The organism is Terriglobus sp. 2YAB30_2, from assembly GCF_052114765.1.
In the GTDB taxonomy this organism is placed as follows: Bacteria; Acidobacteriota; Terriglobia; order Terriglobales; family Acidobacteriaceae; genus Terriglobus.
Genome location: NZ_JBFRFJ010000001.1, coordinates 576,714 through 634,384 on the forward strand (window position 1 = coordinate 576,714; position 57,671 = coordinate 634,384).

The 57,671-nt window shown below is 56.1% G+C and carries 34 protein-coding genes and 2 tRNA genes (2 of these 36 cut by a window edge); 18 read left to right on the forward strand and 18 right to left on the reverse strand.

Annotated elements, in window-relative coordinates; all coding sequences use genetic code 11:
- Positions 1 to 1,139 carry the end of a heparinase II/III domain-containing protein gene (locus tag AB4Y89_RS02185; RefSeq protein WP_442299274.1) on the forward strand. 1,573 nt of this gene lie to the left of the window's left edge, so the window shows 1,139 of its 2,712 coding nt (coding positions 1,574–2,712); the start codon falls outside the window, past its left edge; it ends in the stop codon at positions 1,137 to 1,139.
- Positions 1,140 to 1,207: 68 nt separating this feature from the next.
- Here the strand turns inward: AB4Y89_RS02185 and AB4Y89_RS02190 are convergent, their stop codons facing one another.
- From AB4Y89_RS02190 to AB4Y89_RS02200, 3 genes are all read right to left on the reverse strand, one after another.
- Complete coding sequence (locus AB4Y89_RS02190; protein WP_442299275.1) at positions 1,208 to 1,723, reverse strand: Dps family protein; 516 nt, start codon at positions 1,721 to 1,723, stop codon at positions 1,208 to 1,210.
- A 765-nt stretch (positions 1,724 to 2,488) separates the two neighbouring features.
- Positions 2,489 to 3,409, reverse strand: coding sequence for a S1 family peptidase (locus AB4Y89_RS02195; RefSeq protein WP_442299276.1), 921 nt, complete (start codon positions 3,407 to 3,409; stop codon positions 2,489 to 2,491).
- Between the two features lie 450 nt (positions 3,410 to 3,859).
- Positions 3,860 to 3,951 (reverse strand) — tRNA-Ser (locus AB4Y89_RS02200).
- 29 nt (positions 3,952 to 3,980) lie between these two features.
- On the opposite strand from AB4Y89_RS02200, the gene queG reads away from it, so the two are divergent.
- Complete coding sequence (gene queG / locus AB4Y89_RS02205; protein ID WP_442299277.1) at positions 3,981 to 5,117, forward strand: tRNA epoxyqueuosine(34) reductase QueG; 1,137 nt, start codon at positions 3,981 to 3,983, stop codon at positions 5,115 to 5,117.
- Between the two features lie 9 nt (positions 5,118 to 5,126).
- On the opposite strand, the gene AB4Y89_RS02210 is transcribed toward queG, so the two are convergent.
- Entirely contained in the window at positions 5,127 to 5,333 is a 207-nt protein-coding gene (locus AB4Y89_RS02210; protein ID WP_442299278.1) for a cold-shock protein, read from the reverse strand.
- Between the two features lie 272 nt (positions 5,334 to 5,605).
- Here AB4Y89_RS02210 and AB4Y89_RS02215 point away from each other — a divergent pair, with 272 nt between their 5' ends.
- Both AB4Y89_RS02215 and AB4Y89_RS02220 read left to right on the forward strand, forming a co-directional pair.
- Entirely contained in the window at positions 5,606 to 6,544 is a 939-nt protein-coding gene (locus AB4Y89_RS02215; RefSeq protein WP_442299279.1) for a YihY/virulence factor BrkB family protein, read from the forward strand.
- Entirely contained in the window at positions 6,541 to 8,622 is a 2,082-nt protein-coding gene (locus AB4Y89_RS02220) for a PP2C family protein-serine/threonine phosphatase (protein WP_442299280.1), read from the forward strand. The genes AB4Y89_RS02215 and AB4Y89_RS02220 overlap by 4 nt, the downstream gene beginning before the upstream one ends.
- A 99-nt stretch (positions 8,623 to 8,721) precedes the next feature.
- Here the strand turns inward: AB4Y89_RS02220 and AB4Y89_RS02225 are convergent, their stop codons facing one another.
- The 4 genes from AB4Y89_RS02225 to AB4Y89_RS02240 form a co-directional block, all read right to left on the reverse strand.
- A complete protein-coding gene (locus AB4Y89_RS02225; protein WP_442299281.1) occupies positions 8,722 to 10,194 on the reverse strand; it encodes a methyl-accepting chemotaxis protein in 1,473 nt (490 codons plus the stop codon).
- A gap of 84 nt (positions 10,195 to 10,278) precedes the next feature.
- Entirely contained in the window at positions 10,279 to 10,611 is a 333-nt protein-coding gene (locus AB4Y89_RS02230; RefSeq protein ID WP_442299282.1) for an energy transducer TonB, read from the reverse strand.
- A gap of 349 nt (positions 10,612 to 10,960) precedes the next feature.
- Entirely contained in the window at positions 10,961 to 12,280 is a 1,320-nt protein-coding gene (locus tag AB4Y89_RS02235; protein ID WP_442299283.1) for a two-component system sensor histidine kinase NtrB, read from the reverse strand.
- A 503-nt stretch (positions 12,281 to 12,783) separates the two neighbouring features.
- Complete coding sequence (locus AB4Y89_RS02240; protein WP_442299284.1) at positions 12,784 to 13,974, reverse strand: YncE family protein; 1,191 nt, start codon at positions 13,972 to 13,974, stop codon at positions 12,784 to 12,786.
- Positions 13,975 to 14,106: 132 nt separating this feature from the next.
- Here AB4Y89_RS02240 and AB4Y89_RS02245 point away from each other — a divergent pair, with 132 nt between their 5' ends.
- Positions 14,107 to 14,976, forward strand: a complete 870-nt coding sequence (locus AB4Y89_RS02245) for a proline dehydrogenase family protein (RefSeq protein ID WP_442299285.1) — start codon at positions 14,107 to 14,109, stop codon at positions 14,974 to 14,976.
- Positions 14,977 to 15,026: 50 nt separating this feature from the next.
- Here AB4Y89_RS02245 and AB4Y89_RS02250 read toward each other — a convergent pair whose 3' ends face one another.
- From AB4Y89_RS02250 to AB4Y89_RS02265, 4 genes are all read right to left on the reverse strand, one after another.
- Positions 15,027 to 16,262, reverse strand: a complete 1,236-nt coding sequence (locus AB4Y89_RS02250) for a TlpA disulfide reductase family protein (protein WP_442299286.1) — start codon at positions 16,260 to 16,262, stop codon at positions 15,027 to 15,029.
- Between the two features lie 311 nt (positions 16,263 to 16,573).
- Entirely contained in the window at positions 16,574 to 17,110 is a 537-nt protein-coding gene (locus AB4Y89_RS02255) for a DUF3106 domain-containing protein (RefSeq protein WP_442299287.1), read from the reverse strand.
- A 216-nt stretch (positions 17,111 to 17,326) separates the two neighbouring features.
- Positions 17,327 to 17,815, reverse strand: coding sequence for an anti-sigma factor family protein (locus AB4Y89_RS02260; protein WP_442299288.1), 489 nt, complete (start codon positions 17,813 to 17,815; stop codon positions 17,327 to 17,329).
- 28 nt (positions 17,816 to 17,843) lie between these two features.
- On the reverse strand, positions 17,844 to 18,572 hold the full coding sequence (locus tag AB4Y89_RS02265) for an RNA polymerase sigma factor (protein WP_442299289.1): 729 nt from the start codon (positions 18,570 to 18,572) through the stop codon (positions 17,844 to 17,846).
- Between the two features lie 130 nt (positions 18,573 to 18,702).
- Between AB4Y89_RS02265 and AB4Y89_RS02270 the strand changes: the two genes are divergently transcribed.
- A tRNA-Val gene (locus AB4Y89_RS02270) sits at positions 18,703 to 18,777 on the forward strand.
- A 428-nt stretch (positions 18,778 to 19,205) separates the two neighbouring features.
- On the forward strand, positions 19,206 to 21,605 hold the full coding sequence (locus AB4Y89_RS02275) for a glycosyl hydrolase family 95 catalytic domain-containing protein (RefSeq protein WP_442299290.1): 2,400 nt from the start codon (positions 19,206 to 19,208) through the stop codon (positions 21,603 to 21,605).
- 444 nt (positions 21,606 to 22,049) lie between these two features.
- On the opposite strand, the gene AB4Y89_RS02280 is transcribed toward AB4Y89_RS02275, so the two are convergent.
- From AB4Y89_RS02280 to AB4Y89_RS02295, 4 genes are all read right to left on the reverse strand, one after another.
- A complete protein-coding gene (locus AB4Y89_RS02280) occupies positions 22,050 to 25,697 on the reverse strand; it encodes an efflux RND transporter permease subunit (RefSeq protein WP_442299291.1) in 3,648 nt (1,215 codons plus the stop codon).
- Between the two features lie 11 nt (positions 25,698 to 25,708).
- Positions 25,709 to 26,908: an efflux RND transporter periplasmic adaptor subunit gene (locus tag AB4Y89_RS02285; RefSeq protein WP_442299292.1), complete on the reverse strand. Its 1,200-nt coding sequence runs from the start codon at positions 26,906 to 26,908 to the stop codon at positions 25,709 to 25,711.
- Positions 26,908 to 28,203 (reverse strand): TolC family protein, encoded by a 1,296-nt coding sequence (locus AB4Y89_RS02290; protein WP_442299293.1) that lies wholly within the window; start codon positions 28,201 to 28,203, stop codon positions 26,908 to 26,910. The genes AB4Y89_RS02285 and AB4Y89_RS02290 overlap by 1 nt, the downstream gene beginning before the upstream one ends.
- Positions 28,204 to 28,386: 183 nt before the next feature.
- Entirely contained in the window at positions 28,387 to 29,970 is a 1,584-nt protein-coding gene (locus AB4Y89_RS02295) for a tetratricopeptide repeat protein (RefSeq protein WP_442299294.1), read from the reverse strand.
- A 1,218-nt stretch (positions 29,971 to 31,188) separates the two neighbouring features.
- Here AB4Y89_RS02295 and AB4Y89_RS02300 point away from each other — a divergent pair.
- The 3 genes from AB4Y89_RS02300 (at position 31,189) to AB4Y89_RS02310 (ending at position 35,557) form a co-directional block, all read left to right on the forward strand.
- The gene (locus AB4Y89_RS02300; RefSeq protein ID WP_442299295.1) at positions 31,189 to 32,850 is read left to right on the forward strand and encodes an FAD-dependent oxidoreductase; all 1,662 of its coding nucleotides are present in this window, start codon (positions 31,189 to 31,191) and stop codon (positions 32,848 to 32,850) included.
- A gap of 71 nt (positions 32,851 to 32,921) precedes the next feature.
- Complete coding sequence (locus AB4Y89_RS02305; RefSeq protein WP_442299296.1) at positions 32,922 to 33,536, forward strand: NAD(P)H-dependent oxidoreductase; 615 nt, start codon at positions 32,922 to 32,924, stop codon at positions 33,534 to 33,536.
- A 233-nt stretch (positions 33,537 to 33,769) separates the two neighbouring features.
- Entirely contained in the window at positions 33,770 to 35,557 is a 1,788-nt protein-coding gene (locus AB4Y89_RS02310; protein WP_442299340.1) for a glycoside hydrolase family 97 catalytic domain-containing protein, read from the forward strand.
- Positions 35,558 to 35,724: 167 nt separating this feature from the next.
- Here AB4Y89_RS02310 and AB4Y89_RS02315 read toward each other — a convergent pair whose 3' ends face one another.
- A complete protein-coding gene (locus AB4Y89_RS02315) occupies positions 35,725 to 38,070 on the reverse strand; it encodes a glycoside hydrolase family 31 protein (RefSeq protein ID WP_442299297.1) in 2,346 nt (781 codons plus the stop codon).
- A gap of 487 nt (positions 38,071 to 38,557) precedes the next feature.
- Here AB4Y89_RS02315 and AB4Y89_RS02320 point away from each other — a divergent pair, with 487 nt between their 5' ends.
- The 7 genes from AB4Y89_RS02320 to AB4Y89_RS02350 all read left to right on the forward strand — a co-directional run bounded on the left by AB4Y89_RS02320 (position 38,558) and on the right by AB4Y89_RS02350 (position 54,111).
- Entirely contained in the window at positions 38,558 to 40,243 is a 1,686-nt protein-coding gene (locus AB4Y89_RS02320) for a carboxylesterase/lipase family protein (RefSeq protein WP_442299298.1), read from the forward strand.
- A 60-nt stretch (positions 40,244 to 40,303) separates the two neighbouring features.
- Positions 40,304 to 41,392, forward strand: a complete 1,089-nt coding sequence (locus AB4Y89_RS02325; protein WP_442299299.1) for an alpha/beta hydrolase — start codon at positions 40,304 to 40,306, stop codon at positions 41,390 to 41,392.
- 256 nt (positions 41,393 to 41,648) lie between these two features.
- On the forward strand, positions 41,649 to 43,493 hold the full coding sequence (locus AB4Y89_RS02330) for an alpha-N-arabinofuranosidase (RefSeq protein WP_442299300.1): 1,845 nt from the start codon (positions 41,649 to 41,651) through the stop codon (positions 43,491 to 43,493).
- Between the two features lie 109 nt (positions 43,494 to 43,602).
- Positions 43,603 to 45,588 carry a sialate O-acetylesterase gene (locus AB4Y89_RS02335; RefSeq protein WP_442299301.1) on the forward strand — a complete coding sequence of 662 codons (1,986 nt, stop codon included), beginning with the start codon at positions 43,603 to 43,605 and terminating at the stop codon, positions 45,586 to 45,588.
- A gap of 128 nt (positions 45,589 to 45,716) precedes the next feature.
- Positions 45,717 to 48,839 carry an arabinofuranosidase catalytic domain-containing protein gene (locus AB4Y89_RS02340; protein ID WP_442299302.1) on the forward strand — a complete coding sequence of 1,041 codons (3,123 nt, stop codon included), beginning with the start codon at positions 45,717 to 45,719 and terminating at the stop codon, positions 48,837 to 48,839.
- Positions 48,840 to 48,920: 81 nt separating this feature from the next.
- Complete coding sequence (locus AB4Y89_RS02345; RefSeq protein WP_442299303.1) at positions 48,921 to 51,431, forward strand: glycoside hydrolase family 95 protein; 2,511 nt, start codon at positions 48,921 to 48,923, stop codon at positions 51,429 to 51,431.
- A gap of 511 nt (positions 51,432 to 51,942) precedes the next feature.
- Entirely contained in the window at positions 51,943 to 54,111 is a 2,169-nt protein-coding gene (locus AB4Y89_RS02350; protein ID WP_442299304.1) for a glycoside hydrolase family 3 C-terminal domain-containing protein, read from the forward strand.
- A gap of 22 nt (positions 54,112 to 54,133) precedes the next feature.
- Here AB4Y89_RS02350 and AB4Y89_RS02355 read toward each other — a convergent pair whose 3' ends face one another.
- Positions 54,134 to 55,732, reverse strand: a complete 1,599-nt coding sequence (locus AB4Y89_RS02355) for a malectin domain-containing carbohydrate-binding protein (RefSeq protein ID WP_442299305.1) — start codon at positions 55,730 to 55,732, stop codon at positions 54,134 to 54,136.
- A 637-nt stretch (positions 55,733 to 56,369) separates the two neighbouring features.
- On the opposite strand from AB4Y89_RS02355, the gene AB4Y89_RS02360 reads away from it, so the two are divergent.
- On the forward strand, positions 56,370 to 57,671 hold the 5' portion of the coding sequence (locus AB4Y89_RS02360; RefSeq protein ID WP_442299306.1) for a TonB-dependent receptor. The gene runs 2,277 nt beyond the window's last position; only the first 1,302 of its 3,579 coding nucleotides appear in the window; its start codon is at positions 56,370 to 56,372; its stop codon lies beyond the right edge, outside the window.

Sequence of the window (57,671 nt, forward strand, 5' to 3'; positions counted from 1 at the left end):
CGTTTGACAGCCAACTCGCCCGGCCGCAGCGCTACTTCCGTTATGCGACCTACGGTAAAGACTCGCTGGAAGACTTCGGCGACAGCCATGTCGACACCGCTCCTTCGAACGTCTTCGCCTACATGGCGGCCCAGAATAGCGATCCCGATCTGACGGCGTTTTATTTCCAGTATCGGAGTCCCGGAATAACAGAGCTGTTGAGCCGGGTTCTTTGGGAAGACGCAATCCATCAGTCTGCAGCGACCCAGGTTGATTCGCCAACCTCGGCTTTGTTTGAGAAGCGTGGCATTGCGGTGCTGCGCGATAGCTGGTCGCCGGAGTCTCAGGTCATTGCCATGCGCGCCGGACCGAACTTCAATCACAACCATGCCGACCAGGGCAGTCTCTTCTACGCCTGGAACAACCGCCTCTGGATAGGCGAGGCGGGATATGCCGATTATTACAAGGATCCGAATTACCCCACCTATAACATCCAGGCCATCGGCCATAACACCATTCTGGTTGACGACGATCCGCAGAGCCAGATGGTTGCCGGAAATATGGTTTTCGGGAAGTACCCTTCGATGCGTCAGCTCGCTTCGAAGGATGGTATCCAGATCATCAGCGCCGACCTCAGTGCTGTCTATCCGCAGGTTCGTTCCTATGTTCGTACGCTGGTCTATCAGAGGGGCGGAGCTCTGGTGGTGATGGATCAGATCCGCGCCGACGGGCCGCACCGCTTCAGCCAGATATGGCATCCCACGCAGCCCATTGCGGCCTTCGACCTACAGCAAAATATGGTTCGCCTGCAGGCGCAAAACGATGGTGTGGAGATGCATATGTTCTCCACATCCGCGATGATATTGGGCCAAAGCAAGGGCCCATTTCCCCTGAGCAGCTACGAGAGGGCTGAACGGGAGCCTGCGCCGCGGCCAACGATCATTGAGTATCAGTCTGGCTCTGTTGACTCCCTGACGATTCTGACGGTGATTCAGCCATCTGGTGGCGGGGCAGCGCCGCAGTGGAGTGTGGCGGCAGGGAAGAAGAGAGAGCTTCGCCTGGGAGACCTTCTGATCCGATGCGACAACCGGCAGGCTACGGTCTCTTTCGGAAAGACACCGGATACGACCTGGACGATCGGGCTCCCTTCGCAAAAGTAAATATGTTTTGCAGAAGGGAGCTTGCAATCGAAGTGGTGTCTGAATGGATGGGGTATCGCGCTGCAGTGTTAGCGACGGGTTGCTTCGAAGAGGAACCAACTGCGGCGCTGTGATTGATCGATCCAGTTCTCCAACAGACTGGCCGTAGCAACATCGCCGCCGTCATCGCAGAGAGTGTGGATGGCGCGCATTCTGAGCGTTAGCGCCTTCTCGTCTTCGTGCAGTTCGCTCAACATGTCTTCGGGGGTGACGAACTCGGCATCGTTGTCCGCAACCCGCTGAAGACGGGCAATGTGGCCGATTGAGCGGATGGTGGTGCCGCCGATCTTCCGCACACGCTCCGCGATGTCATCTGTCATGGCGAAGAGCTGATCGCCATGCTCATCCAGCAGCAGATGGTAATCACGGAAATGCGGCCCGCTCATATGCCAATGGAAATTCTTCGTCTTCAGATAAAGCGCAAAGACATCTGCCAGCAGGCCATTCAGGCCGGCCGAGATATCGCGCACAGCTTCACTGGAGAGATCTGAGGTGAGGGTGAGTGGTGACTGTTGGCGCTTCTGCAGATCAGCGGTCGCTGTCATTGATTTCCTCCCGGGGGATATGGAGATTACCTTAATTCCATCCCTCTCTTCTCACCATACTCCTTCGAGGGGGATACCAAGCCTACGGAAGGGTGACGTAGCGGGCCAATGGTTGATGTCTGCGTATCCGTTCATCGCGTTCATCTGCTGCTGATTAGAATTCCCGGTATTCGCACGCCCGAGCGACTACCGGGCAAACGAAGTAGCGTGCTTCAGTGAGGAAGAGCTTTTGGCCATTTGGCAATCGACTCACACCGGGAGGCCCTTGGGCGACGAGAGCTTTGTTAGTGGCCTGTAGTCCTGTAGTCCGGGGACAGACGGGACGTTCCCATTCCGACGCGAGAAATCTGCGCTTCGACATCAGTTGTGCCTGTGCGGACCTCTCGGTCGGATTTGCCCCCGTCTTTGCGGCGATCAAGTCCTGTTCATTGTTTCTTCTAGAACATGATTGGACGTCAGACAGTATCCCAGTAGGGAGGTTCTAGACTGTTGCGCAGCAACAACTTCAAATACAACCGCTCGGTCGGTATTGTCCAATCGTCTCGCATTCCACCTTGTGTAACGTGATGGCATCTCCCAACTGCAACCACTCACGCAAATCGTTCCATGCCTCAACTTATCTATTTACGTCCCATCTGCCCCCGGGTTTCAGTCATAGAACTAGTAATCCAAGCGACGAAAAACTGCTGCACTTCTTCAGCCGCGCAATCCGTGTTTTGTATATCTTCTTGTGACCGTTTATTCACGGATGTGAAGTGGGCAATTCTAGTGCTTCTTTACGATTGGAGCAGCCTTCGGCATACCTGCTGGTAGGTCTGCAACATGCTCCTGCATGAATTGCCGCAGCTCAGAAGCAGTGATTGCTTCACCAATATCGATTTGTGTCTTGTTGTAGAACTCGTCAAGCACGGCAGCCGTCAGTTGTGCTTCCATCAGCCCGCCTTTTGTCCCATCGGGACGGGTGTAGTTGTAAACAACTCCGGAGCCGGAATTCGCCGCCATTGCATCTATGATCTGACGTACCTCTGGGGGGTAGAAGTGGAAGGTCAAAACGATAACGCCGATGACTTCATTCTGCTGGGAAACCAACAAAGGTCCGCCTGAATTGCCATGATTGATTGCACCGTTGACAACAAGGTGCTTTACGGACCCACCATTGTCCCGAGAAGTACGATAGCCAGCAACATATCCAACACCTAGTAAGGGGAATGTGCCGTTATAGCCAAATGGGTACCCCCAGAAGTCGACGCGAGTGCCAGCCTCTGGAGTAACGTCAGCTCCGAGAGCGTAACCCCCGGAAATTGCCTTACTAGGAATGAGAATTGCAAGATCACGAACATTATCCAGGATGGTATTCGAAAACGTGATTTCCTTGTTGGATGTGCTGATCCCAGCCAATTGCTGGCCAGTACAGTCGTTCACCACGTGCGCATTAGTGACTAAGACTCCATTATTGAGCAGGAAGCCGCTGCCGAAAGAGATCATTTTCCCCTTCTGGCATCCAATCAAATAGACATTTTGCAGAGAGGCACGTTGCGTTGGCCCTGCAGCGTCGAGCAGCAGTTTAGTATCAACTGACGTAAGAATAGGAGTTGCCTGTTGGTTATCCTGGGCGTCAGAATTGAGACACAGTGTAAATCCAAGGCAAAGAACAATAAACAAACCAAACTTGCGAATACCGTACATTACACAGCCTCGTCGATATAGCCAGGGTGACAGACAAAGCAAGTTTACAACGGCCAGCTAAGGCCTATTTCTCGAGTCCAAACGTCCGCCATTAACCATACCTGCATGCGTCGGCTGCATCCACATTTTGCGCACGCGAGGGTCAAGGTGTAGCGATTCGGAAACCTGGGGACAGACGGGTGGAGTGAAACCCCTGAATTTCACCCGCTGTGGCAAAAATCCTTGCGAGTGCCTCATGCCTGCGCGGAAACAACGTCACATCCCGATCCAGAGTCCTGACCGCAATCGCAAGAGACGCGCCGCCGTCAGGAACACATGGCGTCGTATGACCATTGCTGAGTTCCGCGAATGGATTCTCAAAGCCTATAAAGATTGGGTTAGCTGATGGGGAATAGGGAGCGGCCCATATTAACAACAAAACCCGCGTCAATGGCGGGTTTAGAAGGCTGATGGCGGAGAGGGAGGGATTCGAACCCCCGGTACCATTGCTGGTACGTCTGATTTCGAGTCAGGTGCATTAAACCGGGCTCTGCCACCTCTCCGTAGAATTAGTTTAGCAAAAGCTCCTGCTATGGGGAATCCGGTTACATCCATTGGCTCTGAACTTCGCGATGCTCTTGTAGCTCGTGCGTTGGAGTGTGGCTTCTCCGCTGCCGGGATTTCTGCTGTTCCTGAAGACAATCCCGATGCCCGCCGCCGCTATGAATCGTGGGTTGATCAAGGCTATGCCGGAGAGATGGGGTATCTGCAGCGGCGTGATGAGGCTGGGCAGTTGTTGCGCTCCTCGTTGCGTGTGGCCATTCCCTGGGCGAGATCGGTGATTGTCTGTTCGCTCAACTACAACGCTGCTCATCCGAAGTCGATCGATCCGGCTCCTGAAGGCTCAGGCTGGATTGCTCGTTATGCCTGGAGCGGTCGGCCTGATGGTGACGACCTTGCTCCGACTGATTATCACGATGTCCTTCTCTCGAAGCTGCGTGGTGTGGAAGAGTTTCTGCGTGAGCAGGCAGGGCCTGATCTGGAGGTCCGCAGCTATGTCGATACCGGTCCGGTGGTTGAACGAGGCTTCGCCGAGGCCGCAGGTGTGGGCTGGGTAGGGAAGAATACCTGCCTGATCCAGCAGGGAATCGGTTCCTGGACGCTGCTTGCGGTCATCGTCACCTCGCTGCCTCTGGCCCTTGAAGCTGAGCTCCTCCCGGCTGCAGATCGCTGCGGTACGTGTACACGCTGCCTGGATGCCTGTCCGACTGGAGCGCTGATCGCTCCGCGGCAGATGGACGCACGCAAGTGCATCGCCTATCTGACCATCGAGAAGAAGGGTGAGATCGAAGAGGAGTTGCGTCCGCTGATGGGGCGGCAGATCTTTGGCTGCGATATCTGCCAGGATGTCTGCCCGTGGAACCGCAAGGCTCCTGTGGGCAACACAACAGAGATGCAGGCGCGCACTGAGCTGGTGAACCCTGACCTGGCGATGCTGGCGGCGATGACGCCCGCAGAATTCCGCACGCGTTTCCGCGGATCGCCGCTGGAGCGCACGCGTCTGAAGCGCCTGCGCCGGAATATCGCGATTGCGATGGGGAACAGCGAAGACGCACGGTATCTGCCGCAGCTTGAAGCGTGGCAGCAGTCAGAGGATGCGGTATTGCGTACGACGGCGGCGTGGGCTGTGCAACGCATCACCCACAGCCGCCAGCGTGCTTCGGTTTAGACTCGCGGCCTAGACCCCGCGAACAACGTTGGCGGCGTTGAGTCCCTTCGGACCCTGCTGGCACTCGAATTCGACTGCCTCGCCTTCGTTCAACGTCTTGTAGCCTTCGTCCTGAATTGCAGAGAAGTGTACAAATACGTCCTTTCCATCAGCGCGCTGGATAAAGCCGTAACCTTTTGTTCCGTTGAACCACTTCACGACACCCTTTTCCTTCACAGCCAGTCCCTTCTTGTTTGCGAGCCTCTCCCTGGAGATAGAGAGACACCTCGGAGAACCTTCGACATCTGCGAAGCGGAGGAGGCTCCTACACCCGAAAGAGGATATGGAGGTTTTGAGTTACACGTGGAGTTGCAAGACACCGAGGGCCCAGTGAAACTTATGAGTTCGAATGTCTTATGCCTTTTATGGCAAAAAACGGGCCGTCATGCAACACAAATCTTTCAGCCGTCCGGCTCTGCTAGCATCAAAGTTTGCGGATTCCGCTGCCGATGCCATCCATTCTTCCATCCAGTGAGGAACCTCGCGACCCCGCGTCGATGTCCGCTGAAGAGCTGGCGAAGCGTCCAGCCGTGCTGGAAGCTGGCTCCTGGCCGCAGCTGCGGGCGCTGGTGAAATATCTCACCAAAACTGAGGTTCATACCTACGCCTTCAGCGTCGCCGCACAAGTGATTTTGTCGCTGTTTCCGTTCATCGTGATGATGTTGTCGCTCAGCCGCAACCTCTTTCATTCCCGAGCCATGGAAGCCGTCGTCGGCGACATGATGCACAACCTGTTGCCGGTGGGGCAGGACTTCATCGTCCGCAACATGCAGCTCCTCGCCCATCCCCGCAAGGGGGTGCAGGTCTTCTCCATCGTCATGCTGCTGATCACCTCTACCGGCGTCTTCCTGCCGCTGGAGGTTGCGCTGAATGCGGTGTGGGGGGTGAAGGAGAATCGGAACTACCTGCATAATCAGGCTGTTTCCCTGGGGTTGGCGGCAGCGGTGGGCGTGCTCGCCATGGCCTCGGTTGCGGGTACTGCCGGGCAGCGGTCGCTGCTGAGCTGGATCTTCTTCGGCCATAGCGACAACTGGGTCTTCAACCTTATCTCGCACACGTTGCTGAAGATCTTCTCCGTCGTCGCGGGCATTTTGCTCTTCTTTCTGATCTACTGGTTGCTGCCCAACCGGAAGATTCCAGCAGCCGCTGTAATGCCAACAGCCATTGTGGTCGGCCTGCTGTGGCAGCTCGCCAAGGTGGTGTATGTGAAGGCGTTGCCGTGGCTGGACTTCCCGAGTGTCTACGGCCCCTTCTATATCTCGGTGGGGTTGATGACGTGGGCCTTTCTCTCCGGCCTGCTGCTGCTGGCCGGGGGACACTTTTCCGCGAACCGGTATGCCGTGCGCACGGCCAGTCTCGCGGAGCAGAAAGAGGCGACGGAGGCATGAGTGTCGATCTAAAGGCTGCATGGCGAAGCTGGTCGGTTCTGACGCGCCTTGTCGCGCTCCTGACGACCCTGTTTCTGCTGTTGTGGCCCGTCAGCCGGCTGCAGAATGCGCTCGGCGGCACTGCCCGAGACCTCTGGATTTTCGCCGGCGGCTTGCTTCTGGTCTGTGCGATTCCTTGGGGTATTCGCCAGTTGCGTATGCGCTTTCTCTGGAGCCTGCGCAACAAGCTTGCGATCACCTATCTGCTGATCGGCCTGGCGCCGGTCGTGCTCTTCGTCACGCTGGTGCTCATCTCTGCCTACGTGGCAGCCGGACAGTTCGCGATTCACCTGGTGGGGCAACGTATCCAGACGCAACTGGATCAGATGCAGACGGAGAACACCGACTGCGCCGTGCACTTTGCACGTGTGATCGCACGGCCAGAGACGAAGGTGGACCCGCACAACCTCGATCCCAGCTTGCTGGGCCTTGACAAAGCAGAGATGGAGCGCGGGCAGATTGCCATCTTTATCGATCGTCTTCCGGCTCTGTTGGCGCCGGAAGCAGGCATGGAGCACTCGCCGCTTGGCCTGCCGGCCTGGACGCCGCCGCACGAAGGTTTCCACGGAATTGTGATCGATGACGGCCGTCTCTATCTTGCGGCGATCACGCAGCGCCATTCGCGTAATGGACACATCGTCACCGTTGTGCGCAGTGTCCCACTGGACAAACGCATTATGGAACTCACGGCGCTGGGCCTCGGCCGCGCATCGCTGGTTCCGGTATTAGCAGAGTCGGCAGGCAGTACGCTTCGGACGAACCTCACCATGGCTCGTCGAACCGACGAAAAGGCTCAGAGCGTCTCCGGAGGATCGTTTCCTGGAGCGGTGAACCTGCTCGACGTTCCGGTGTACTTCTTCTCGACCATCCCGATGACGGTGTGGGACACGGCAGCGAAAGAGAATGTCCCGGTCGAGGTCGACTCCCGTCCGTCACTGCTCTATACCCAGCTCTTCGCTGTTTCGATCGAAGGCCTGATGCCGGAGTTCTTCCGCATTCTGCTGATCGTTCTTTGCATCCTGTTCGCGTTTATAGAGGCGTTTGCGCTCTACATGGCGATGCGGCTCAGCAGCACGATCACGGCCTCGGTCTCCGATCTCTACGGAGCGACACTGGCCATCGATCGTGGCGAGCTGGCTCACCGCATCCATGTCACGCGCACCGATCAGCTTGCGGAGCTCAGCCGGGCCTTCAACCGTATGAGCGGGTCGCTGCAGCGCCTGCTGGTCGAGCAGCAGGAGAAGGAGAGAATGCAGAACGAGCTCTCCATCGCGCAGGAGGTGCAGGCCAACCTGTTTCCCTCCAGCAATGTGAAGATTCCTTCCCTGGAGCTGCATGGTGTCTGCCGGCCGGCGCGAACCGTCTCCGGCGACTACTACGATTTCCTCGTCTTCGAGGACGAGGACCAGCCGCCCAGCGGCCTCGGCATCGCGATCGGCGACATCAGCGGTAAGGGAATCTCTGCTGCCCTGTTGATGGCCACGCTGCACTCCGCTGTGCGCGCCTACCGGTTTGCCAGTGAAGAGCTGAGCCAACAGCCCCATCTCAGGCGGGATCACTGCGAAGACCTTTTCGATTCGCCTGGACACATCCTTGGCCTGCTCAATCGCCATCTTTACCGCAGCACCCAGCCGGAGAAGTATGCCACCCTCTTCCTGGCACAGTATGACGTCGCGCGCTCACGCCTGACGTACTCCAATGCCGGCCAGCTGCCGCCGCTGGTGTTGCGCCGCGACCGTTCCGTGCATCGGCTCGATAAGGGCGGTACTGTCGTGGGCCTGATGGACAACATGGACTACATGGATGACGCGGTCACGCTGCAGGTCGGCGACATCTTCATCGGTTACTCTGACGGTGTTACGGAGCCGGAGAACGACTTCGGTGAGTTCGGCGAGCAGCGTTTGCTGGAAGTAGTGTGGAGCTACCGCAACGAGCCGCTGCATGTCATCTCAGCGCAGGTGCTGCAGGCGCTTGATGCCTGGATTGGCGATGCGGAGCAGCCCGATGACATCACTCTGGTTCTTGCCCGCCAGGTATAAGGCCCGCCGCGTGTAAGGGGGAGATGAAGTTAAAAGTAAGACGGTTCGAGCATCGCTCGAACCGTCTTTTGTTTGCTATTTCGTTTTGAAACCCAAGACTCAGGCTGGTTCGAACTGGGTTTGAATGTCCCACGCGTTGAGAGCGCTCTTGTTGTCGAGCTGTGTCTTGCCTTCGACGACTGCGCTCAGGATGCGAACGCTCTCGTTGAGGGCGCGCGACTCCGTCTTCAGTGTCGATGCAACCGAGGAGCTGGACTCCGCGTTTGCGGCTGACTGCTGCGTGAGCGTCTCCATGCCGGAGAGTGAACGCGAGATCTGGATGATGCCCTGTGTCTGCTCACGGCTGCGGAGGTTGATCTCGTCGACCAGGCGCTTGACCTTGGAAGACTCTTCGGTGATGCCGGCGATGGCTGCCGTCACATCGTCGAGTCTCGCCTTGCCGCTCTGCGACTTGGAGATCGACTCACCAAGCAGCTCGGCGGAATCGCGGGCTGCTTCGGCGCAGCGCTGCGACAGGGTACGGACCTCTTCGGCGACGACTGCGAAACCGAGACCGGCATCGCCTGCACGGGCCGCTTCAACCGCAGCGTTCAGCGCGAGGATGTTGGTCTGGAATGCGATCGTATCGATGATGGCGATCACCTTCGAGATCTTGCCGCTGGCGGCGGTGATGCCTTCCATGGCGCGGATCAGTTCGTTGAGCGAGGAGTTGGACTCAATGGTCTTCGCCTCGGACATGGCAACCAGTTCAGCCGTCGAGCTGCAGCTATCGCTGCTGGCCTGCGCCATCGCACGGATCTCTTCAGAGGAAGCAGAGATCTCTTCGATGGAAGAAGCCTGGCGTGAAGAGCTCTGTGACAGGCTTTCGCTTGACTCAGAGACCTGGTCCGCGGACTCCGATACGCGGCTGGCGCCCACTGCGAGGTTCTTGGCAAGCTGGCGCAGAGGAGCGCTGACCTTCCTCTCCATGATGATCAGGGAGCCGCCGGCGACAACCAGGGCCAGCAGGAAGAGCGCGATGCCCAGCACAGCCTGAACATGGTTAGCCGAGGTCACCGACTCCAGCTCCGCACGATAGCTCGTGCTGCCCACTTCCGTACGAAGCTCATCGATGGCCTTGTCTACCGCAGCCTGGTCACGGTCGAGTGTCGCGAGCATATTCGGATCGGCGCTCGCCGGGTTGGCAATTGCCTTCGCATACGCACCGCGCGCACGCTCATGCAGTTCCTGATAGCGAGCAATCAGGTCACTGGCCTTCTGGCCGTACGTGGAGTTATAGGAGAGCTTCTCCTTTGCAGCTTCCAGGGCGCTGAGAACGGCCCGGGTCTCCGTGTCGCCGGTGTTCAGCGCCGACGGATCCTGCAACATCAAAGCGTCCTTGTAGGACTTCGCTACTCGCTGGGAACTGGACTCCGCGAGCTGGAGGTTGGAAGCGCCGGGGAACAGGAAGTCCGACGCTACGTGAAGATGGCGTTGTACCGTGGATGTGGTGATCGCCATCAGCGCAAAGAAAAAGACATACCCGAGCGCGAGGGCGCCAATGCTCCAGAAAAGTTTGCCTCTAATGCCCATTACAGTTAACTCCAAAAGGGATGATCAGTGTCTCAATGGCGACAGTGTGTGGTGTACAACTAGCACTGCTCTTCAGAGCAGTGACTAGTTGTTTGCTTCAAAGTTGATCTCTACGGTGATCGTCTCGGTCGCGTCGCCGGGAGCGAACTTCCAACGCTTCACAGCATCGACAGCAGCGGAAACCAGCATCTTGTTCGGGCTATCGGACTCAGCCTTCAGAACGTTGCCACCTGCATCGACGGTTGCTGCAACGCGGATCACGCCGCCAATGTGCATCTGCTTGGCGAGAGCAGGATAGGTGGGAGGGGTCTTCGACACAGCCTTACGCGACTGGGCATGAAGAGAGTTGGTGGTCAGGAAGAACAGACCAGCGGCGAAAAGCACCAGAGAAGACTTAGGTGACAAGGCGTACTTCATGAGAGGGCTCCTTAGGAAAGTCATTCACTCTCCCTATCGGCACTCTGGGGATGTCCATTAGAGAAACCGCGGTATTGCGACATATTTTTTTAACGCGCTAAAAACTCGACGAATTTGCAAGGCGTGTTTGAAGCTGCTCCGCGCTGTTTCTTCAACAAATACTGCAATTTAGACAGCCTATGCCGTCTGGGAAGACGTGCATGAACGGAAGCCATGCGATGTCGCCCCGGCGCTCGCACTAGTTACCTTTAGCACTGTCCTATTTCGATACATGGCTATCAGGAGGGGGAGAGGCCAACTTCGAAGAGAACAACCGAGTGCGCAGAGACGGTTGGAGGTACGAAGAAGATCAGGGAGTGGAGTTCAATTTGGGTTCACCACGGGGGATAAACAGAGACATAACCGTTCCGTGGTGATCAGGAGAAAGGCTGGAGCTAACTGAAAGCGATCCATCATGTTTCTCAAGCAATTGTTGAATCACCCACATGCCGAGCCCGTTTCCGAAGTTCCCTTTGGTAGTAAAGAAAGGCTCGAAGAGTCTTCTTCGCACCTCAGCAGGCATACCGCTTCCCGTATCTCCAACCGAGATGCGGACGCCTGGGCGGGTTCTCGTTTTCCAATCCACGGAATCGGCAATTCGAATTCGGAGACGCCCCGGCGCCTTCATCGCCTCCATTGCGTTGTTGATGAGATTGGTGAGAATTTGCTGTATTTCACCGGGCGCGCTTGCGAAGGGGGAGTTGCCACGCACATCAACTGAAAATTCGATAGCGCCGAGTTGCAATTTGGCACCAAGCAGACGGAGTGTGCCTTCCACTAGCTCTTTGGGATAGCAAGGAGTTGTAGGGGGAGCACTTCGAGAAAATCTCAAAGTTTGTTTGGTGATCTGCGCAACGCGGTCGAGCTGTTGCACTGCCATGTCTAAGTATTCTTGGTACTCTCGTTCGCGAATCCCGGCTTGCAATAGATAGAGGAGGTTTAGGGCCGCTTCGAGAGGGTTATTCACTTCGTGGGCGATCGATGCGCTCAGCCGGCCGGCGACGGCCAGTTTCTCCGTTTGCAGAAGAGCTGCTTCCGAGAGCTTGCGGCGAGTGATATCGCCGCAAAATCCACGCATCATCGCAGCCTTTCCATCCGGTCCGGCAGCCGTATTTCCCTCGAGGGCGACCCAGCGGATATCTCCGTCGGCCCGGCGAATACGATACTCGGTGAAGAATCTTCCAACGCCAGTCAAAGCTTGTGTGATATCGGCCTCCACGCGAGAGGCATCATCAGGATGGACTTGTTGCTTCCAAATTTCATAGCTAGCTATGCCGCCAGGCTCCAGTCCATGGAGGCGATAGAAGCCGTCAGACCAGATTGAGCGGTTACCGACGATGTCCCATTCAAAAATGCCGGCATTGGCTCCGTCGAGAGCCATACGAACGCGAGCTTCATTCTCTAAACGCAACTCGGCCGCCTGTTTTTCCGCGATCTCGGCTGCCTTCTCAGCGCGCAGACCACGTACCTCAACCGTCCAGGCTGATGTCGCAATGCGTTCCCGTTGCAGGGCGGCGTGTCTTGTCAGCAATCCAACCAACAGGGACCCGGCTATGAAAAGAGCTTCGCGGGTGATCCAGGCGCTTGGCGCCAAGTCGATCCGACGCGCGGAGAAGATGAAATGCTCCAACACAGCTCCAGCAACGACCGCGCATGAGACCGCCCCGGCAGTGCTCCATAGCCAAGCGGTCAACACAACCGCTGGATAGGCAAACAGGTAAGGAGACCGGTGGGTGGGAGGCATGAGGAGAGTGAGGAGGAGCGGCACGATTCCAAAAATCGCGCCATAGAAAACTCGAAGAGAGGTGGGTAGCCGAGTTCCTGAAATGCCCATAGTGCGAAAGGGACGAAAGTTCAAGGCAGGACGCGTCGTCACGACCAGACTCCAGCTTTCAAAAAATCTCGCCTACATCGGCGGACTCATTGAAGGTGGGATGCCACCTAAAACGAAAGAGTTCCTCGCTTGTGAGAGACATTTTTGTGCATTGAAATTTTCAGGTCGCCGCTTTTTAGATGGCATGGAATGCGACGTAGCAGTCGAAACTGTCGGCCATCGCCCTTTGGCTTTTGTCCAATGTTCGTGTAGTCGAATGTCCAGCAAGCGTCCGTAAAATCCGCGCGTTAAACCGGAGACTACTTCACGTTGAATGCCTTCACTCCGATGGCATTCGGCTGTGCACCTGTGGGCAGCATGGTGAAAAGCTCCGGCTGACCATTGCGGCCAACGGTGCGAATCACTGCGACATCGCCGGACTTCGAATTAGCGGCCAGCAACAGGTGTTCATCTCTTGAGAAGGCGAGAGCATCGGGTGCTGTACCGGTACGGACACTGCCGACCCGTTTCCCATCATCGATGCTGTACAGGCTCAGCATATCCGCACCGAAGTTTGAGACCCAGAAGCTTGTGTTGTCCTTGCTGCTGATCACACCGTGAACGGGATGCGTGCCGATGGGAAAGGTGTTGCTCACTTCATTGGTCCAGCCAGAGATCTCAGAGATCGTGTTTGAGGCGAAGTTCGAAACAAACAGTTCAAAGCCATCTGGCTTGAGCGTGATCTGCATCGGCGTCTCACCTACGTCCAGCATGGTCAAGAATGCATCCCGCTGCAGCGAGGGATCCTGTTTGCCGCGCCACTCATTCGGGTCAGCAGCGAGCCATATTGCCATCACCTGGCGGTTCGAGGAGCAGGTGACAAAAACCTTGGTCGAGTCTCCGATAATGGCAGCGTCTGTCGCGCCGGGACAGTTGCTCCAGGTGCTGCGAAGCTTCAGCGGAGGGCCGGCTTGTTCTGTGGACACGGCATAGACTGAGACCGATCCCGACTCCCGGTTGGTGACCACGACAGCGCGGTCGTCCGGCGCTACCACCACGACACCCGGCTTCTCGCCTGCGCCGACTACAGCGATCTGCCGGCGCGTATCCAGATCGATGACCGAGACCGAGTTCGATCCCGAATTGGCCGTATAGGCGCGCTTTCCATCGTGAGAGACCGCAATGGAGTAGGGACCGCGCTGTACGCCGATGGTGGCTTCAATACGGTTCAGCTCCGTATTGATCACCGTGACGGTGCCGGAACCTGCATTGGCGACGTACACCTCATTCCGTACTGGGTTGACGGCGATGCCTGAGGGCGACTGACCTACTTGCAACACCTTGTCCTGGCGTAGGTACACCAGGTCCAGCACGGTGACGGTATTGGCCGCGCCGTTGGTGACATACGCAAATTCGCGATAGTTTGCCGGGTACTCCGGAAAGGCGCCGCGCCTGCAACCGGCGAGGAGTACCAGCATGGCAGGAAGGGCAGCCCGGAACAGCGATTTCACACGCACAGATGCGAGTGTATCAATCCCGCGCCCTTGCAAAGCAATGCCATGAAGGCTACATTGCAAAGGAACCAGAGGGAAAACGAGACCTTGCTTCGCAGTTTCTTCATCGCACTGTCCCAAAACAAACAGATGCGCGCTTTTTCTGAGCGCTCCACCCTTGGCCGCCGGATGTCCAGCCGCTTCGTCGCCGGCATGTCGCTGGACGAGGCTCTGAAAGCCTGCGAAGACCTCAACCGGCACGGGATGTCCGTTACGCTCGACGCTCTGGGTGAGAGCGTCCTCTCCGAGGACCACGCCCGCCGCACCGGCAGGCTCTACGCGCAGATGCTTGACGCGATCGCCCAGCGCAACTTGAAGGCCAATGTCAGCCTGAAGCTGACGCAAATGGGCATGGATGTCGATCCGCTGCTGGCCGAAGAGGTGGTCGGCGAACTGGTAGAGCAGGCCGCCCGTGTCGGGAACTTTGTGCGCCTTGATATGGAGGGCTCCGGCTATACGGAGGCGACAGTCGCTATGACCGAGCGTCTCTTCCACAAGTACGGCGCTGCCGGCACTGTGTTGCAGGCCTATCTCTACCGCACTGAACAGGATGTCGAACGGCTGCTGGGGCAGGGAATCCGCATCCGGCTGTGCAAGGGCGCCTATAGGGAACCGGCGTCACTGGCCTTTCCAGAGAAAGCCGATGTCGACGCGAACTACCTCAAGCTCGCCAAGAGGTGTATGACCAGTGGTGTCTTCTGCGGCATGGCAACGCATGATGAACGCATTATCGAAGAGCTGAAGCGATTTGCCATCGAAGCAAAGCTGCCGAAGACGGCCTTCGAGTTCCAGATGCTCTATGGTGTGCGACGCGACCTGCAGCGCGCGCTGGTGAAGCAGGGTTGGGGCGTGCGTGTCTATCTGCCCTTCGGCCCGGAGTGGTACCCCTACTTCATGCGCCGTCTGGCCGAGCGCCCGGCGAACGTGATCTTCCTGGCGAAGAACTTCTTCCGGAATTGAAGAAGGCCCACGCCGGCGTATGCCGGCGTGGGCCTTTTCGGGAAAGACTATTAGTTGCTCGCCTTCAGCGTCTGCGACTTTTCGGCCAGCAGCTTCTCGACGAGATCCGTGGTCTCCTTGACCAGCTCTTCGTGAGCTTTGCCGGTCGCGGGGCCGGAGAAGCCGGCATGGATCTCCCGTACCTTGCCTTCGCGATCCAGGAAGAAGCTGGTGGGCCAGCAGTTCAGGTTCTCGGCGCCGGTGATCTTCTCGTTCAACTGGTCAGTGGTTCCGGCCAGCAGCACGGGATAGGTCACGTTGTAGCGCTTGATGAACGCCTTTACACGGACCGGGTTCTTGAGCTGATCTTCATCCTGCTCGAAGGTCAGGCTTACAACCTCCAGACCCTTGTTGTGGAACTTCTTGTAGAGCGACTCGAGCAGCGGAGCCTCATCGTGGCAGTTCGGGCACCACGATCCGCCGATCGCTACCAGGACCACCTTGTCTTTGAACTCCGGGTCCTTGCTGGAGACCGTCTTGCCGCTCAGGTCAGGGAAGCTGAAAGACAGCGGCTGGGCCGGATCCTTCCAACGGGTCTGTTCTGTGGTGGCCGTGGGAGGAGCCAGGTTCTCCTTGCGCGCGTCAACCGGACGGCGAGCGGTCCACTGCTGGTCGTCCTTGAGAGCGTTGGTGACCACCAGGGTGCCGTCATCCTGCGGCTTCAGGGTATAGAGCGCTGGTCCGGCAGCCGTGAAGTGCGACAGGACATACTGCTTCGCTTCGGCGTCGTAGTTGCCGTACAGACCGCCGGTGTCACCATCGATACGCAGGATGGCGCCCTTTATCAGGGTAGGTGTCTGCTCGACTTTCATATTCCAGGCCGACTCGCCCTTGGTGGACGTGCCAACGGCAATCTCCCAATCGCCGTGAATATCGGGCCCCTTGGCAGTGGCTGGTTTGCTCACAGCGCCACGGTGCAGCGCCAGCGGATACTTCGTCGTCGCGGTGCCGAAGGTGCCGGTCAGGTCGTCGCCCTTAACGGTCGCGTCGACCTTGCGGGCGAAGTAGTCAAAGCTCAGCAGCAGGTTCCCATCCGTGGACGAGCCGCTGGTAGCTTCCCAGCGTTCCGGTCCGCTTAGAAAAGCGCCCTTCACGCCATTGGATTCCTGCTTGAGCTCTAGCTTGACGGGGACCTTCTGCCCATGGATCTCAGAGTAGCCCTCCCACGTGCCGGTCAACGCCGATTGGCCAAGGGCCGGCAGAGTGAAGGCGAGAACAGAGGCGAATGTGACAAGACGTGCATTCATGGTGGTTTCCTTGCTGGTGAACTGTTTCGGGTGATTTCTCCGGGGCAAAGTAAGAAGCCCACGACTTCTGGGGAAGGTCGCAGGCTCTCGGAGAATTGGAGGTTTTCTAGGATCAGGAGGGAATCAGGTTGTGAATTCTGACTCTACCGTCCGAAACGCAATTCCACGGCGGCCTGCTGCGGACAGCAGCAGCGGCAACAACAAGCGTGGATGGCGTAATGAGACATCTTCTGCACGATAATCGATTACTTTCGGCCGGTCAAGTTTGAGCGGTCGCGGTACCGACTGACATCCATTGGATGCATCAACCTCTACGGTTGTTGCGGAAGCATCGGCTCTACCTGCATTAGGTTGTTAAGCGTAGAGCGCTCCTGCGGCGTGAAGTCACGGTAAGCAGGGGAGTTAAGGGTGTTCTGCCGCTGCTCCGGAGGCATCCGGCGAAGGTCGCGGAAGGCCCGCGCCACCAGCCGGCGGCGTTCCGTCGGCAATGCTCCAAGCTGGCTCAAAGCGCCACGGACCTGCTGCCGCTGCTGCGGCTCCAGCTTCTCCATCGCTTCTGCACGGTTGATGACACGCTCACGCTGTTGCGGAGGCATGGCATTCAATTGACCCAGCCGGCCCATCACCCGTGCCTGGGTCTCCGGCGGAAGCTGCTGGAAACCGGGCTCGCTGCGCAGAGCATTCTGCTGCTGCTGCGGGGTGAGGTTGCGGTGCTTGTCCATCCACTGGGCAAGATGTTCGCCACGACCGCCGCCTCCGGCGGGTGACATCTGCCGCTGCGGCGCTGGGCGGCGTTGCTGAGCCAATACTGGCATGACCACAGCAGCCGTCAGGGCTAATAGCGTCACGCTCCGTATTGTGCCTAAGCAGTTCATTTCCGTACTTGTGGTACCCCTACGCGTCCAACGATAGCAACTTTCGCGGTAAAAGCCAGAGTGAAATATCACGCCCCGCGTTACTTTTCGGTTCCCGGCCACACGCCTGAGATGCCTTCCATAGAAAGTCTGCAATCCCTTTCTATTAAGGAGGACCCAAAACTCAAGAAAAGGATGCGGTACGGGCTCCTAGGTCTGAGGAGTCCCGTCTTCGTCCTGGGAAGAGTCGTCCAGAAGATCCATCTCCTGGATCGCCTGGTCGTTGTGGTCCAGAATCTGAAGGTCGTCAACCACTGCGGCTCGCACCGGAGGCGTGGACTTCAACTGCGTAACAACCCCTGCGCCGCCCAGCATCAGAACCAGCGCCATGGCTCCGGCCATCATCGGGCGGAACTGGGCTCCGGTGTTATAGAGCAAGCGGGCGCGCAAACGCTCCAGGAATCCGGCCGGAGCAGCCTGCTGCTCAGTGCGGATGCGGGCGTTCACGCGGGTATCAAACCAGGGAGAAGGCTCAGGCGCCGTCCAGGCGTCCATTGCCGCAAATGTCGCACGCAGTTCCTTCAGCTCAACGCTGCACGGTTCACAACCGGACAGGTGAGCCTGGGCTGCACGCGAGGGAGCCTTTGCCGGGTTGAGTACCAGGTCTTCTAGCTCGTTTTGGAATTCATGGCAGTTCATAACAGTTTCATCCCGGCGCCGAAGCGCCTTATACGAAATCCTTCAGTTTCACGCGCAACGTCTGGTAGGCGCGGAATAACAGCGATTTGGTAGCGGACTCAGACAGTTTAAGCACTTCGCCTATTTGTTTGTAGTCCATTCCCTGATACTTGTGCATCAAAACGGCGTTCTTTTGCCGTTCTGGAAGAGCCATCACATGCTGCCGGATGGCTTGCATGCGTTCCTCCCTGAGGAGATCGGCTTCGATCGTCGGCGTGTCATCCGCGACATCGGGCATGGTTCCGGTCTCATGATCCGGCTCATCCAGGTGCACCGTCGGGGCAGAGCGTTCTTGCTTGGTGTCACGCGCATAGTTCACGCCGAGGTTGGTGGCGATGCGGTACAGCCAGGTCGAAAAACGAGCTTCGGCGCGATAGGTCTCACGTGACCGGAAGACCCGCAGGAAGACCTCCTGCGCCAGCTCTTCTGCGACCGCCTGGTTGTGCACCATGCGATACATAAAGCTCACAATTGGCTTGCGGTACTTGGCCAGAAGAATGTCAAAGGCGGCGACGTTGCCGGCCTTCAGCGCCAGCATGGTCTGGACGTCGTCGTTGGCCGCAAAATCGGCCTGTATGCCAGTCACCGCCGGGTCGGGAAGGGTGACGGTATGGAGGTCCGGATTGAGCGCCATCGTGCCCATATCTTTCTGAACACGGTCCTCGGCAGGAGGTTGCGCGCCTTCCTCCGGGAATTTGGATGATCGTGGCTCCGGCATTCCGTTGGCCTATTCTACCGTTTGAGATGCCAGTTGCGGCCAGTGGCGTCATCAGGGCGTCAATGGTATCTTGAATAAGGTCATCGAGGCGGCGTGAGCGGCAGTCCGCGGCCCGGTTCTACCCTTTATAGGGCGCATAACTCAGCGGTAGAGTGCCACCTTCACACGGTGGAAGTCGTAGGTTCGAATCCTGCTGTGCCCACCATCAAATCAATCACTTACAGGCAGTGGCGAAATGGACTTGATGCCATTTGATGCCAAATTGAACCGGTTGTACCGGCCGCATCCTTCCTACGTTGCCGGCTGGTTGACCCTGCGGTGAGCATTTCGAAGACCGCTCCGACCATCTCTCTTTCACACTCTCCGGCAGCTCCTCCATGTACTCGTTTGCCGTCGTGTCGGCTCTTGAGTGCCGCAGATGCGACTGGACGTCCTTCACCGACCCCAGCTTTTGTGCGCGTCGCGATCGTTCGGCGAAGCACCTGGAAGTGAGTGAGACGTCGCTAGATTTCAATCATTGGTGAAACGTACAATTCACAGGTGAATTACGTTGAACGAAGTCAAGCGAGCCCGTAAAGAAGGTGGGCTTGCCGATTTGATCTTCCGAATCTTCTGAAGAGGACATCATCTGTTATGCGGCTGATCGTTTTAGCTGTTGTTACCCTGCTGCCAATACCCGCCGCTCTCTCGCAGATTGTTCGTGCGGGCGGTTCTGCAACCGCGCCTGCCGACCGCGCGGGAACTCCGTTACGACTTTTGTATGACCATCCCGCTGTCGATAACAACGAGGGATGGGTCAGTCAGTCGTTGCCGCTGGGCAACGGCTATATGGGTGTGAACCTGTTTGGCGGCGTACAGCAGGACCGGCTGCAGATTACCGAGAACAGCCTGGTGGACGCTCCAACGGAGAAGATCGGCGGCTTGAATAACTTTGCCGAGGTCTTTCTGGAGTTTCCGCACACGGCGCCCAGCAAGTATTCACGGGACTTGGTGCTGAACAGTGCTACCGCTCATGTTTCCTACGATGATGCGGGTATTGGTTACCAGCGGGAATATTTCGCCAGCTACCCGGACAAGGTATTCGTGATTCGCCTGCGCGCCTCGAAGGCCGGCGCTTTGGAATTCACACTCCATCCCACAATTCCTTATCTTGCCGACTTCCGCCATGCTAAAGACGACAACCGCGGTAAGCACGGCGCGGTCAAGGCTGACGGCAATACCATCACCCTTGCAGGAACGATGGACTATTACGGAATCAAGTTCGAGGGACAGTTCAAGGTGATCCCTCAGGGTGGAACGCTGACCGCAGCGAATTCTGACGGTGGCTCCATCAGCGTACGGGGTGCAACCAGTGCCGTCATTCTGATCGCCATTGGCACCAATTATCAGATCGGGAATCCCCAGGTGTTCTCGGCTACCGATCGGCTGGACAAGCTCAAGGGCTTTCCCGATCCCCACAAGAAGGTCAGCGACACCATTGCTGCAGCGGCTACCCGCAGTTATGACGATCTGCTGGCGCGGCACGAAGCGGACTACACAAAACTTTATGGCCGGGTAAATTTCAGCCTCGACACTCCGATGCCGTCGATCACCACCGACAAACTGATCGATGCAGTTCGATCGGGTGAATCAAGCGGTTACCTGGACGAGCTCGCCTTCCAGTTCGGCCGCTACCTGCTGATCTCTTCATCTCGGTCCGGGGCGTTGCCGCCAAACCTGCAGGGCCTATGGAATGTTTATCAGGATCCTCCCTGGACAGCAGGCTACTGGCACAACGTGAACCAGCAGATGAACTACTGGCTCGCGTTCAACACCAACCTTCCGGAGTTGTTTGATCCCTATATTGATTTCTATCGAGCCTATCTTCCTGCCCATCAAGCCCTGGCGAACCAGTACCTTACCCAATATCACCCTTCCGGCTTAGCTACCGACGGTGACAACGGTTGGGCGCTGGGCAATTCCATGCGCCCCTACGAGCGTAGCGGTAAAACCAGTCATTCCGGGTTCGGCACTGGCCCATGGACCACGATGCTGTTCTGGGACGACTACGATTTCACGCGAAATAGAAAACTACTCCGCGAAGTCGTCTATCCGGCCATGCGTGGACAAGCGAACTTCCTGTCGCGCTTCGTGCAGGACGTTGATGGCAAGCTGCTCGCCAAGCCATCGTCGTCACCGGAAAATGCCAACAGCCTGCAGACAGTGGGCGCGACATTTGATCAGCAGATGATTTATGAAAGCTATCGCGATACGATCGAGGCGGCTCGGGCCCTCGGCATCCACGACCCGTTGATTCCCGTTCTCGAGGCACAGCTGCCTAGGCTCGACCCAATTCTGATCGGCGATTCAGGGCAGATCAAGGAATATCGCGAGGAAACTACCTACGGATCGATTGGGGAGCCTCATCACCGGCATATGTCTCAGCTCCTTGGGCTCTATCCCGGGCAGTTGATCAATTCGACATCGCCGACTTGGTTAGCAGCAGCGAAGGTTTCTCTGGAAGGCCGCGGACTTACCACCGGTACACCAGGCTGGGCGGTGGCCCAGCGGTTGGCCACATGGGCACGTACCGGAGACGGTAATCAAGCCTATGCGTGCTATCACACATGGCAGGCGAATCATGCGATGCACAACCTCTGGAATAACCATCGAGATTCCACGACGACGAAGCTCTTCCAGGTCGACGGCAATTTCGGTGTGACTGCCGGAGTCGGCGAGATGTTGCTGCAAAGCCATGAGGAAGTCGTCGCTCCTCTGGCCGCTCTTCCGAAAGCGTGGCCGAAGGGCAGCTATCGCGGCCTGCTGGCTCGCGGCGCCTTCGAGGTCTCCGCAAACTGGTCAAATGGACATGCGGATCGTTTCGAGATTCTTTCTCGAGTTGGTGGTTCACTCAAGCTGCGCTATCCGGCAATTGCAGGCGCCACGGTTCGCACTTCGAGCGGCAAGAGCGTCATGTTTAAGCGGGTGGACAATGCTGAGATCAGTTTCGAAACCAAGGCCGGCGAAACATACGTCCTCACCGCCATCCCCTAATCGGCTTCAACCAGGGATTGCTCAAAAACTGCTTTGATGCGGCACTATACGCCGACAGATTGGTGTAAAAAACTGGTCTGACCGATAGATGGTCAGGAAGCCCGGTGGGTGCGAGAATGAACGCTCCGGTGCAAACCGACACAAGCCTTGCCAGCCGCGCTTGAGTGTTGGCCTTTGTCGCACGGCCGCTTTGGCGAGGCTCGCGTGCCACTCTTCCTCGGTAGGCCGATACAACATACGATGGCCCCCTTCAACTCTCCGGGCCGCTCGATTGGTAGCGGGCGACAGAGGGCTGGCGAGATAGACTACGGGCGGCGGCGAAAGACCGCCGCCCTCCTCAATTTGTCCTGCTGGTCGATTTTCCTCCTGCTTCACAGCTCGCTACAAAGCCATCCTCTGGCCGAAAGCGAGTGATCCAGGCATGTTGAATCACTGCAGCTGTATCTATGAGCATGGTTGAACTCTAGAAACTATCGGCGTTTCATTGACATCGTCGGAAGTGGCAGCGGATGTCGTCTCTTGAACCTGCTCCCAACGGATCAGCTTCAGGTCCAAGACTACAAAGGAGTAGAGAACCGGCACGAGACCGAGCGTTACGAACGTCGCAATCGTCAGGCCCCCAATCTGGGCGTAGCACAAGGGCTCCCAGAGGGGACCACCGTGCGCCGCCAGTGGGAACAGAGCAATCACCGTGGCCGCGACAGTAATCATGACGGGTCTCAGACGGAGAATACCTGCGTCGATCAGCGCCTGTTCCAGATCCTCGCCAGCTTCCCGGCGTTCTTCGATGAATTCAAACAGAACAATGATATGGCTCACGATCACGCCGATGAGGCTGATGATTCCCAGGAAGGCCATGAAGCCAAATGGCTGCCCCATGATCGCCAACGCGATAACCGCTCCGGCGATTCCATAAGGAATAGCAGCAAACACGATCAAGGGCTTGAAGGCATGCTTGAATTGCGCGAGCAGTGCGAGGTAAATGGCGCACACGCAAATCACAAGTACAGTTGTGAGATCGCCGAAACCACTAACCTGCTCTTTTTGCTCGCCAGCGAACCGGAAGATGAAACCGTCGGGAAGTTGTTTCTGGAACTCTTTCAGCTTCGGCATAGCTGCTGCAAGGACTTCCGACGGCAAATGACCTTGAGTAGGCCAGCACTGTATGGTGATGGTCCGATACTGATCGAAGCGCTTGGTTTTCGAGACTACGGGCTCTAGAGAGATTGTCGCCACCTGATCGACAGGTACTGGCGCCGTCCCCTGTTGCGAGAAGACATACAGACTGTGCAAATCAGAGAGCTGAGCACGTTGTTCCATTTGCATGCGTCCAACAATCGGAACCTGTTTGTCGCCATCTCTCAAAGCCCCAGCGGTTACACCATGAAGTGCCGCATCGATAGAAGTCGAGACATCTGCGTTCGTGACGTGTGCCATATTGGCGCGGTCGACATCGACATGTACTACCTCTCTGGTGCTTGAGTCACCCCAATCGTCTCGAACTCTGGCAGCCACCGGAACATCGCGAAAGATCTGCTTGAGCTTCGCCGCTTCAAGCTTCAGGCGCGGCAAATCTTCGCCCGAGATTCTGACCTGAATTGGAATCCCGACAGGCTTACCCGTTTCCAGAGTCCGGGTGTCAATGATGGCACCTGGAATCCTTCTATCCAATTCGACCTGCAAAAGAGCTAGAAGTGGGGTCGTATCGTGATTGTCCTTCGTACGTAGAATGACCTGGGCGTAATTCGTCTGCCGGTCTTCAGGGGTGGCACTGCTCCAGAAACGAGGGCCACCGCCGCCCACAAACGTCGTCATCGATTGCAGCACTTCTTTTGCACGGCCATGTTCCGGATGGCGCTTTCCATATTCCTCTGCTACCTGACGTGTGATGGATTCGACCTGTTGCGCGACTTCGCTGGTTGCGCTTGCCGGAGAGTCTTCAGGTAGCCACACGTCGATATAGGAAAAATATTGGAGATCTTTGGGGAAGAATTGCGGTTTCAGCGTGGAGAAAACCACGCCGCCTGCGATAAGCAGAATAAGAGATGCTGCCAGGCAGAGCTTCCTGTGTTCAATGGCCTTCCGTGCAGTCCGATAGTACCAACCAGTGAATCCGCGCTGTCGCCTGACCTCAATAGGAGTTTCGCTGCGGCTCTGCAGAAGAAACGAACTAATGAGTGGCACAAATGTCATTGAGACCAGGAGGGCCGCTAGCAACGAGCAACTGATGACAACCGGTAAGCTGTAGAGAAACTTGCCGGTGTCTCCGGGCAGTAACAGGAAGGGGAGATACGAAACGATATTCGTTACCGTTGCGTATGCCATGGTTTTGAAGAGTTTTGTCGGTCCCACCCACGCCGCAGTGGCTCTTGGCTGCCCTTCACCCAACTCCCGTACGATCGCATCCCCCGATACGACGGGTACGTCTACCAGCAGTCCCAACGCAATGATCAAAGATGCGATCGAGACCTGTTGGAGGTCGATGCCAAGAGTGTGGATCACTCCAAAGGTGATGGCGAGCGTAATTGGCATGGAGACGGCAATCAACGTGGCTGTTCGCCAGCTCCAGAAGCCGATCAGAGCCACGATCACCACCAGCACCAATGCCTCAACCAGACTGTGGCTGAAAAGCTCAATGCTGTCGTGTACCTGCAGCGGTTGGTCTGAGGTTCGCGCCAGAATCAGATCAGCCGGGAGTGTCTTTCTGACGCTCTCCAGATTGGCATCCACCTGTTTGCCAAAAGAGCTGATCTGCTCTCCTTTTCTCATCTGCACAGAAAGGGTAATCGCTCGCGTGGTGATCCATTTACCGTCTTTACCGCTGCGGGTATAGCGGTTCAGGAACGAAGGCGGATTTTCATATCCCCTTTCAATATCCACGAGGTCTCGCAAGTAGAGCGGCGTTCCATTTGGCGATGCGCCGATCATCATGTTTCGCAGGTCGTCAGTACTCTTGAATTCGCCCGTCGTGTTGATGCTCACGGTTCGTCCGCTTGCATTGAGCGTCTGGCCGCCGTCTGGAAGATTACGAGCTGCGAGAACTTTAGGAAGATCCGCCGGCGTCAGCTTATATTGCGCCAGACGCTCCTGTGAGAAGTTCAAAAACACATTCTCACCCAGCACGCCGGAGCGCTCTACGTTGGAGACAATCGGCAGCGTCTTAAGGCTCCGCTGGATAGTATCGGTAAAATCTTCGAGATCGCGATAGGTGTACTTGTCACCCGCAGCGGTCTGTAAGGCTGCGGCTGTATCCGCCGGATTGTCGATGATTGCAGGTTGCCACGCATCGGGATGAAACTCGTCCGTCTGCAGGTTCTGATCAGCAGACTTCCTCAGGGCTGATTGGAGTTCCGCAGAACTGAGGTTTGTTGTCAGGTCCACTCCTGTGAACCCTTCACCCGAAAACGGCCGGACGTCCGCGCAAAGTTGCTGAGCGACCAAATCCTGGGCTACCCAGGACAGCTTGCGCTGCACCTCGGCATTATCGATCGACTTGGGAAAGGCGATCACAATTGAACGCCGTGGTTGCGACTGCGTCGGTAGAAGATTTCGAAGGCTCCGAATCTGAGCCTCGACCATCTTGCTGGTCCACTCAATCTGAGCCGGGTCAGCCGATGGACTGGCTACAGTAAGCATCAATGCGGACGTATCTCCGAAATCTTTGATATAAAGAATCGGCCCGGCCCCCTGGGGAAGGTCGTGAATGGCGTCCAGCCTGGTCTTTACGTCGTCCAGTTCTTTATCCCGGTCGTACTTACCCTTTTCCGCCAACTCGAACTGGACCATAGTCGATCCCGTTCTAGAAGCGCTCTTGATCTCAGTCACCCACTGATTCGAAGCAAGAGCCTGCTCGATCTTTCTGGTTACCAACTGCTCTACTTGTTCCGACGATGTTCCCTGCCAGGGTACGATCACCATCGCCTGACGTACCGGGATGTCCGGGTCTTTCCGCTGCGGCATATTCAGAAGTCCGTATATACCCCAAACAATTGCGACTGCGAGAGATACCCAGGCAACGTGGCGCTGCTCGATAAAGAAGCGGGCAAGATTTTGTTTCTTCTCTGTGGACTGCTCGTTGTGTTCGTGTGTCATTCCTGGGCCTCCTAGTTAACCACCCGGATAGGGCTTCCATCGCTTAGCTGGTTGGTGCGGTTGACGATGATTCGTTCTCCCGGCGTGAGACCTTCGTCGATGACGACTGACTTACCGAATGTCTTGCCGATCCTCACACTTTTCAACTGCGCAAACTGCTTTCCGCCGCGCTCGGTAACGGTGAAGAGTGAGTAGTTGTTTGAACCGGATTGCACGGTCATCAAGGCAGTCATTGGCACCACGGGCACCGTGTGCGGATCGCCGCGATCGATGCGGATACTTGCGGTCATGCCCACTTTGAGCGATCGATCCCGGTTAGGCAAAGTAACTTCAATATTGAAGACCCGCGATTCTCGATTCGCAGAAGCGGCGATCTCCGTGATGCGCCCCATGAGTGTCTGCCCCTGCAAGGCATCGAGGCGCACAGGGACCTCAGCTCCTGGCTTAAGGTAAGCCAACATGGTGTCGGGAACTCCGAAGTTCACTTTCACAAATCGCGTGTCGTCGAGAACGAAAGCGTTTGTGCCTGCGCTCACCAACGTGCCGCGCTCGATATTCTTCTCAACAATGACTCCTGGCATTGGAGCGATCAGCTTCGTATCCGCAAGATTGATCCGTGCCGAGGATGCTTGCCCGAGTGCCGCGTGCAACTGGCCACGACGCGCTTCGATCTGTCGCGTGGCAGCCTCCACACTGGCGGCCGACGCCAGATGCTGCTCTACCGCTGAGTCGTAATCAGGACGAGTCATAGCTTTTGCGGCGTACAAGGCCTGTGCCCGGTCGAAATCAAGGTCAGCTTTCGCTTGAGTAGCCTTGATTCGCTCGAGCTCCGCCTGAGAAGCTTCGAGTGCCTCCTCCATCGCGTTCTGCTGGCCCATCGCCGAGGTGAACGACGCCTGGTAATCAGAAGGTCGTAACTGCGCCAACACCGCTCCAGCCGGTATTTCGTCGCCGGCCTGCAGGTCACGCAAGCGTCCATCGGCTCCCTTGACGCGATAAAGAGTGGCTATATACCCAGGCTCCTTGAACGCCAGTTGCACACCGATGTCTGGACGGATTTCGCCAGAGTAATTCCAGCTGGGCTGTACCCGCTGAGTCGTAACGGTCTCCACTTGAACCGGGACCGGCTCAGGATCTGCCTGTTTCTTTGTCGCGCAGCCGGCGAGACCTGCAAACGAAGCAATACTCAACACTCCAATAAATATCCGCATCACTCTTCTCCAATCGCTTTTTTCAAATCGGCCCTTGCCTTCCAGAACGCAGCGAGGGCACGCTGTTGACCGCTGTCGGCAGAAGCTAGCTCCGACTGTGCTTGGAACAAATCGCGGCTTAATACCGCCTGACGCTTCACTTGTTCCTGAACTTCTTTGAGCCGTTGCCGCGCCGTGAGGTCTGTGGCATCGGTCGATGCCAATTGCCGCCGGCTATTTTCAAGTTGCCGGAACGCGTTTCTCACTTCCAGAAGCACGCTGCGTTCGGTGGCGTTCACTCCAACCTTGGCTTGTTCTTCCTTTACTTTCTTTTCTGCATATTCGTGCCGTCTACGGCCCCAATCCCACGGTTCCCAGCGGAGTGACAGCCCCGCCGTTCCGACGTTGCTTGGCAGGATATTTTCGAAATTCGCGGTCGTGTAGTAGTTGAAAGCCAGGCTCAACTCGGGAATATACTCGGCCTTTTTCGCGCGCGCGTCATAGTCCGCCTGCTCTACCTGAATGTGCGCCTTTTTCACTTCCGGCCGGTTTTGAAGCGCGCTGTTTTCCATGGCTTCGAGGGAGGCGAAATCGCCGTCCGCCTGGCTGATTGCAGCAACACGGAACTCCGTGTGTATATCCCGGCCCATCAGGTCATTGAGTTTTTCAGAAGCCGATGCGACTCTATCCCTTGCATCGCTGATTGCATTCCGCATCTTCAAAAGTTGTGCATCGGCATTCAGCACATCTGACCCAAGAATGGTCTCTTTGCTACGGTTTTCCTGTGCCAGCCGATGCGATTCCTCGTAGTAAGGGAGTGATGCCTGAAGGCTATCCAGGGTGCTTTGAGCCTCGACAACCTCGTAATAAGCACGACGGACGTTATCGACTACCTCAAGGCGTATTCTCTTCTGATCCTGGATCGTGCTGTCGCGTCCCAGCCCAAGAGCTTTCAATTGCAAGTGCAGCTGATACTGCGTCGAAAGTGGTTGGACGACGGCGACACTGACTGTGCCGGCTGGCTTTCTTGCAATTTCAACTTTCTGATTAGCACCCGGAATGGGGCCAGTCGCGGCATATGTGCCGAACGCGCCCGCGGGAAACGTGACCGACGGTTTCGTGACCATTTGTGCCCCAAGCCCCAGGACCTGGGTGTTTGCAAATCGCCGAGTCTGGTTTGCGGCCAGATCGTCGGTTGCCCGTTGCGTCTCGAGGCTGGCGGTCTTCAGGTTGCTGTTGTTTGCGATGGCGAGTTCAATCGCCTGTTCGAGGGGTAACTCAGAGATATCCGAGTGTTGTTCTGCCGCTCGTTCCATCGACGCGGCAGATCGAGGTGCGAGATCCTGGCCCCGCGCTAGCAGTGTCAGCGTCGCTAGTGTGAGAGTGAAGCAAGCGGTTCGAGTGCGTCGTTGCATGAGACAATGCTGTCTCAATGCGAGCGGGGAAGGGAGTAATGGGCCGTAAGCCCGACGTAAGATTACGACCTTATTACGGTTTTGCTAAACCTTTAAGTTTAGCTTTTTCAGCAGTTTGGCAAACCGGCGGTCGGCTCGGAGAGGATGGAAAAATGGCTCTACCGCGATGAGATTTGTAAAATTCGTCTTGTCTTCTACGGCTTCATCAAGCCGCAGAAAGGCGAGATCGAAGTCTTCCATCCCAATTGCGGCAAAACCTTCCGCCAAGGGAGTGACGTAAAGCTGTTTCGCGAGTTGACGTAGTCTTGCGATGCATTCCTCGGCCTGCGAAGGCCTGCCTTCTCTGGCGTGCGCCGCAGCAATCAGGCCAATTTCCAGTGGGGAGTTGGAAGGCGAGAGAGACTGGATGACTGCATCGTAATGTTGTTGTTGGAATTGCAAAAGCCCGCGGTAAAAGCGCGCTTCGGGATAGTCGCGATCCAACTCAAATGATCGTTGAAGATGTTCGGTCGCGGCCGAATAGTCTCCCTTGAGGTAATGCACATAGGCCATCCGGGCACAGTCACTGGCCGATAGCGGATCCAATTCCATTGCGCGGCGGAGTCCTGCTTCCGCAGCCGCAAAGTCTCCCTGGCACAGCAAAGCCATTGCACGAAACATGTGGGCGGGCGCATGGCCAGGTTGAAGCTCCAGGGCGCGATCGTATAAGTGGTTCGCTTCATCCCACTGATACTCGAACCAGCCGCGGAGCCCGCCAAGCACGGTACATGTCTCTCCAGACCGCGGATCGAGTGCATAGCCTCGCTCTGCATTAGCCTTTATTTCCGGATACGCCTGGCGTCCTGACACCGCGCCAAACTGCGCGAGCAGGCCGCTTGCTACAGCCATGCCACTGTATGCGGGAGCGTACTCCGGAAACGCCGTCGAGAGCGTCCGCAGTTGCTCCAGTGCTGACTGTAGTGCCTCAGGCGACTGTTGATGAATCAGAAAGCGGGCACGCAAGTACGCGGTATAAGCACTAAGATTCAGTTCGGGAGGCCGTTGAGCTACGTGCGCTTCAGGAATGCGAAGCCTAAGCAGATCTGCGATTGTTTGTGCAATCTCTTCCTGTATTGCAAATATGTCCTTGAGTTCGCGACGAAACGTTTCAGACCATAGGTGGTGTCCGGACTCCGCCTGGATCGCCTGAGCAGTGATTCTAAGTTGTTCGCCCGCTTTCCGGACACTCCCTTCGATGATGAGATCGGCGCCCAGATGCCGGCCCACTTCACGAATGTCGATGCTGGAACCTTTGAAGTGGAAGGCGGAGGTTCGGGCAATCACATTTAGCCCGGCGACACGCGTGAGTGAGTTCGTAATCTCTTCGCTGATGCCAGCGCAGAAGAAGTCCTGTTCCGGCTCGGGGCTCATGTTGACGAATGGCAATACCGCAATACAGATACGAGCGGGGGCTGTCGCTCCGATTTCTTCACGATGTTTCGCAGGCTGAGCATCAATCCATCGGAAGATAGGTACATAACTCCCGGGACGTAATCCAATCAGAACCGGGTCGCCGGCTCCTTGTCCCTCGTAGTAGGCCTTCAACTTCGTTCTCAGCCGGCGAGCTTCAACCCGGACAATTGCATCGATGTTCGGATCGTACTCTGAGGTTCGGTCGAAGACCTCCATCGCGACGGACAACTCTTTCAGACTGTCGATATCCCCATCGATGGTTCGGTTAACGATGTGTGTCAGGAAGCGGCAGATCCGTGCAGAGGCGACAAAGCCGGGGCTTTCTACCATCCGCGCCAGTTGCTCGCGAATCGCTGTAGCCGGCACAGGGGCCGCGCCAGGCGCTGGGGTGGTGGTATACGGCGGCGAGGGTGGACCTGGCACTTTCCTGTCTCCCTCGTTAATTATGCTCCAAAGCCGCGCGTCTTACGGCAACCTTACGGCTGCTTACGGCCAATGGAAGATCTGACGGCATAGGGTGGAGTCAGGAAGAACTACTACTGATGCAGACATCCAGGCGATTAGACACGGTAATCTTCGTCTCCATCCGGGACCCGGAACCAGCACTTTTAACAGATATTGAAGCATACGGGCTAGTGATGCACTGGGCCCACAGCATAGCCGCGGCATTGGACTTACTCAGGTCGATCCCGAATGAGACAGTTATCGTGACCGAACTGGCTTTGACCGACGGAAATTGGAGAGATCTGGTCGAACAGGTTCGTTGTCATGGAATTCTTACTCCGATTGCGCTTATGACCCCAGCCAGTACGGCCGAACTCTGGTGGGATGCGCTCGAATGCTGTGTAGACGAGATTTTGCCAGCTCCTCTCCAACCATCCCGCTTGCGCCAGTTTCTAGATACTCATTTCTCTCCTTGAAGATGTCATCTTCGCAATCAAAATGCTTTCGCCAGCGGCCGCGGCTTCCGACTCTCGGAGCAGGCCTCCGCATTGATCTCCAGCGCTTCTTTAGGGATTGAACCCAAGTTCGAATGGCTTTGACGATGATTTCAACACAGGTCTTTTCTTTACCGAAGCAAGCCTCCACGCGTCTCAATAGATTGCATCGGATGCTCTCGTGGGCTGTGATATCGCACTTGCTCCGGTACGTAATTCGGTTTTGCAACAGACTTCGGAACTGGGATCCACCCGATGTGGGAAAGGCACTCTCCAAAGTGCTCGTAAACACTACGGTTTATGGGAATGAAGAGAATCCGAAGAAACAGATCTACATCACAATACGGCTTTTAATCGGCTCTTTCTATTGAGTTGTTGCTTTAGAACACCGAGCCGATCATTGCGTGTGCACCCAGCATAGCCGGAGAGGCTTCGCGACGAGCGAGCTCGAACGTCTTCCGAGTACAAGAGATTGATAGAAGAAGGGAACCCAGTCATGTTGACACCGGGAGAATTGAAACAGATCAGAATCTTTTCCTGTTTGAATGAGCAGGATCTACAGTGGCTATCATTGCAGGCCGCCCAGGTTCGTCTGGAGCCTGGCGAGTATCTGATTCATGAAGGAGAACCTGCCTCATTTTTCGTATTGGTAGAGGGCTTGGCTGAAGCCACGAAAGACGTACGAGGGCGTTCGACCGGAGTTTCATGTCATCAGCAAGGGGACTTTTTCGGTGAATTATCGATCCTCATGGCAACGGCAGCTCCCGCGTCGGTCCGCTCCAAGACGCCCTGCCGGTTCGTCCGACTCGATCCGCAGCACCTGCAGGAACTCATCCGTCGTTCAGCGGCGTTTAGCGCATTGATCATGCAGACGCTCAATGAGCGTGTCCAGATGGTTCAAAGCTACATGCTGCAGCTCCCTCCCAGCAGGGTGCAAATTGCCGGTTCACGATTCGATGAGAATTGTAGGGACATCCGGACATTTCTGAACACAAACCGTGTCCCCTACCATTGGATCGACACTGACCGTATGTCACAGAGTGAACTCGCACCTCTGATGTGTGACAACGGAGGCCGAGCCATCATCGTGGATGAAGCGCAACTTGTGAGCCAACCCACGGTAAGAAGCGTCGCCGAAGCGCTTGGATTTCAGACGATTCCTAAACGGACAAGCTATGAGACGGTCATCATTGGCGGCGGCCCGGCAGGGTTGGCAGCGGCTGTTTATGGCGCCTCTGAAGGCTTGCGTGTGCTGCTTGTAGAGCGTAAGGCCCCGGGTGGTCAAGCCGGGACATCTTCCCGGATCGAGAACTATCTGGGATTTCCAAATGGCATATCGGGAGACGATCTGAGCCAGCGCGCCTTCAAGCAAGCTCGCAGATTTGGCGCGGAGATCGTTCTCACCCGCGAGGTCAGACAATTATCCCTTCGCCCGGACGGGACTTATGCGATCGAGCTCGATGGTGGAGAGGTAGTAGCGGCGAAGACAGCAATTCTCGCAACCGGAGTCGATTGGAGAAAGCTTGACGCCGAAGGAGTGGATACCTTTATCGGACGTGGTGTGTTTTATGGCGGGGAGCGTGCGGATGCGCCCACCGTCATGGGAAAACGAATCTTTATCGTTGGTGGAGGCAATTCGGCAGGGCAGGCGGCGCTTTTTTTTGCTAACTACGCGGATGAGGTCACTCTCCTGGTGCGGGGCGATGATCTCGGGGACGGCATGTCCCAATATCTTGTGGACAAGCTTCGGCCCGTTGCGAACATTCGAGTCGAAACCCAAACACGACTCGTGTCGGTTGAGGGCACCGATTGTTTGAAGGCACTGTATCTATGCAAAAATGGGCAGGGCCACGAGCGGCGGTGGGCAGATTGTTTATTTGTGATGATCGGGGCAGATGCGGCAACAGATTGGCTGCCCAGCGGTCTTCAGAGAAGAAACGGTTATATCTGCACCGGCAGGGAAGTCAGCGATCTTTCCTACTGGCGTTCTGCTCGCTCTCCTTACCTGCTCGAAACTAACCTACCTGGGTTGTTCTGCGTTGGCGACGTCCGCAACGGCTCGATCAAGCGGGTATCGAGCAGCGTGGGGGAGGGCAGCATGGCAGTTAACTTCATCCATCAATATTTAGAAGAAGGCGTGCTGCGCGCGCGTCCGTGAACACGGAAAACGTTTCGTAGAGAATCCGCCCCTGAATGGTCGCAGCCTAGCTGGAGATTTATCCTCAAGCTATGGAAGTAACTACTCTCAATCGAATCGGACTGATCGTGGTTTCGCATCCGGACGATGCGAGCTTCTCCGTCGCGATCGCGCGACAGTGTGAGACATCTTTACAGTCCATGGGGTTTACGACACACTTCTGTAATTTATATGCCGATAACTTCAATCCCTTGCTGACCAGCCGTGAGGTGCGGGGATTTGGGACGGATGATCCTCTCGTCCAGCGCTACCGCGATCTCCTTCTTTCAGCAGAAGTGCTTGTGGTCGTGCATCCGAATTGCTGGGGTGCGCCTCCAGCCATGATGAAAGGCTGGATGGATCGCGTCTTTGTCGAGGGATCCGCGTACGCTTTCGAGAAAGCTAGCGATCAAGGCGACATCCCGAAGGGGTTGCTCCATACCAGAGTGGCGGTTGTGTTCAATACAAGTAACACAGAGGAAGAACGCGAGCGAATCGTATTCGGCGACCCACTCGAAAGAATATGGAAACAATGCCTTTTACAATACTGCGGAGTTCAGAAGGTGATCAGGCACGTATTCAGAATCATCGCAACGAGCTCAGTTGCAGATCGGGAGCGCTGGCTCGATGAAGCGAGCCGTATCGTTGTTCAGGCCGCAGATTCTTGATCTGTCATCCTACCGGCGTGTAGCTGGAATGGCCGTCTTCGGCTGTGGGAGAGGGCAGCTCCGGCGAAACGGGCGATAGCCATATGGTGACCGTTCGAGCTACAACGTTTACTATATCGTTGACTTTTGGATGACGACAGTAGTCACGCTAAAGCCGAATACACACATTTGGGCTAGGTTCCGGAGGTATGTTGATGAAGGTTAAACCCTGTGTTTTGGGGGCTGCTTGTGCAATGCTCGTGTGGGGAACAAGTGTTGCGCAAACGAATGTCCGGACGGTTTCTAGCCCAGACGGCCACGTAAAAGCCGAAGTGTTCGTGACAAATGGAAACCTGCGGTATCGCATCATGCGGGATGGTCAGGAGGTTCTCGTCTCCTCCCGCCTCGGGATTCTGAGCGACGGTGTTGAGTACGGCAAGCAGGTCGAGCTTGCAGTTCCCACTGTCCACGAGATCAATGAGGAATACCGATTACTGGGCGGTCATTCGAAGAGCATCAATCATGCCTTCGAGGGGGAGATCCCAGCAACTTCTTCCGGGCACAATTTCTGGATAGACCTCCATGTCGCCGATGACGGTGTGGCTGTCCGCCTCAGGTTGCCGGCCAAGGCCGGCCGCCGGGTGGAAGCGGATAGAAGCAGTTGGAACCTGGCTGGGAATCCCGTTTTGTGGGCCGATCCACTGTATGCGGCGTATGAGGGGCAGTATAGGACTACGACACTCTGGAGCGTAGGGGAGGATCCGATCGGGCTGCCGATCACTGCAAAGTACAAAGATCTATACGTCACGATCAGCGAAGCAGGTCTAAAAGACTACGGAGATCTCGCGATAAAGCGTGGGTCGAACAGCGAGCTTAACGGATATCTTTATGCCGATCCGAAGGGATGGGTGACGGACGAGGAAGTCAGGCAACCGTGGCGCGTTACGATCATCGCAGGTGATCTAACGCAATTAGTGAATAGCACCCTCATTCAAAACCTGAACCCTCCTCCGGATGCCTCCCTGGCGAATGCCGATTGGATCAAGCCGGGGCGTTCGACATGGCAATGGCTATCTTCCGGTGCACCGGTGGTTGGCGAGCAAAATCAATGGATTCGATGGACGAGAGAACTGGGGTTTGAGTACTACCTGATCGATGAGGGGTGGGAAACGTGGGATAAGCCATGGGAATCTCTGCGGCAGATCGTCTCCGATGCAAAGAAACAAAACGTAAAGATCTGGGTTTGGGTCCACAGCAAGTACGTCAAAGATGCAGTCGAACGGAACGCGTATCTCCAACAGCTAGTTGCAGCCGGTGTTGTCGGTGTAAAGATCGACTTTCCTCAAGAATGTAATCGCGAATGGTCGAACTGGTACTACGACACCGCTCGTGATGCGGCGAAGTTCAGACTGTTGGTTGATTTTCACGGAGCGGTGAAGCCCACCGGTATGGAACGCACCTGGCCAAATGTGCTGACACGTGAGGCTGTTCGTGGTCACGAATATCAGGTTACACGCTACCACCGCCGGCTTGACTCAGCTCACGATACGATTCTTCCTTTCACACGATATGTCATCGGTCCGGCCGACTATACCCCGACAGTGCTTGAGAGCAGGGAACTGCAGGACAACACGTGGGCGCACGAGTTCGCTCAGGCGATCGAATTCACCTCACCGTTTCTCTGCTATGGAGGGAACCCCGGAGACCTTGTAAGCAACCCAGCGCGGGACATATTGGTTGCGATTCCGAGCACATGGGACGAGACCTTGGTGCTGCCGGGAAGCGAACCAGGAAAGATATCGGCCATGGCTCGTCGCGCCGGAGAGCAGTGGTTTGTTGCTATTTTGAATGGCGAGAGTGAAAGCGATCTCAAAGTCCCGCTGACATTCCTTGGCTCCGGCAAATGGAAATCAAGTCTTTTGAGTGATGAGCAAGGTTCACTCGATAAATTCGATAGGAAAGACACCACGCTCACTGGTGGCGATGTCCTGGAAGTTCACGCTAAGAGCCGTGGCGGATTTGTCGGCTGGTTCCGGAGATAATCCAAGGCCGTGAAGTAGTAGAGAGCATCGATGTTGCCGCGGAGATGAGGCGTTATCGCTAACCGGCAAGCGGCGGCGAAATGCCCCGCATTCCCCCGCTTGTCGTGCCTCTACTACTCGATCTTGATCAAGGTCCGGGAGCTCCGGAACGGGTTGCTGCGGTGGCCTCAATGAGCGGTGATCTTTACGGACTTGCCGCCGTAGTGAACCATGGAGTCATACTTCTCCGTAAGATCTACTCCGGCGCCATGGTTATCCGAGACCCACACGATGTGAAAGATGCGGTCGTTTACTGCGCCGGGGAAGCTTCCCGTGCGGTCACCGATCTCAAGGGTATGCGTGGATTCGCGCCACGTAATTGGAATGGTGGCGAACTGCCCTTTCTCATAGTTGTATGAGTCACCTTGATCCTCATAAAGCGTGAACTTGCCATCCGCGCCGCGGTAAATGCGCAGCTCAATCGGGTCGGCCGGCTTCTCGTCGGAATACTGTAGGAATGGACCCATGGGTAGGATTGCTCCCGGTCGAACGAACAAGGGCAGCGTCTCCACCGGAGCTGACGCGTGGACATTCTGACCGGCCTCGGCCTTCTCCCCGGTCCAGAAGTCGTACCAGGGTGCTGCGGTGGCCGGTAGATATACGTCCTGTTCTGTCGCTCCGGCGTTCGTCACCGGCGTCACCATGATCTCGGGCCCAAAGAGATACTGATTGCCGATGTTCAACGTTTTCGGATCTTTGGGGAAATTCATGACCAGCGGCTGCAGGAAAGTGGTTCCTGCCGATGTGACTTGCCAAGCCACGGAATAGGTATAGGGAAGCAGCCGGTAACGCAGATTAAGGTACGTCCGCATGATCGCCTGCGTTTTGTCGTCGAAGCGCCACAATTCCTTGCCGGGTTTCAGCCCATACGAGCCATGCACGCGGAACATAGGACAGAACGAACTGAACTGGAACCACCGCGCAAACAATTCTTCATATGCGGGATTCGAAGGATCCCCGTTACCCGCCTCCTTATTGCCAAAGAAGCCACCCGTATCGGTATTCCAATATGGAATGCCCGACATGGAGAAGTTCAGACCTGCCGGGATCTGGTTACGGAGCACCTGCCAGGTCGCCTGTATGTCACCGGACCACGTGATGGCGCTGTTGCGCTGCTGCCCTGCGTACGCGGAACGTGTCAGGATGACTACCCGTTTCTGGTCCGTCGCAGCGCGCTGTCCCTGATAGATGCCTCCAGAATGCATCAACGGATAGAGGTTGTACACGGTGTATCCCGGGCCCGCAGGTGTCTTATACGTGCGGAAGCCCATGTTGTTGATCTCGGGCTCGGGCGCGTCCAGCCACCAACCATCCACACCCTTTGCAAAGAGGTTTGTGCGGATCTGCTTCCAATAGATCTCGCGGCCGGCCAGACTGAAGGGGTCGTACCATTGCCCCTGGCCGGGAGGGAAGACGTAATGGGTTATTTCCGGGAACATGCCACCTGCGGCATTCAACTCTTCGCTGTTCTTGCTGCCCACATCGAACTTGGCCCATACAGAGATCAGCGTGTGAAAGTGCTGGTCATGTAGTTTCTGGAACATGGCCGCAGGATCGGGGTAGCGTTTCGGATCGAAAAGGTGCGACCCCCATGTATTGCTTCCTTCCGGCCAATACTGCCAATCCTGAATGATGCCGTCCGCGGGAATTTTCAGACTGCGGATCTTTTCGGCGACACCCAGCAGCTCCTCCTGGGAGGCATAGCGCTCCTTCGATTGCCAGAAGCCGAACTGCCACCGCGGCATCATGGGCGCCTGACCTGTTAGAGTGCGGTAAGCTGCCATGGCGGTTGCGATGCTTCCGTCTCCAAAGCAGAAGTAGTAATCGATCGCCTTGCCGTACTCTGAGGACCATCGCAACAAGCGGCCAGGGGATGCTGCTTCCTTTGGAGCCTCCGTCGAAATCGTGGTAACTGCGGGGTTGTCCCACAAAAGCACGTAACCTTTGCTTGAAGTCATTACGGGGATGCCGACGTTCGTGTTCGCCTGAGCCAGCTTCACGCTGGATCCAACGTTCGTGTTGTAATTCCATGCACCCTGTTGGTGCTGGCCCAGGCCATAGATGCCTTCGTCCGCAGCCACGTCAAAACTCTGCGTCGCCGACGTGACGGATACGTCCGCTAGCGTTGTCGGAGCGATCTCGCGGCTATGCGCCGCCTCCTGCAGCAGCATATGACCGGCCGGATCCCGGAAACTCACCGCGCCCGTCTGCTTATCGATTTGCACCTTCACTTTTGTTGATGCGAGGGTGAACGCTTCTTTGCTCTCCTGCCGTTTCAGAGAGACGGTCGACGGCTTGGCAACAACGGAAAAGCTTGTCAGCTCCGACAGCTTTATTCCAGGCGCATACGTCACCCGAACGATCTCTGGCGACCAGAACTGGATGCGAAGAGTGCCCCCATCCACATCCATCTGAGCTCCGCTCTGTTGCTTCTGGTATGAGCTAGCTGCGGCAAAGACAGGAGCAGAAGCCATGACAGCGATCCCCAGCAAAATTGGGGCGGAGAAGAGCTTTTGTGTTCGAGTCCTCGTCAACTAGTCCTCCATCGAAAGGTCAATGCTGGGTGACGGGCGAGCCTGCAGATGTTGATTTACCTTTGCGAACGCTCTACCCGTAAATGGCTTACTGGGTCATTACAGCAGCAGGTAAACGTTTTCCGCAATGTCCAATTTCTTCCCGACGGCAACCGGTGGGATTCAAAACGTTTCGAACGTTCTGATAATCATTCGGGAAGCGAATGAATTTTTGGTCGGAAAGACTTCTGGTTGACTTTTTCAAAGCAAATCTATTAAGTTGTGGTCGCAAAATTAATGCGCGTCGCCCGGTATCGGAGAAGGCTTCACTCATCCACGATGGATGTAGCGAGGATAGACAACGTTATCTCTGTATCGCTTTGGGCTACTTCCACGCTAAGCCTTCAGAGACTTTAAAGCACCACGCAAAGAGAAAAGGAGTGGTCTGATGACTAGAACGTTCAGATCCGGCGCTATTACCCGCAGGGATGCGTTACGACTGTCCGCAACTGCAGGATTGGGCTTTTCACTGCCTGGAACGGCTCACGCCTCGGACAGCATCAGAACCGGTGTCCACCTGGATCCGGGTTTTTGTGCAACTCCGGGAAACGCCGTCGCCAAAACGCAGTACGGTAAGGTGCGTGGTTACGTCAGTGGCGGCGTGTACACCTTCAAGGGCGTGCCATACGGGCAGGATACCGCCGGCGAAAATCGTTGGCTGCCGGCCAAACCTCCCAAGGCGTGGTCCGATGAGTACCCAGCCCTGGTCTATGGTGCGAACTGTCCTCAGACACTGCACAATTTCAAGTCGATTGAAATGTCTTTCCTCTACGACTGGGATGACGGCTATATGAGCGAAGACATGCTCAAGTTGAACATCTGGACGCCCGCGCTTACCGGTAGCCGGCCCGTCATGGTCTATTTTCACGGTGGGGGGTTCAGCTTTGGTTCAGCGTATGAACTGCCATCGCATGAGGGCGCGCAGATGGCGCGCAACCACGACGTCGTGCAGGTATCCGTCAATCATCGCCTCAACGTCCTGGGCTTTCTTGATCTGTCGGAGGTTGGAGGGGACGCATATGCAGACTCTGTCAATGTCGGCATGACGGATCTGGTGGCATCGTTGCGCTGGATTCAGGAAAATATAGCCAACTTCGGAGGTGATCCGAACAAGGTCATGATCTACGGCCAATCCGGCGGAGGATCGAAGGTGACCTGTCTGCTAGGGATGCCTTCTGCGGCCGGCACGATTCATACCGCTGCAGTCCAGTCCGGTGGTGGCGGTAACAGTCCCGCGGCCGAGCAGTCGAAGGAACTTTCACGGCAGCTTATGAAAGAGCTCGGGCTTGGGCCTAACGACCTTGCAGCGCTACAGAAGATGGAGTGGTCACGCTTAATTGCAGCGGGAAACGCGACGATTGCGAAGATCAACCCGCCTGTGCGGGGCTTAACGGGACCCGGTTCCGCGCCTTCGGCAGCGCCACGTGTCGGATGGGGGCCGACAGTCGACGGTAGGATCGTGACGTTACGCTCTTTCTTCGATGCGGCTCCTGACGTCTCAAAGAACATTCCGGTACTTATCGGCTCGGTGAGTGAAGAAGGCATGCAGTTCCACTCTCAGCCGACGGAGACGGAGTGGCATGACACACTCGCTAAGGCCTATGGGGCAGAGAAGGCCACGTCCCTGATCGCCGCTATGAAGAAGGCGCATCCGGAAAAGAGTATCCGCACTCTCTCCTATGGCGTGCAGGGCCTGAACGCAAGGAATAACGTGCAGCGCATGGTGAAGTTGAAGCACGCTCAGGCCGGAGCTCCGGTTTATCAATATTGGTTTACCTGGCAATCTCCAATGCTGGACGGCCAGTCCGGTGCATGGCATACCGCCGAACTGGCATTTTGCTTCGACAATACGAAGCGATGCGAGCAGGGCACGGGGAACACCCCAGAGGCTCAGGCATTGGCAAGGAAGATGAGCACCGCATGGGCGAACTTCGCGCGCACGGGAAATCCCAGTCAGCCGGGATTGGCATGGAACCCCTCTGATTCTGACAGATGTCAGACCATGATCTTTGACAATCATTGCCGCATGGTAGATGACCCTGACGGAGAGGTGAGAAAGATCCTGCTGGGTTAGCCAAGGACGTATCAATCGAGCCCTTCTGCAGCTCTAGTTCCTCAACGGGTGGAGGTTTTAGTGAAGTTTACGATCGTTGCGCGATGGTTCGCGGCCGTGCTCCTGGCAACAGCTACTGCCGTGTCGCCTGCACAGGTACAGACAATAGTTCCTCCTGTCGTAGCGGGTGCGAAGCCCGTACGGCTGGATCGGATCTCGATCCATGGCGCCGCCCTTGAGGGCAATCTGGAAGGCGATTCTGTCGATCGGGAGGTGCTTGTTTTTCTTCCCCCCAGCTATGACAAGGAACCGAAACGACGCTATCCAGTGATCTATGCTCTTCACGGATATTCGATTGGAGCCGAACAATGGTCCAAGGAGATTCACGTTCCTCAGACGATTGAAGGTGCCTTCGCACAAGGTGCTCATGAGGTAATCGTCGTGTTGCCGGATTCAAAGACGGTCCATAACGGGTCAATGTATTCGAGTTCGGCGACGACAGGAGACTTCGAGCGGTTTATCGCGCAAGACGTGGTCACGTACATCGATGGCCACTATCGCACGCTGCCTAATCGTGCGAGCCGGGGGCTTGCCGGTCATTCCATGGGGGGATATGGGGCCAGCCGAATCGGGATGAAGCACGCGGATATCTTCGGCAGCTTGTATATCATGAGCCCCTGCTGTCTGTCGGCGAGACGGGCAGGCCCTGGAAATCCGGAGATTGAGAAAATGCTGGAGGCTGTAAAGACGCCTTCCGATTCCGCCCAGTTGCCGTTTGCCGCGCGTACTCAACTGGCGTCTGCTGCAGCATGGTCGCCGAACCCTAAGAATCCGCCTCTATATCTCGACTTGCCGGTCAAGGATGGCGCGCCGCAAGCGGATGTACTAGCCAAGTGGGCGGCGAATGCGCCGTTGGATTTTGTCGACCAATACATCCGCGATCTAAAACGGTATCGTGCCATTTCCATCGACGTCGGCGATCAGGATGGTCTGCGTGTCGATGCCGGTAAGCTGCATGACATCTTAGAACGCAATGGCATTGCTAATTCGTTCGAGGTGTACTCCGGCACGCACACGAGCGCAGTTGCAGATCGTTTCCAAAACTATGTGATGCCGTTCTTCAGTAAGAACCTATGTTTTGAAAGCTCCTGCGCTGACAAGTCTCATTGAGGTAATAGGACGAATTGCGGAGATTGCGCCCGAACACGGGAGATGAGATGTGAGTTTCCGTGGAGTCCATCGTTGACCGACCAGAATTCCGGTATTTGCTGCAGATCACAACAATAATGTTTGACCAATGAATAGACGACATTTTCTTCGCACCTCCCTCGCAGCGACAGCCGCCGCACGCGCGTCATGCCTTGCTCTTCCGCTCGCGCCGGAAACTGATGCAAAAGAGCCGCGGACCGCAATTCTGCTAGTCGATATGGACAGAGCCACCCTGCCGATTGATCGGGGTATCTATGGGCAATTTCTCGAACACATTAACCACTCTGTCGAGGACGGACTGTTCGCCGAGCAGATTCGGGGAGCTGGTTTTGAAGGCAAGGACTTCGAGACCTACTGGAAATCGGACACAAAGCAAGGGGAGGTGCAACACGTTGACCTTCCATTCCTGAACGGATCGAAGAGTGTGCGACTCAGTGTCGACGGGGGGCAAGCAAAGATACAACAGGCGAGGATATTTCTCGAAAGCAACTCTGAATATGACGGATTCCTGTGGGTAAAACGAGAGGGGGGTACCCCGCACCTATCCCTACAGGTAAAAACTTCAGACGGCCAATCTGTGGCGACGGTCCCGCTGGCAGTTGCTGCGGGAGATTGGCATCGTGTTTCCTTCAGCTTCAGAAGCGCTGTTCGCGATACGCAGGCATCCATCGAACTGGTCGCGTCAGGCCACGGAGCGCTCTTGCTCGACTTCGTCTCGATGATGCGCGCCGACGTACGGCGCGATGGCGGCTTCCGTCCCGATCTCCTAAAGGCACTACGCGATCTGCGCCCGTCGTTTATTCGCTGGCCGGGAGGTTCCTTCGCATCCACATACAGATGGAAAGAGGGGATAGGTCCTTACCCTTCGCGTGGCTATCATCCGAACGTTTTCTGGGGTGGATATTCCGACTACTACGGTTTCGGTACGGACGAGTTCCTCCGCTTGTGCAAGAAGCTGAACGCTGAGCCGCTTATTACCTTGGCTGCCCCCAATACGTCTCCGAAGGAGATTGAGTACGCCCTCGACTGGGTGCGGTATGTAAATGACCCACCGAGTACGGAGTGGGGCAAACAACGTGCGGCCAATGGACATCCTGAGCCGTACGGCGTGCGCTTCTTTCAAATCGATAATGAGCCGATGAATAACGGCTTTACGCCGCAGGCCTACGCCGCCATCGTGAATGCCTTCGGTCCGCGCTTGAGAGAGAGTGCGCCTGATGCAAAGATCATCGCGTGTGGACAGAAACGCTCAAACGACATGGAGTGGAGCGAGACAGTCATTGACCTCGCGGGTGGTAACTTCGACGTCCTGGGCTGTCACAACTACGAATACGAGGCTGCCAATTTCGAATCAGGCATACAGCGCATTCATGAATACCTGGCGAAATTGCGTGACTACGTGCGTGCCTCCAAACACCCGAACATCGAAATAGGCGTGCTTGAGTGGAGTTTGCAACACACGTACGACTGGCGAGCGGGCCTGCACGCAGCCGGCAGCTTAATGATGTACGAAGCATTGAGCCCGGGGCTAACCATGACCTGTCCCGCGCTGTTGATGCGCAACACCACAGACAACCCAACCTGGACCTCTGCTATTTACCACGATCACGTCTCCTGGTTTCCCGGCGGCAGCTATCCGGTGTCCAAGCTATTTCAAGAGCACTATGCAGAACGCCTCCTCGCTTCCGCGAGCGGTACTTTCCTTGATCGCAGTGACCGTTCGCTACTACTGGACAAAATATCGACTGCGATCCCGCAAGGATGGCAGTCTGGGTCCGTTGATGCGATCGCCACTTGCAGCGCCGATGGAAGACGCATTGTCATCAAGGCTGTGAACTATCAGGGCCGAAAGAACTCGCTGCTCGTACGTTTTCAGGGCGCCAATGCTCCTGAAAAGGCCCAGGCACAACTTCATACAATTACCGCCGGCTTGATGGATTTTGCGTCTCTCGAGTATCCGGATCGTTTCTCTACCGTTAGCCGTGAATTGGAATACAGCAAGACATTCTCCATTGACATGGAGCCTTACTCTGTTGCGGTAATCGAGCTTCATCGCGATTAATGTGAAGCCATCGAATCCTCAATCGTTTACGTGAATGGATGCGTCGGTAACTGATAAATGAGTCTGAATCATTGGGTAAACGCGAAGCGTAGAAGAAGGAATCGATAAGATGATGAATTTGCCTTTGCGAGCCGTACTGCTTGTGGCGGTTGAAATACTGTTATCGCTATCGATAGCAATTGCGCAGCCGGCGGAAGATCCAAAAGACCATCTTCCATTCTTGAGTCCCATTTTCGGGGACAACATGGTGCTACAGCGGGATAAGGTGAACAGCGTCTGGGGATGGTCCGAACCAGGAGACCGGGTCACTGTGCGGATAGGGGATGTATCTGCAACAGCGATCGCAGGGACTGATCGAAAGTGGACTGCGACGATTACGCCTCCAGCGGTCGGTGGACCGTACACCATGAAGATTATGGGCAAACAAGTAGCCGAACTGAACAACGTCATGGTGGGCGACGTCTGGTTGTGCAGTGGGCAATCCAATATGGAATTCATGATGCGGCAGGTCATGAATGCTGACGAGGAGCTAAAAGCCGCAAACTATCCAGATATACGGTTTTTCGTGGTCGCGCAACGATCGGGATATCACCGCGTGAACGTGCCATCGGGAAACTGGCAGGTTGTGACATCGGAGACGGCGGCGCGATTGTCTGCGGTTGCGTACTTCTTCAGTCGAAGACTGGAAGGGGAGCTTCATGTGCCGATCGGGCTGGTAGTGGCTGCTGTCGGTGGCACCCCAGCTGAGACCTGGATGAGCGTGGCTGCTTTGCACGAACTGAAAGACTTTGAGCCGCCATTGGCCGAACTCAAGAAGATGGCCGATGAGGGCTTACCCGAGTACGGCAATTATGTCAGCCATTGGTATGACAGGTACGACATAGGCAAGAAGGAAGGATGGCAGGAGCCTGCGTTCGATGATTCCCGGTGGTCGACGGTCACACTCAAGAGTGGATTCAGAGATCTCGGCGTGGCGGATTCACCGGCGGTTATCTACTTTCGGAAGGAGTTCACCTTACCTGAGATGGTTCCTGAGCAGCGCGCCACGGTGCGGCTCGGAGTTGTCGAGAAGATGGACACGGTATGGGTGAATGGTCAGACGGTCGGCGCCAGTTCTTGGGTAGAGAATCCGCGGAACTATTTTGTACGGCCAGGAGTACTAAAGCCGGGCAAAAATCAGATTACGATTCGCGTCCTGAAGACCTTGCCAGATGGCGGCTTTACCGCAGCGCCGGAAGAGTTGAAACTTCAGTTCGCCGATAACACAGCTATCCCGTTTGCCGGTCCCTGGAAGGGCAAGGTGAGTGTGGATGCACGTCCTCCGTTTCCTCTACCCGCCGCCTATCAGAACTGGCCTGTTATTCCTTCCGTCCTTTATGACGGAATGATTGCGCCATTGGCGCCGTTGGCGATTACTGGCGCTCTCTGGTACCAGGGCGAAGCAAACTCTGAGCGTGCCTATGAGTATCGCAAGGTTATGCCGGCATTGATTGCTGACTGGCGGCGAGCCTTCCACCAAGGAGATTTCCCTTTCTATATTGTTGGCCTGCCTGCGTACAAAGCGAGAAGCGAGGTTCCCGTGGAAGACTCATGGGCTGAGACACGCGAAGCTCAGGCGGGTACTGTGGCCACGGTACCGAATACCTGCCTCGCGGTCACCATTGATACCGGCGAAGCCGGCAACATTCATCCCAAAAATAAGGCGCCGGTTGGCGACCGGCTGGCTCGATGTGCTTTGGCGAAACACTATGGCAAAACCATTGTGTATCAGGGGCCGACCGTAGATAAGGTGGAGAAACAGTCTGGCGCAATTCGGCTCCACTTCATCCATACCGAAGGAGGCCTAGTGGTGAAGGATGAGCATCTCGGACAGTTCCAGATTGCGGGCGATGATCAAAAGTGGATGTGGGCGGATGCCCATATTTCGGGAGACTACGTTGTCGTCTCAACATCGCTTATCCCAAATCCGGTAGCTGTGCGGTATGCATGGCAGGCCAATCCCGTTGCAACATTGTTCAACGGAGCGGGCTTACCTGCTGTTCCATTTCGTACAGACGGATGGAAGGGAATTACAGAGGGGCGTCAGCCTTATTGAAGTACCTGGCAGCGAAACAAACAACGGCAAAACATAGAATCTGTTCCCCGCGAACTGCCATACCAACAGTTCGGCGGGGAACAACCGATACCCACTAACGGTCTAAGCATGGCTGGACTGGAGCATGAATGAAGCTAACACTCGGGTCTGGAGCGATGTTCACCGCGGTATCGATGTTGGTCTCCGTAGCGCCAGCGATAGCGCAACAGTCCACCGCGAGGGGCAGCGCATCAAAGGGGCCATGCGACATCTATGCCGCAGCCGGTACTCCGTGTGTTGCGGCGCATAGTACAACTCGTGCTCTCTATGCTTCCTATAAGGGCCCGCTCTACCAAGTCAAACGCCAATCCGATGGGAAAACACTCGAAGTCGGCATGGTGGGCGGATATGCCAATGCAGCCACTCAAGACACTTTTTGTTCAAACACACTTTGCGTTATCAATCTGATTTACGACCAGTCTGGCAAGGGAAATCATCTTTATCAGGCGGCTCCAGGAACTTTCAAAGGCCCAGCCAAAGGTGCCTTTGATACTCAACCCATTGCTGACATGGCGCCTATCAGCATTCACGGGCGCAAGGCCTATGGCGTCTACATGATGCCGGGCATGGGTTTTCGCAATAACAACGCTAGCGGGATTGCGATCAATGATGAAGCCGAGGGTATCTATTACGTGATCGATGGCACTCACTTTGATAGTGGATGTTGCTTCGATTATGGCAACTCCTCCACGAACGGACGCGCGGTGGGTACCGGCACGATGGAGACGACTTACTTCGGCACTTCTACTGTCTGGGGTCGCGGCGAAGGTAACGGACCATGGATTATGTCCGACATGGAAGCGGGCCTTTTTTCCGGGCGCAACGCTAAATTGAATGAGGGAGATCCTAGCATCAATTCCTGGCGGTTCGTCACGGCCGTCATGGATGGCGATACCGGAGATCATTGGGACTTGCGCGGCGGTGATGCCCAAAAGGGAAACCTTGTCACTTTTTACAATGGCCCTCGTCCTCTGCCCGGCACCAGCGGAGGTTATGCTCCGATGCGTAAGCAGGGGGGCATTCTGCTCGGCACCGGAGGCGATAATGGCAACGGTTCCTCCGGCACATTTTATGAGGGCGTTATGACCCGCGGATTTCCTACGCAGGCCACAACGGATGAGGTGCAGGCGAACATTGTTGCTGCGAAATATGATCTGCCGTCTCTAGGTCTGTCGCGAGTGATGACATTTACTCCCAATTCCAGGCAGCAGGTTCTCGTGTCCTTTACGAATACGACTGGAGATCCGGTAAGAGGCTTGCAGCTACGTCTTTCCCTACCTGGTAAAGGCTGGAATTCTGTCGTTTCTGATAGCACTGCATCCGCAAAGATCTTCCCTGAGGCCATTCCTCCGGGAGCAAGTGTTAGAGCGACCTTCCTCGTTACCTCTCCTGCTAACCCTGAAGCCGGCTTCCTTACAGCGAAAGCAATGTGGCTTAACGCAATGGCGCCGGAGGTTATGTCCATACGTGTGCGCAACGTTTATCCAATTAAGATCAACGAGGTGCGGTTCGGCACAAGTCTGAACGATTCTGATCAGTTCATTGAGCTTTACAACCCCACAGACGACACGATGAATGTGTCCAATTGGAAGCTCCTTCATACTCCTGGACAGTGGGCGGCTGTTGAATTGGCGACCATCCCGTCTGGCACCAGGATTGCCCGGCACGGTTTTTATCTGCTCGGTCTCTCCAACTCCGGGCTGGCCGCACCTGCAATCGCGAATACGAAGACGATTTATGTGCGTACCACAAAGGGATTGAATATCGGAGAAGCCATCGATATTGACGGAGAGAAACGAACTGTCGCGAGTATCGGCGAAGCCGCTCATGCTATGACGACAATTTTTATTCCGGTATCTACAGGCCCGTGGCTCACCATCCCCGTGGGGTCGACCAATTTGCCGATCGCCAATACAAGCGGCTTTGAAGCAGGGCAGCGCGTCGGCATCGACATTGGAGGCAATTATGAGGAAGTTACGGTGAGGTCTGTCGGAAAGGCATCGACCCAGACCGTCCTCGCGGGCGCCGTCTCGTCGGGGGCAACCGATATCAAGCTTGTGGCAGCATCAAATGTCTCCGTTGGTGACATGCTTACCGTCGGTACTGGTTCGCTGAAGGAAGTCGTAAAGGTGTCTTCGATCGGTTCAGCGCAGGCCAACGGCACAGGTACCGATATCATTCTCACCTCGCCTCTACGTTACGATCATATGGCTGGAATCGATGTCGCAGATCCTGGGACCGGAATCACGTTTGAGCCGGCAACGAAGTTCACCCATACGAGCGGAGATGCGGTCCAGGCTCTCGGCACCGGAGTTACATTAGATCGTCCTCTCTCTCGTACTCATCCTTACGGTGCCTATATCGCCGGTATCGCAACCCGTTCAGCCGGCTATCAGGGCCCCCAAGCGCCAGACCAGTGGTTCGGGACCTCACTGTCGAACCCTACGGTCGCTCAAAACCCCGCAGGTCCGTTCGCAAACAATGCCGGCTCACTTGCGCTTGTAGATTCAACCGGCAAGATTGTCGTTGATGCCCTGGTCTATGGAACGCGGCAGAGCAATTCGAGCGGCAACGGTACTATTACCAGTCCGGAACTCGCCACACTTGAGGGAAGTCAGAGTCAGGGAGGATGTATCGTCGTAGCCCCCGCAATTGTTGGGGGAGCGGGTACGAGTGTAGGACGCTTTCCGGATGGCGCCGATTCTGACAGTAATTGCACAGATTTTGTTTCTCAGGCAGCAACCAGCCTGGCAGCCACATCCGAGGCCGGAACCACCAATATTAAGGTGGCCGGCATAACAGGCTTTACAGCGGGTAAAACCGTGATTGTCGGTTTTGGCGCGGACGGGGAAACTGCAATCATTGCGAACGTGGGAACTTCAGGAGCTACATCCTCTACTGAAGTTACAGCGATCGGTTCGACAGTGATTCGCGTCCTTAGCACCGCAGGTTTTACGACGGGGCAGACCATTATGGTTGGCAGCGGAGCTAATACTGAGACCGCGGTTATCCGGTCACTCGGTAGGAGGGGCAATGCCAGCATTACGATTGACACCCCGTTGACCCATCTTTACGAACCGGGCACTTCCGTCTCGGGCTCTGGAATAACTTTCACTTCAGCGTTAAGAAGAGCGCATCCCGTGGGGTCTCCGGTCGTAAGCGATGTACCAACGCCCGGCGCATCGAATACGTACTCTAGCCAAGTACCTTAGTCGGGAACACGATAGGAGTCCTATCGTAGTCTGTTTCCAGAAACGGGTGACCGCCATCGGTTGCAGGAGTGAAAGCCCAGAATGAACGTCCGCCATGCAGTCGTCCTCACAGCTATCGGCACTCTCCTAAATGGGGCAGCGCACGCCCAGCGGCCCGTGCACAGCGATGTCCTCTGGTACGACCGTCCTGCAATCATCTGGGATGAGGCGCTACCTGTTGGCAACGGCCGCCTGGGTGCCATGGTCTTTGGCGGGGCGAACGACGGGCCGAACAACGGCGACCTGCAGGATGCTAAGAAAAATCTGCCGTTGATGGACGGCAAGAGCACGCGCTGGCAGGACGAGCATTTGCAGCTCAACGAAAGTACAGTATGGCAAGGCTCGCGTACGGATCTGCTGAACCCGCGCGCTCACGAAGGGTTCCTGGAGGCGCGTCGACTTTTGTTGGAGTCACGAGGAACGGACAGCGCGAAGATCAGTCAGGCAGAGAAGCTTCTGGAGCAGACCATGCTATCGACGCCGCGTGGTATGCCGGGTTATTCCACACTGGGGGATCTTTATCTTCGTTCGAAGTCCGACTCTCCCGTGGACAATTATCGGCGCTCGCTCGATCTCGACACGGGTGTCGTGCGCAGCTCCTATACGCAGGACCGCACGATGTACCAGAAGGAAACATTCGCCTCGGCACCCGACCAGGTGATTGTGATGCACCTTACGGCGAGCCATCCTGGCGCCATTTCCTTCAAACTCAGCATGGATCGTCCTGCGGATTTCACGACCGTCGCCCTGGACGCTCATAACCTCACACTTCAACCTTCTGCCGACCACCACGACCAGACTCGCTTCCATGGTCAGGCACGTATCCTCACCGATGGCGGTCAATCCTTGCAGGATGGCAACTCGCTGCAGGTAATTAATGCCAATCGCGTGACTATCCTTATCACCGCCGCGACTGACTTCAAAGGCGGCCGCTTTGCAGGAGGCGATCCCGCCCTGCAGGACGAGGCCACGCTTGATCGTGCTGCGAAGAAGAGCTATGAGCAACTCCGCGAAACCGCTACACGCGACGTCAGCCATTACATGCAGCGCATGCATTTCACTCTCGGTGCGGCCGACGCCGCCCTCGAAGCGTTACCTACGAACGAGCGATTGCGCCGCGTCGCAGCCGGAGGCAACGACCTCGGTCTGCAATCGTTGTACTTCCAGTTTGCACGCTATCTGCTGGTCGGATCGAGTCGGCCCGGCGGCCTTCCGGCAAACCTGCAAGGTCTCTGGGCGGCGGGCATTAGCAACCCCTGGGGCTCCAAGTTCACCATCAATATCAATACCGAAATGAATTACTGGCTTGCGGAGCCAGGTAATCTCGGTGATCTGCACCAGCCGCTTTTTGATCTCGTCGACATGGCGCGCAACCCTGGCAGCGGTACCGGCACGGAGGTCGCGCGGAAATACTACGGCGCGCAAGGCTTCGTCATCCACCACAACACTGATATATGGGGGGATGCTCATCCTATCGATGGTGTTCCTTACGGTATCTGGCCAATGGGCGGAGCCTGGCTGACGTTGCATGCCTGGGACCACTATGCTTTCTCGCTCGACCGCGACTTCCTCCGTACGCGGGCGTGGCCTCTGCTGCACGATGCCTCACTCTTTTTCCTGGATTACCTCGTCGACGACGGTAGCGGTCATCTTGTCACCGGCCCTTCATTGTCACCAGAGAACAGGTACAAGATGGCCGATGGCACATCGCATTCCATTACGATGGGCCCGACGATGGATATGGAAATCGTGCGGGAGCTTTTCACGCGTACGCAGCAGGCGGGAGATATTTTGCACGAGGACCCAGTTTTTCTAAACCGCGTTCGAGTGGCGGAGTCCAAGCTGCTTCCGTTGCAAGTCGGACAGCGTGGCAATTTGCAGGAATGGCCACTCGACTACGACGATGCGGAGCCCGGACATCGGCATATATCGCACCTTTGGGCGCTTTTCCCGGGGACACAGATCAACCGGTGGCACACCCCTGGCCTGGCCCGCGCTGCGCAAAATACATTGCAGACGAGACTGGAGCACGGCGGCGGCCAGACGGGATGGTCGCGTGCTTGGGTTGTCAATTATTGGGATCGCCTGGGCGAAGGGGAAAAAGCCTATGAGAGCATGCAGGTCCTCTTTCGCCAATCGACGTTTCCGAACATGATGGATACCCATCCTCCGGGTGTCTTTCAGATTGACGGTAACCTCGGTGCCGCTAACGGTATGCTCGAAGCTCTGGTACAGTCGCGCTGGTACCCCGACCATACTGAAGTCGACCTCTTTCCGGCGCTTCCTTCGGCTTGGTCGCAGGGCAGCGTCATCGGCTTGCGGCTTCGCGGCAACAGCTCGCTCGACCTGCAGTGGCAGCCGCGTGGTGCATCCGTCCACTGGCATGCGAACCGCACCGGCCCGGTCGATCTTCGCCTCCCACAAGCGATCGATCCCCGCAAAGTTGTCATCGAGGGCAAGCCCGTTCCCGTATCACAGATTGACGGGCAGGTTGTGCACCTCAATATGGCTGGAGGTCACATCTACACGCTCCGTTTTTATGGACGAGAATAGGCTACAGATTGCGCCATCACCAACTATTCGCGTTTGCCTGTAGCCGTGATTTCTGACGGGGCTTAGCATCGCAAACTTTTCCGGAAGCCGCGGAGAGCGTAAAGTCTGGCGCTTCGTCCCTGCTACAAGAGTTTGCACGAAAGACACTCTACTCACGAAGAAGACGAAAAGAGCGCAAGGCAGACCTGGCCCACGGATTAGATCGCAATCCGAGAGATCCCCTTGCTCCAGGGCAATTTAACGTAACCGAGGGAGATAAGGGGCCTTGGTTCAGGAACATGGTAACGTTCGAAGGTTCTAAACAACTTTGTGCGATATAGAACTTCACAACGGTTGTTCGTCGTTGCAGTATCGATCGGTAAGCGCGACAAAGACAATAACGGCGAGGGCGGTGCCTTTGACGTCATGAAAAACCCTAGAGGCATGGGGTAGCCGGTCAGCCACTTGGAGCAGGGGACACAACCGAGAGGAGTAAGCGTTGCAACGGAGCGGATGTAGAAAATGGGTTCTTTTGTTCTTTGCTGTTCTTATATTGGCCGCACTCAAGGCAGATGCGCAGGTGGAGTATCCATTCCGCAATCCGAAGCTAAGCGATGAGGTGCGCATTGCAGATTTGCTCAAGCGCCTGACCTTGCAGGAAAAGGTTGACCTTATGGGAGGAAATGCCAAGGTTCCTCGCCTGCATCTCGCCCTTTCCGACGAGGCTGAAGGTTTGCACGGGCTCGCACTCGGCGGCCCCGGCGGATGGGGGCCACGCGGTCGTCCCCCTTTACCGACGACCACCTTTCCCCAGGAGAAAGGGCTGGGCGCGACATGGGATCCGGCACTGATGAAGAAGATCGGTGCTCTCGAAGGAGAGGAGGCGCGGTACTACTATCAAAACCCCGCATTCGATTTTGGCGGAATTGTGGTGCGTGCGCCTAATGTTGATCTTAGCCGCGACCCGCGCTGGGGGCGCACCGAAGAATCAATGGGCGAAGATCCCTACCTGGTTGGCACGATGACGGTGGCATTCATTCAGGGGCTACAAGGGCCCGATTCCAAACACTGGCAGGCCGCATCTCTGATGAAGCACTTTCTCGCGAACGAGAATGAGGATGGTCGATCCTATACATCATCGAATTTCGATGATCGCCTTTTCCGGGAGTACTATTCCGTTCCATTTCGTATGGGTTTCGAGCAAGGTGGATCCCGTGCCGTGATGGCTGCTTACAATTCCTGGAATGGCACTCCCATGATGATCAACCCGGTCCTCAAGGAGGTCATGCTCAAGGAGTGGGGCAACAACGGGATTATTTGTACCGACGGGGGCGCGCTAGGACTTCTGATCACAGATCATAAGAGCTTTCCTGACAAAGAACGTGGTTCCGCTGCCGGCGTTAAGGCCGGCATCAATCGATTCCTTGATGACTTTCAACCCGAGCTGACCAAGGCCCTTAGCGAAGGTCTAGTGACTGAGGCTGATATGGATGCGGCGCTCAGGAACATGTTGCGTGTTCATCTTCTTCTGGGAGAGTTGGATCCACCCGGCGTTGATCCTTACGCGAAGATTGGCCGCGAGCAGAAGGCCAAACTCGCGTCATGGGGTCGTACCTCCAGTAGGGAACTGGTGCGCCAGGCGACGGATGAATCGATCGTCCTGCTAAAGAACGAGAATCACGCGCTGCCGCTGGATCGCACCAAGCTTAAGACCATCGCGGTCATCGGTCCCTGGACCAACGAAGTCCTGCTTGACTGGTACAGCGGAACGCCTCCCTCTAGCGTGAGCATTGCGCAGGGGATCAAAGAAGCGGCGCCAGAAGCCAGGGTTCTATTTAGCGATGGTTCCGATGTTGTGGAAGCACAGAGTTTGGCTCGAGAAGCTGACGTGGCTATCGTCGTCGTGGGAAATCATCCCACCTGTAATGCTGGATGGGCCCGCTGCCCCATACCTTCCAATGGCAAAGAAGGTATTGATCGGAAAACCCTGGTTCTCGAACAAGAGGATCTGGTGAAACAAATCCTTTCGGCCAATCCACACACCATTGAGGTGCTACGCTCCAGCTTCCCCTATGCGATTACCTGGAGTCGAGACAAGGTGCCCGCGATTTTGCACATGACCCACAACAGTGAAGAGGAAGGTCATGGCCTCGCCGACGTACTCTTCGGTGAATATTCGCCGGCGGGCCGCCTGAACCAGACCTGGCCTGAGAGCGATGCGCAACTGCCGCCAATTACTGATTACAACATTCGACACGGCAGCACCTATATGTACGCGAAGCAAAAGCCGCTTTACGCGTTTGGGTACGGATTGAGCTACACGACATTCACGTATGAAGATCTAAGCCTTAGCTCTCACAACGTGAACGCCGATGGTGAGGTCCGTGTAAGCGTGAAGGTAAAGAATACGGGCAATCGCGCCGGCGACGAAGTGGTACAGATCTATGTCCAACATCTGGGTTCGGCAGTGGAACGTCCTCAGCTCGAGCTTAAGGCGTTTGAGCGCATCCATATCGAATCAGGCGCCTCCAGGAATGTTGTATTCAATCTCAAACCGCGCGATCTAGCCTATTGGGATGAAGCTGGTCACGTCTGGTGCATCGAGAAAGAATCGATTCGTGTACTCGCCGGAGGATCAAGTGACAAACTTCCCGTTCAGGCGACTCTCCACGTCGAGAATACGGGTGAGAACAAACCATGATGAATTCACACCCTAACCGCGATCATTCCGACTCGTCGATGACTTCGATTGCGGAGACCGTGGCGTAATTTACGATGGGGTCGAACGTTATGTCGAGTTTTCCTTCCTGGGAAGGTCGTAAGTGATGGAATGTTTTGGTCAGGGCACGCTGGGTGCCGGCTTCTTTGAAGATGTCGAAGTCGTCGAGTAGTGTTGAGCCATTGCAATAGACCCGAAACACCCGGCTTCCCACGCCGACGGAGCCTGGAGTTTCCGGGGCCCAGTAGAGTTCCGCGAAGTGAAGCACGAGCGTATAACGGCCTCGAGTATCCACCGGAATGGAGTAGGTGAAATGGCCATATCGCTCCCACGCGTAAAGATTTGGGTCTGGAGTGCCACTGACCGTTCGCGGCTGATCGTTGGTTGCGCCGTTGCTGAAGTAGTTATCCGAATGCCACAGATTCCCGATATGGTCCCGGACTGCAGTCGGTTGCATGACCAGCCGCACAGGCTGCTGCCGGTGGGGCAGTCCGGGCAGAATCTCAATCGCATTCAGTGAGGGCGCGGACCGCCCTATGAAAAACTTCAGATGGAGGTAGCCGTCTTTGTCCGGATGGATCTCCTTGAAGACCTTCTCGTCGGCGATATTCGTTCCCAGCGCGTCCGCATTGATATTGAAGTTGCTCAGGAGTAATTCGCCGTTGGCGCTCACATTGAAGAATTGCGTCTTAAAATCTTCAGGCGGCGTTGCAACGAAGAAGAGGTGTAGCTCATAGGGGCCCGGCGCGAGGGGAATGTCGTAAGAGAAGTCGCCTGTTCGCCACTGATCGAACAGCATCGGGTCGCTCGTCCGTGAAACGGGCAAATGTGGGCGTTCGAACGCGGCACCCCCAGAGAAGTAGCGATCGGCTTCCCAATATGCGCCTGAGCTGTCGATTTTCGGACTTCCCTGATAGCCGACCAGCAGGCGCAATGGCACATGAGCGGCGTTGGCAGGAGCTGCCAACCGCGTGTCGTTCCGGGTACCTGCCGCCGTCAGGTTCTCTGGATGTGCCGGCCTCGTTCTAAGAACGAATTCGCGTGCTCCGAAGCCAAGCACAATCAACAGCGCAATTCCTGCCAACCCATAAACCCACCCATAAACCCAGATCCGCTTGCGCCGGTTGTCTGATCGTGTGTGATTGTTGACGTGGATTGTAGTTTCGACAAGGTCCTTAGAGCCTTCGGCAGCCAAGCTATCAAAGGGAGCGGTCCGGAGATCTGTTGCCTGAGAAATAGGGGAGGGTAGGCTCACCTCAAGAGATACATTCCGACAGTGGAACTCCGGCACGTAACTCCGGACCGGCAGGGAGATGACAACCGCGTGGTTCTTTCCTTCGGTCTCGTAATACTCCTTAAGTCTCTTCCTCAGCCGGAACGTCTCGACGCGGACGATGGAGTCAGTGGAACCATCGAAGGTGGCTTTTGACCTGTCGAAGACCTCCGTGGCGATGGAGTATTCGTTTATCTCCTCGGTCCTGCCCTGTAGAGATCGTTCGGAGACGAATTTCAAGAGCTTGGCCAGGCGTGGATTGCGTGCCAGAGCGGTGAGCACCGCTTCTAATTCTGAATAGGCCGATTCTGAGTCGGCAACTTGCCCCATGGGGAGTGCTCCAAATCAATTTCAATTCATAGTACAACTGCCGCCCCGCCAGATAAAGAATCTTCCGCATGGCCGACGGAGCCTTTGCTGGGTCGCGTTACAAACGTTAAACGCATTGAAATCACTAGGCGTTAGATCGGCTGCTTATACCGGCCTAGTGAGCCTTCGGAATGCCCTCATTCCATTTAGGCCGCGCCTCTCGCAACCCGAAAGCTCCACAGGGACTGTCTTAGGTTTGCCGAGCATTGTCCCAATCCTGCAGCTTTCAAATGTCGACCGCATGGTTTGGCGCGAAGCTGACTCCGGTGCCGTCTCTGTCAGCAACCGCACTCACACCGGGATGTCCGGCTCGCATCGAGTTTGAGACATCGCCTGTTTAGCCCGCCCTGGAAGAAAAATCAGAGGCGCAGGACCCCTCTCTTGGGCCGTTAACGAGGTCGGAGCCGGCATGTAACAAGCGATTAAGCCTCTTTGTTTCAAGAACATGGCAACGTTCGAAGGCTCTAAACAACTTTGTGCGAGATGGAACTTCACAATCGCGGTTCCTCGCTTGCAGGATTCGCTCGATTCACTTTCTGAGCAGTGGCCGCAACGGACGGCGACCCAGAGCCGTTATCGAAGGATTCGGAGGCAGCAGATGCGAAAACTAATGTCGAGAGCGTTCCTTGTATTGGCCATTCTGGTCGCTCTTTCAATATCAGCACATGGCCAGCAGACGGGCAGCATCGTGGGAACGGTAGCCGACCCAACCGGGGCAATCGTCACAAAAGCCCGAGTCAGTCTCACCAACACGCAAACCGGGGATATCCGCAGTACAACTTCCAACGCCGAAGGATTTTTCGTGTTCACCGGCACGGTAGCAGGGGACTACACGGTGAAGGTTGAATCCCGTGGATTCCGAGGCGCCGAACAGACGGGGATTCATGTTGGTCCTGGTGATCGCCGTGATCTGAACGTTACGTTGGCGGTTGCGACGAACGACGCGACGGTTACCGTGGTCGCCGCGTCTTCGATCGTGGTGGAGTCCGGCGATCTTTCCAGCACGTTGTACGAGAACAATATTAAGAAGCTTGCCCTCCAAGGTCGGGACGTTACCGAGCTACTGAAGACCCTGCCCGGGTTTAACGTCAATACCAGCTATAACGGCGTCCAAAACAAGCCTGGCTACGACACCCAGGTTACAAGTATTGCTTCGGCAGTGGGACGCGGTGTCACAGCGAACGGCGCTCCCGACCGTGCCGGCGGAGCGGATTTGATCTCAGATGGCGCCCACATCCTGGATCCAGGATGCAACTGCAATGCTAACCAGACGATCAATGCCGACATGGTATCCGAAGTTAAGGTGACAACTTCGGCATATGGAGCGGACAGCACCACCGGTCCGGTCGTGGTTTCGGCCGTTGGCAAATCGGGTTCCAGCGCTTTCCATGGGGCAGCGTACTTACATTTCCGCGATCACTCCATGAACTCGAACGACTGGATCTACAAACACCAAACGCCGACCCAGGAGCGACCAAATGATCGCTATTGGTATCCCGGCGGTCAAATCGGCGGTCCGGTGCCATTTACGCACAAGAAGCTGGTGTTCTTTACTGCCTATGAGTATTACAACCAGAGCTTTCCCGAGCAGACGAGCGGCGGCCTGCTTAAGGCGTTGGTGCCCACGCTGAGCGAACGTGCCGGCCACTTCGACCCCACTCTCCCTGACAACGCGGCGTTGTGCAGCGCCATCGCCGGCTGGGTTGCCGGTCAGTACCGCTGCCAACCAATCACCGAAATCGATACTGCGAACGGCTACGTCGGCGGCATCAAGAACAGCGATGTTTCGGCTTATCTCGCACCGGGGGCTCAGGCTTTGATGAAGATGATTCCCGCGCCGAATCACACTCCCACCTCTGCCGCGGACTATAACTGGGTGAAGCCGTTGATCAATACCAAC

Excerpts from the sequence above, each read along its gene's own strand:
- AB4Y89_RS02195 (WP_442299276.1), bottom strand. The coding sequence starts at position 3,409 with ATGTACGGTATTCGCAAGTTTGGTTTGTTTATTGTTCTTTGCCTTGGA.
- AB4Y89_RS02215 (WP_442299279.1), top strand. The coding sequence starts at position 5,606 with ATGCCATCCATTCTTCCATCCAGTGAGGAACCTCGCGACCCCGCGTCG.
- AB4Y89_RS02285 (WP_442299292.1), bottom strand. The coding sequence starts at position 26,908 with ATGCGGATATTTATTGGAGTGTTGAGTATTGCTTCGTTTGCAGGTCTC.
- AB4Y89_RS02340 (WP_442299302.1), top strand. The coding sequence starts at position 45,717 with ATGAAGCTAACACTCGGGTCTGGAGCGATGTTCACCGCGGTATCGATG.
- AB4Y89_RS02330 (WP_442299300.1), top strand. The coding sequence starts at position 41,649 with ATGGACAGAGCCACCCTGCCGATTGATCGGGGTATCTATGGGCAATTT.
- AB4Y89_RS02275 (WP_442299290.1), top strand. The coding sequence starts at position 19,206 with ATGCGGCTGATCGTTTTAGCTGTTGTTACCCTGCTGCCAATACCCGCC.
- AB4Y89_RS02220 (WP_442299280.1), top strand. The coding sequence starts at position 6,541 with ATGAGTGTCGATCTAAAGGCTGCATGGCGAAGCTGGTCGGTTCTGACG.
- queG (WP_442299277.1), top strand. The coding sequence starts at position 3,981 with ATGGGGAATCCGGTTACATCCATTGGCTCTGAACTTCGCGATGCTCTT.
- AB4Y89_RS02190 (WP_442299275.1), bottom strand. The coding sequence starts at position 1,723 with ATGACAGCGACCGCTGATCTGCAGAAGCGCCAACAGTCACCACTCACC.
- AB4Y89_RS02230 (WP_442299282.1), bottom strand. The coding sequence starts at position 10,611 with ATGAAGTACGCCTTGTCACCTAAGTCTTCTCTGGTGCTTTTCGCCGCT.
- AB4Y89_RS02225 (WP_442299281.1), bottom strand. The coding sequence starts at position 10,194 with ATGGGCATTAGAGGCAAACTTTTCTGGAGCATTGGCGCCCTCGCGCTC.
- AB4Y89_RS02310 (WP_442299340.1), top strand. The coding sequence starts at position 33,770 with ATGCTCGTGTGGGGAACAAGTGTTGCGCAAACGAATGTCCGGACGGTT.
- AB4Y89_RS02305 (WP_442299296.1), top strand. The coding sequence starts at position 32,922 with ATGGAAGTAACTACTCTCAATCGAATCGGACTGATCGTGGTTTCGCAT.
- AB4Y89_RS02280 (WP_442299291.1), bottom strand. The coding sequence starts at position 25,697 with ATGACACACGAACACAACGAGCAGTCCACAGAGAAGAAACAAAATCTT.
- AB4Y89_RS02290 (WP_442299293.1), bottom strand. The coding sequence starts at position 28,203 with ATGGAACGAGCGGCAGAACAACACTCGGATATCTCTGAGTTACCCCTC.
- AB4Y89_RS02345 (WP_442299303.1), top strand. The coding sequence starts at position 48,921 with ATGAACGTCCGCCATGCAGTCGTCCTCACAGCTATCGGCACTCTCCTA.
- AB4Y89_RS02315 (WP_442299297.1), bottom strand. The coding sequence starts at position 38,070 with ATGGCTTCTGCTCCTGTCTTTGCCGCAGCTAGCTCATACCAGAAGCAA.
- AB4Y89_RS02355 (WP_442299305.1), bottom strand. The coding sequence starts at position 55,732 with ATGGGGCAAGTTGCCGACTCAGAATCGGCCTATTCAGAATTAGAAGCG.
- AB4Y89_RS02320 (WP_442299298.1), top strand. The coding sequence starts at position 38,558 with ATGACTAGAACGTTCAGATCCGGCGCTATTACCCGCAGGGATGCGTTA.
- AB4Y89_RS02300 (WP_442299295.1), top strand. The coding sequence starts at position 31,189 with ATGTTGACACCGGGAGAATTGAAACAGATCAGAATCTTTTCCTGTTTG.
- AB4Y89_RS02295 (WP_442299294.1), bottom strand. The coding sequence starts at position 29,970 with ATGGAGGTCTTCGACCGAACCTCAGAGTACGATCCGAACATCGATGCA.
- AB4Y89_RS02335 (WP_442299301.1), top strand. The coding sequence starts at position 43,603 with ATGATGAATTTGCCTTTGCGAGCCGTACTGCTTGTGGCGGTTGAAATA.
- AB4Y89_RS02245 (WP_442299285.1), top strand. The coding sequence starts at position 14,107 with ATGCGCGCTTTTTCTGAGCGCTCCACCCTTGGCCGCCGGATGTCCAGC.
- AB4Y89_RS02265 (WP_442299289.1), bottom strand. The coding sequence starts at position 18,572 with ATGCCGGAGCCACGATCATCCAAATTCCCGGAGGAAGGCGCGCAACCT.
- AB4Y89_RS02250 (WP_442299286.1), bottom strand. The coding sequence starts at position 16,262 with ATGAATGCACGTCTTGTCACATTCGCCTCTGTTCTCGCCTTCACTCTG.
- AB4Y89_RS02260 (WP_442299288.1), bottom strand. The coding sequence starts at position 17,815 with ATGAACTGCCATGAATTCCAAAACGAGCTAGAAGACCTGGTACTCAAC.